At 46.9% G+C, this 57671-nt stretch carries 52 protein-coding genes and 2 tRNA genes (2 of these 54 cut by a window edge); 32 read left to right on the top strand and 22 right to left on the bottom strand.

What is annotated here, in order from left to right; translation table 11 throughout:
* Together AC1XTG_RS09680 and folE are read left to right on the top strand one after the other, a co-directional pair.
* Positions 1-319: the 3' portion of a 6-pyruvoyl trahydropterin synthase family protein gene (locus AC1XTG_RS09680; protein ID WP_484841813.1), read on the top strand. The gene continues 98 nt to the left of window position 1, outside the view; the window shows 319 of its 417 coding nt (coding positions 99-417); the start codon falls outside the window, past its left edge; it ends in the stop codon at positions 317-319.
* A complete protein-coding gene (gene folE, locus AC1XTG_RS09685) occupies positions 279-968 on the top strand; it encodes a GTP cyclohydrolase I FolE (RefSeq protein ID WP_484841814.1) in 690 nt (229 codons plus the stop codon). Before AC1XTG_RS09680 ends, folE begins: the two co-directional genes overlap by 41 nt.
* A 136-nt stretch (positions 969-1104) precedes the next feature.
* Here the strand turns inward: folE and AC1XTG_RS09690 are convergent, their stop codons facing one another.
* Positions 1105-2028 (bottom strand): TIM barrel protein, encoded by a 924-nt coding sequence (locus AC1XTG_RS09690; protein ID WP_484841815.1) that lies wholly within the window; start codon positions 2026-2028, stop codon positions 1105-1107.
* 24 nt (positions 2029-2052) lie between these two features.
* A complete protein-coding gene (locus tag AC1XTG_RS09695; protein WP_056289181.1) occupies positions 2053-3066 on the bottom strand; it encodes a cation diffusion facilitator family transporter in 1014 nt (337 codons plus the stop codon).
* Positions 3067-3113: 47 nt separating this feature from the next.
* Here AC1XTG_RS09695 and AC1XTG_RS09700 point away from each other — a divergent pair, with 47 nt between their 5' ends.
* Both AC1XTG_RS09700 and AC1XTG_RS09705 read left to right on the top strand, forming a co-directional pair.
* A complete protein-coding gene (locus AC1XTG_RS09700) occupies positions 3114-3659 on the top strand; it encodes an NUDIX domain-containing protein (RefSeq protein WP_484841816.1) in 546 nt (181 codons plus the stop codon).
* A 1-nt stretch (position 3660) separates the two neighbouring features.
* A complete protein-coding gene (locus AC1XTG_RS09705; RefSeq protein ID WP_484841817.1) occupies positions 3661-4275 on the top strand; it encodes a LysE family translocator in 615 nt (204 codons plus the stop codon).
* On the opposite strand, the gene AC1XTG_RS09710 is transcribed toward AC1XTG_RS09705, so the two are convergent.
* Positions 4276-5841: a GH3 family acyl-acid amido synthetase gene (locus tag AC1XTG_RS09710; protein ID WP_484841818.1), complete on the bottom strand. Its 1566-nt coding sequence runs from the start codon at positions 5839-5841 to the stop codon at positions 4276-4278. It lies immediately after the preceding gene.
* A gap of 14 nt (positions 5842-5855) precedes the next feature.
* Positions 5856-6623, bottom strand: a complete 768-nt coding sequence (surE, locus tag AC1XTG_RS09715; protein ID WP_484841819.1) for a 5'/3'-nucleotidase SurE — start codon at positions 6621-6623, stop codon at positions 5856-5858.
* A 116-nt stretch (positions 6624-6739) separates the two neighbouring features.
* Here surE and AC1XTG_RS09720 point away from each other — a divergent pair, with 116 nt between their 5' ends.
* Complete coding sequence (locus AC1XTG_RS09720) at positions 6740-7234, top strand: GNAT family N-acetyltransferase (protein ID WP_484841820.1); 495 nt, start codon at positions 6740-6742, stop codon at positions 7232-7234.
* 16 nt (positions 7235-7250) lie between these two features.
* On the opposite strand, the gene trhO is transcribed toward AC1XTG_RS09720, so the two are convergent.
* Entirely contained in the window at positions 7251-8222 is a 972-nt protein-coding gene (gene trhO, locus AC1XTG_RS09725; RefSeq protein WP_484841821.1) for an oxygen-dependent tRNA uridine(34) hydroxylase TrhO, read from the bottom strand.
* A 184-nt stretch (positions 8223-8406) separates the two neighbouring features.
* Between trhO and AC1XTG_RS09730 the strand changes: the two genes are divergently transcribed.
* Entirely contained in the window at positions 8407-9021 is a 615-nt protein-coding gene (locus tag AC1XTG_RS09730) for a deoxynucleoside kinase (RefSeq protein ID WP_484841822.1), read from the top strand.
* Positions 9022-9029: 8 nt separating this feature from the next.
* Here the strand turns inward: AC1XTG_RS09730 and AC1XTG_RS09735 are convergent, their stop codons facing one another.
* A complete protein-coding gene (locus tag AC1XTG_RS09735; protein WP_056289156.1) occupies positions 9030-9512 on the bottom strand; it encodes a hypothetical protein in 483 nt (160 codons plus the stop codon).
* Positions 9513-9838: 326 nt separating this feature from the next.
* Here AC1XTG_RS09735 and AC1XTG_RS09740 point away from each other — a divergent pair, with 326 nt between their 5' ends.
* Both AC1XTG_RS09740 and AC1XTG_RS09745 read left to right on the top strand, forming a co-directional pair.
* Positions 9839-10030 (top strand): type II toxin-antitoxin system HicA family toxin, encoded by a 192-nt coding sequence (locus AC1XTG_RS09740; protein WP_484841823.1) that lies wholly within the window; start codon positions 9839-9841, stop codon positions 10028-10030.
* Positions 10031-10116: 86 nt separating this feature from the next.
* Positions 10117-10524, top strand: a complete 408-nt coding sequence (locus AC1XTG_RS09745) for a hypothetical protein (protein WP_484841824.1) — start codon at positions 10117-10119, stop codon at positions 10522-10524.
* A gap of 129 nt (positions 10525-10653) precedes the next feature.
* On the opposite strand, the gene AC1XTG_RS09750 is transcribed toward AC1XTG_RS09745, so the two are convergent.
* Positions 10654-10737, bottom strand: a tRNA-Leu gene (locus tag AC1XTG_RS09750).
* 158 nt (positions 10738-10895) lie between these two features.
* Between AC1XTG_RS09750 and AC1XTG_RS09755 the strand changes: the two genes are divergently transcribed.
* Positions 10896-12296, top strand: coding sequence for a Gfo/Idh/MocA family protein (locus AC1XTG_RS09755; RefSeq protein ID WP_484841825.1), 1401 nt, complete (start codon positions 10896-10898; stop codon positions 12294-12296).
* 88 nt (positions 12297-12384) lie between these two features.
* Here the strand turns inward: AC1XTG_RS09755 and AC1XTG_RS09760 are convergent, their stop codons facing one another.
* Positions 12385-13683 carry an amidohydrolase/deacetylase family metallohydrolase gene (locus AC1XTG_RS09760; RefSeq protein WP_484841826.1) on the bottom strand — a complete coding sequence of 433 codons (1299 nt, stop codon included), beginning with the start codon at positions 13681-13683 and terminating at the stop codon, positions 12385-12387.
* A 218-nt stretch (positions 13684-13901) separates the two neighbouring features.
* On the opposite strand from AC1XTG_RS09760, the gene AC1XTG_RS09765 reads away from it, so the two are divergent.
* Both AC1XTG_RS09765 and AC1XTG_RS09770 read left to right on the top strand, forming a co-directional pair.
* Positions 13902-14282: a YciI family protein gene (locus tag AC1XTG_RS09765; protein WP_229238744.1), complete on the top strand. Its 381-nt coding sequence runs from the start codon at positions 13902-13904 to the stop codon at positions 14280-14282.
* Positions 14272-15492 (top strand): RNA polymerase sigma factor, encoded by a 1221-nt coding sequence (locus AC1XTG_RS09770; protein WP_484841827.1) that lies wholly within the window; start codon positions 14272-14274, stop codon positions 15490-15492. The genes AC1XTG_RS09765 and AC1XTG_RS09770 overlap by 11 nt, the downstream gene beginning before the upstream one ends.
* A gap of 44 nt (positions 15493-15536) precedes the next feature.
* Here AC1XTG_RS09770 and AC1XTG_RS09775 read toward each other — a convergent pair whose 3' ends face one another.
* Positions 15537-16877, bottom strand: coding sequence for a WG repeat-containing protein (locus tag AC1XTG_RS09775; protein ID WP_484841828.1), 1341 nt, complete (start codon positions 16875-16877; stop codon positions 15537-15539).
* A gap of 444 nt (positions 16878-17321) precedes the next feature.
* On the opposite strand from AC1XTG_RS09775, the gene AC1XTG_RS09780 reads away from it, so the two are divergent.
* Positions 17322-17394 (top strand) — tRNA-Lys (locus AC1XTG_RS09780).
* Between the two features lie 254 nt (positions 17395-17648).
* A complete protein-coding gene (locus AC1XTG_RS09785; protein WP_484841829.1) occupies positions 17649-18329 on the top strand; it encodes a site-specific integrase in 681 nt (226 codons plus the stop codon).
* A 66-nt stretch (positions 18330-18395) separates the two neighbouring features.
* Here AC1XTG_RS09785 and AC1XTG_RS09790 read toward each other — a convergent pair whose 3' ends face one another.
* Positions 18396-19130, bottom strand: coding sequence for a hypothetical protein (locus AC1XTG_RS09790; protein ID WP_484841830.1), 735 nt, complete (start codon positions 19128-19130; stop codon positions 18396-18398).
* A gap of 595 nt (positions 19131-19725) precedes the next feature.
* Here AC1XTG_RS09790 and AC1XTG_RS09795 point away from each other — a divergent pair.
* The 3 genes from AC1XTG_RS09795 to AC1XTG_RS09805 all read left to right on the top strand — a co-directional run bounded on the left by AC1XTG_RS09795 (position 19726) and on the right by AC1XTG_RS09805 (position 22337).
* Positions 19726-20616, top strand: coding sequence for an RDD family protein (locus tag AC1XTG_RS09795; RefSeq protein WP_484841831.1), 891 nt, complete (start codon positions 19726-19728; stop codon positions 20614-20616).
* 367 nt (positions 20617-20983) lie between these two features.
* Positions 20984-21574 (top strand): hypothetical protein, encoded by a 591-nt coding sequence (locus AC1XTG_RS09800; RefSeq protein WP_484841832.1) that lies wholly within the window; start codon positions 20984-20986, stop codon positions 21572-21574.
* A 163-nt stretch (positions 21575-21737) separates the two neighbouring features.
* Positions 21738-22337 carry a Crp/Fnr family transcriptional regulator gene (locus tag AC1XTG_RS09805; RefSeq protein ID WP_484841833.1) on the top strand — a complete coding sequence of 200 codons (600 nt, stop codon included), beginning with the start codon at positions 21738-21740 and terminating at the stop codon, positions 22335-22337.
* Positions 22338-22346: 9 nt separating this feature from the next.
* Here the strand turns inward: AC1XTG_RS09805 and AC1XTG_RS09810 are convergent, their stop codons facing one another.
* The 3 genes from AC1XTG_RS09810 to AC1XTG_RS09820 all read right to left on the bottom strand — a co-directional run bounded on the left by AC1XTG_RS09810 (position 22347) and on the right by AC1XTG_RS09820 (position 26241).
* Positions 22347-23024, bottom strand: a complete 678-nt coding sequence (locus tag AC1XTG_RS09810) for a CPBP family glutamic-type intramembrane protease (RefSeq protein WP_484841834.1) — start codon at positions 23022-23024, stop codon at positions 22347-22349.
* A 270-nt stretch (positions 23025-23294) separates the two neighbouring features.
* Positions 23295-23735, bottom strand: coding sequence for an OsmC family protein (locus AC1XTG_RS09815; protein WP_484841835.1), 441 nt, complete (start codon positions 23733-23735; stop codon positions 23295-23297).
* A 133-nt stretch (positions 23736-23868) separates the two neighbouring features.
* Positions 23869-26241 carry a TonB-dependent receptor gene (locus AC1XTG_RS09820; protein WP_484841836.1) on the bottom strand — a complete coding sequence of 791 codons (2373 nt, stop codon included), beginning with the start codon at positions 26239-26241 and terminating at the stop codon, positions 23869-23871.
* 109 nt (positions 26242-26350) lie between these two features.
* Between AC1XTG_RS09820 and AC1XTG_RS09825 the strand changes: the two genes are divergently transcribed.
* The 9 genes from AC1XTG_RS09825 (at position 26351) to AC1XTG_RS09865 (ending at position 37919) form a co-directional block, all read left to right on the top strand.
* Entirely contained in the window at positions 26351-27814 is a 1464-nt protein-coding gene (locus tag AC1XTG_RS09825) for a sensor histidine kinase (protein ID WP_484841837.1), read from the top strand.
* On the top strand, positions 27804-28493 hold the full coding sequence (locus AC1XTG_RS09830) for a response regulator transcription factor (protein WP_484841838.1): 690 nt from the start codon (positions 27804-27806) through the stop codon (positions 28491-28493). The genes AC1XTG_RS09825 and AC1XTG_RS09830 overlap by 11 nt, the downstream gene beginning before the upstream one ends.
* Positions 28494-28698: 205 nt before the next feature.
* Positions 28699-29457, top strand: a complete 759-nt coding sequence (locus AC1XTG_RS09835; RefSeq protein WP_056289032.1) for an alpha/beta fold hydrolase — start codon at positions 28699-28701, stop codon at positions 29455-29457.
* Positions 29458-29606: 149 nt separating this feature from the next.
* On the top strand, positions 29607-30287 hold the full coding sequence (locus AC1XTG_RS09840; RefSeq protein ID WP_484841839.1) for a response regulator transcription factor: 681 nt from the start codon (positions 29607-29609) through the stop codon (positions 30285-30287).
* On the top strand, positions 30284-31636 hold the full coding sequence (locus tag AC1XTG_RS09845; protein ID WP_484841840.1) for a sensor histidine kinase: 1353 nt from the start codon (positions 30284-30286) through the stop codon (positions 31634-31636). Before AC1XTG_RS09840 ends, AC1XTG_RS09845 begins: the two co-directional genes overlap by 4 nt.
* Before the next feature lie 109 nt (positions 31637-31745).
* The gene (locus tag AC1XTG_RS09850) at positions 31746-33041 is read left to right on the top strand and encodes a TolC family protein (RefSeq protein ID WP_484841841.1); all 1296 of its coding nucleotides are present in this window, start codon (positions 31746-31748) and stop codon (positions 33039-33041) included.
* Between the two features lie 21 nt (positions 33042-33062).
* The gene (locus AC1XTG_RS09855) at positions 33063-34160 is read left to right on the top strand and encodes an efflux RND transporter periplasmic adaptor subunit (protein WP_056289013.1); all 1098 of its coding nucleotides are present in this window, start codon (positions 33063-33065) and stop codon (positions 34158-34160) included.
* Between the two features lie 9 nt (positions 34161-34169).
* Entirely contained in the window at positions 34170-37268 is a 3099-nt protein-coding gene (locus tag AC1XTG_RS09860) for an efflux RND transporter permease subunit (protein ID WP_484841842.1), read from the top strand.
* Between the two features lie 312 nt (positions 37269-37580).
* Positions 37581-37919 (top strand): hypothetical protein, encoded by a 339-nt coding sequence (locus tag AC1XTG_RS09865; RefSeq protein WP_484841843.1) that lies wholly within the window; start codon positions 37581-37583, stop codon positions 37917-37919.
* A gap of 125 nt (positions 37920-38044) precedes the next feature.
* On the opposite strand, the gene AC1XTG_RS09870 is transcribed toward AC1XTG_RS09865, so the two are convergent.
* Together AC1XTG_RS09870 and AC1XTG_RS09875 are read right to left on the bottom strand one after the other, a co-directional pair.
* Positions 38045-38590: a hypothetical protein gene (locus tag AC1XTG_RS09870; RefSeq protein ID WP_484841844.1), complete on the bottom strand. Its 546-nt coding sequence runs from the start codon at positions 38588-38590 to the stop codon at positions 38045-38047.
* Between the two features lie 198 nt (positions 38591-38788).
* On the bottom strand, positions 38789-38947 hold the full coding sequence (locus AC1XTG_RS09875; protein WP_484841845.1) for a hypothetical protein: 159 nt from the start codon (positions 38945-38947) through the stop codon (positions 38789-38791).
* A gap of 524 nt (positions 38948-39471) precedes the next feature.
* Here AC1XTG_RS09875 and AC1XTG_RS09880 point away from each other — a divergent pair.
* The 5 genes from AC1XTG_RS09880 to AC1XTG_RS09900 all read left to right on the top strand — a co-directional run bounded on the left by AC1XTG_RS09880 (position 39472) and on the right by AC1XTG_RS09900 (position 43681).
* Positions 39472-40278, top strand: a complete 807-nt coding sequence (locus AC1XTG_RS09880; protein ID WP_484841846.1) for an SDR family oxidoreductase — start codon at positions 39472-39474, stop codon at positions 40276-40278.
* 55 nt (positions 40279-40333) lie between these two features.
* A complete protein-coding gene (locus AC1XTG_RS09885) occupies positions 40334-41251 on the top strand; it encodes a helix-turn-helix domain-containing protein (protein WP_484841847.1) in 918 nt (305 codons plus the stop codon).
* A gap of 165 nt (positions 41252-41416) precedes the next feature.
* The gene (locus AC1XTG_RS09890; protein WP_484841848.1) at positions 41417-41875 is read left to right on the top strand and encodes a DUF4440 domain-containing protein; all 459 of its coding nucleotides are present in this window, start codon (positions 41417-41419) and stop codon (positions 41873-41875) included.
* 72 nt (positions 41876-41947) lie between these two features.
* Entirely contained in the window at positions 41948-42784 is an 837-nt protein-coding gene (locus AC1XTG_RS09895) for an AraC family transcriptional regulator (RefSeq protein WP_484841849.1), read from the top strand.
* A 72-nt stretch (positions 42785-42856) separates the two neighbouring features.
* The gene (locus tag AC1XTG_RS09900) at positions 42857-43681 is read left to right on the top strand and encodes an NAD-dependent epimerase/dehydratase family protein (protein WP_484841850.1); all 825 of its coding nucleotides are present in this window, start codon (positions 42857-42859) and stop codon (positions 43679-43681) included.
* Positions 43682-43823: 142 nt separating this feature from the next.
* On the opposite strand, the gene AC1XTG_RS09905 is transcribed toward AC1XTG_RS09900, so the two are convergent.
* The 3 genes from AC1XTG_RS09905 to AC1XTG_RS09915 all read right to left on the bottom strand — a co-directional run bounded on the left by AC1XTG_RS09905 (position 43824) and on the right by AC1XTG_RS09915 (position 45649).
* Positions 43824-44243: an ester cyclase gene (locus AC1XTG_RS09905; RefSeq protein WP_484841851.1), complete on the bottom strand. Its 420-nt coding sequence runs from the start codon at positions 44241-44243 to the stop codon at positions 43824-43826.
* A gap of 71 nt (positions 44244-44314) precedes the next feature.
* Complete coding sequence (locus AC1XTG_RS09910) at positions 44315-45187, bottom strand: AraC family transcriptional regulator (RefSeq protein ID WP_056288975.1); 873 nt, start codon at positions 45185-45187, stop codon at positions 44315-44317.
* Between the two features lie 60 nt (positions 45188-45247).
* Complete coding sequence (locus tag AC1XTG_RS09915) at positions 45248-45649, bottom strand: VOC family protein (RefSeq protein WP_056288972.1); 402 nt, start codon at positions 45647-45649, stop codon at positions 45248-45250.
* A 290-nt stretch (positions 45650-45939) separates the two neighbouring features.
* Here AC1XTG_RS09915 and AC1XTG_RS09920 point away from each other — a divergent pair, with 290 nt between their 5' ends.
* Positions 45940-46374: a VOC family protein gene (locus tag AC1XTG_RS09920; protein WP_484841852.1), complete on the top strand. Its 435-nt coding sequence runs from the start codon at positions 45940-45942 to the stop codon at positions 46372-46374.
* 155 nt (positions 46375-46529) lie between these two features.
* On the opposite strand, the gene AC1XTG_RS09925 is transcribed toward AC1XTG_RS09920, so the two are convergent.
* Positions 46530-46913, bottom strand: a complete 384-nt coding sequence (locus AC1XTG_RS09925) for a RidA family protein (RefSeq protein WP_484841853.1) — start codon at positions 46911-46913, stop codon at positions 46530-46532.
* A 123-nt stretch (positions 46914-47036) separates the two neighbouring features.
* The gene (locus tag AC1XTG_RS09930) at positions 47037-52367 is read right to left on the bottom strand and encodes a S8 family serine peptidase (protein ID WP_484841854.1); all 5331 of its coding nucleotides are present in this window, start codon (positions 52365-52367) and stop codon (positions 47037-47039) included.
* A gap of 190 nt (positions 52368-52557) precedes the next feature.
* Here AC1XTG_RS09930 and AC1XTG_RS09935 point away from each other — a divergent pair, with 190 nt between their 5' ends.
* Positions 52558-54138, top strand: a complete 1581-nt coding sequence (locus AC1XTG_RS09935; protein ID WP_484841855.1) for a PAS domain-containing sensor histidine kinase — start codon at positions 52558-52560, stop codon at positions 54136-54138.
* A 42-nt stretch (positions 54139-54180) separates the two neighbouring features.
* Here AC1XTG_RS09935 and AC1XTG_RS09940 read toward each other — a convergent pair whose 3' ends face one another.
* A complete protein-coding gene (locus tag AC1XTG_RS09940; protein ID WP_484841856.1) occupies positions 54181-56580 on the bottom strand; it encodes an ABC transporter permease in 2400 nt (799 codons plus the stop codon).
* Positions 56581-56713: 133 nt separating this feature from the next.
* Positions 56714-57671, bottom strand: the 3' portion of a protein-coding gene (locus AC1XTG_RS09945; protein ID WP_484841857.1) for an alginate export family protein. The gene runs 380 nt beyond the window's last position; only the last 958 of its 1338 coding nucleotides appear in the window; the start codon falls outside the window, past its right edge; it ends in the stop codon at positions 56714-56716.

Consider the following 57671-nt stretch of genomic DNA (forward strand, 5'->3'; position numbering starts at 1 on the left):
CGATAAATGCAACAACCCTAATTTTCATGGGCATAACTATGAGCTGATCATACAGGTGACCGGTCCGGTTGATCCTGAGACAGGTTATGTGATGGATATGAAAGTACTCAGCGCCATTTTGAAGGAGTTTGTGATCGATCGTTTTGACCACAAAAACCTGAACCTTGACGTACCCGAATTCCAATCCCTCAATCCTTCCGCAGAGAACATAGCGATCGTTATTTATTCCATTTTAAGACCTAAAATTGATTCAGGGCTTGACCTGAAAATTAGATTATATGAAACCGAACGGAACTTTGTCGAATATCCCGCCATCTGAAATTTTGGACCTGGAAGAAATCGGTGACGATCATGTGTTTAACTCAATCGAAACGCCTCTTCGCAAGGATGCTTTTGCTATGGAGGACGAGGTGAAAATTGAGCTGATCGAAAAGCATTTCAGGCACATCATGGAAATAATGGGCCTGGACCTGGCTGACGACAGTCTTAAAGGAACTCCCAAGCGGGTCGCGAAAATGTTTGTAAAAGAAGTTTTCAGCGGCCTAGACCCGAAGAACAAGCCGGCGATAACGCTGTTTGACAATAAATACAAATACGACCAGATGCTGGTCGAGAAAGACATTTCGGTGTTCTCCAACTGCGAGCACCATTTTGTGCCCATTTACGGTAAAGCGCACGTAGCGTATATTTCGAGCGGCAAGGTAATCGGCTTATCCAAGCTCAACCGCATTGTAGAGTACTACGCCAAGCGCCCGCAGGTACAAGAGCGGCTTACCGTACAAATTGCCAACGAATTGAAGCAGGCGCTACAAACCGAAGACGTTGCCGTAGTTATTGATGCCCAGCACATGTGCGTACAATCCCGGGGCATCCGCGATTCAGGAAGTTCTACGGTTACAGCATACTACGGCGGTAGGTTCGAAAACGAAGCGACTAAGAAGGAGTTTTTGAGTTATTTGGGAATGTAATTCAATTCATTTTGTCACCCTGCCCTTCGACCGCCCGGCGGCCCGGTCCGCTCAGGGTGACAAAAGAGTTTAGCTAACAAAACGAAAAGAGGGATTTGCACCGCGCAAATCCCTCTTTTTATAATAGGCTTGATTATTAAACCATCGGTCCAACTCTCTCCAGCAACGCCTTCGTTGCCTTGATACCATCATATTCAGAAAGCTTGCTTCCTTCGTACTCGATACCTGCGATACCTTTGAAACCTGCTTCTTTAACGATTTTCAGGATTTTTGTATAGTCTGTTTCAATGCAGTTTCCTTTTTCGTCGAAATCGTAGGTTTTTGCACTTACACCTTTTGCGAAAGGCATCAGTTCTTTTGTTCCCTGGTATCTGTCGTAAGACTCTTCGCAGCCGGTTGACGAACGTTTAATACAGAAATTACCGAAATCAGGTAGTGTACCTACATTTTTCAGGTTAACCTGCTTCATTACACCCGATAGCCACTGTCCGTTTGAAGAAGAACCGCCGTGGTTTTCTACGATTACATTGATGCCTGTTTTGGCAGCAAATTCACCCAATTTACCCAAACCTTCTACCGCAGCCTTCGCGATTTCTTCATTGGATCCTTTTCCGAATGCATTCACACGAATGGTTTTGCAACCCAGGTATTTTGCAGCTTCCACCCATTTGTAATGGTTTTCAACAGCTTTGTTACGCACAGCAGCATCCAATTCGCCCAGGCCGCCTTCACCGTCGATCATGATCAGGTGCGCCTTAACACCGTTGTCTTTTTGTCTTTTAATCAGATCATTCAGGTACGTTTTATCCTCAGCTTTGTCCTTGAAGAACTGGTTTACGTACTCAACGATGGATATACCAAACTCTTTTTTAGCAAGTTCAGGGAATTCAAGGTTGGTCAGTTTTTTGGCAAATAATGCTTTGTGCAGCGACCATTCAGCCAGGGAAATGTCAAACCAAAGCTTTTTGGCAGGATCAGCTGCAAAAAGATCGGTAAAGGTACTGGCAGCAAGCGCAGTAGCTCCTGCCTGTTTTAGGAAATCGCGTCGGGAAACGTACATTTTGGTTGGAATTTAGATTAAAAGTTATTCTTGTATATTGATCTTGGCTTCTGTGTAAAGCTTCTCATTCTTCACCAGCTTAGCCGCATCCCATTCAATATCCTGAATGAAATCGTGCTGGCGTACCGGGCAATTGTCAATTCTGCAAAAGTAGCAGCATTGAAACAGGCAGGGGTCTGCGTGCACAAAAATCTCGGTTTCGCCGCTGTGGCTGTTTTTAAGTGTGTTTTCAAAGTTATGAATTGTTTCGTGCACTTTCTGAAGTTCCCAATAATAGGGTAGCGTCAGGTGGCAGTCAATGTGCAGGTCCGATCCGTACTGCTGCACGCGCAGGTTATGAACGTCAATCCAGTCCGGCTTCTTGTTGTCCCGTAAGGTTTGAACCACTTTTTCCAGCAGCGCCTCGTCGCTTGCATCCATTAATCCCGCCACCGATTTGCTCACAAGATGAAAACCGTTATAAGCCAGGAACACGCCGAACAGGAGGGAGGCTGCGCTGTCAATCCACACCTGACCGGTAAGTATAATGAGGCCGACGCTCACAATCAGCACAAGGCTGCTGATACTGTCCGACATCAAATGCCTTCCGTCGGCGATCAGCGCAAGTGAGTTGGCCTTTGTTCCCTCTCGAAGCAGCTTATAGCCGATGATGGTATTGACAAAAATGGTGAAAATAATGAAACCCGATCCTTGCAGCAGGTTCTGGATAGGTGCGGGGTCCATCAGACGCTTCACTGCTTCTATAATAATGAAGAGCGAAGCAATCATAATCAATGCACCTTCAAAACCGGCAGAAAAGAACTCGACTTTCCCGTGTCCATACGGGTGGTTGCGGTCTTTCGGCTGGGCTGAAAGGTAGATACTGTAAAAGGCAAAACCACTCGCAATCACATTGATGATCGACTCAAGAGCGTCGCTCAGGATTGCATTGGAAGAAGTAATATAGTAGGCAAAAAACTTCAACCCCGTCAGCAGGATACTGGCTATAAAAGACAGCAAAATGAGACGTTGTTTGAGCTTATTTTGGTTTATTTGCATCTGGGAGCTAAAATTCCGAGGTTAAAAATACTAAGAAAAAGCGGGTTATGTCCACAGAAAATAACTGGAAAACACTTTCGTCACAAACTGTATATGAAAATGCCTGGCTTGAACTCAGCCACCGCAACGTAATCAATCCGTCGGGCAACAAAGGCATTTACGGGCTCGTGAAATTTAAGAATCAGGCGATTGGCATTATTCCGCTTGACGAAAACGATAACATTTATCTGGTTGGTCAGTTCCGCTATGCGATCGATGAATATTCCTGGGAAATTCCCGAAGGCGGCGGCTTGCTAGGTACCGATGTACTTGCCGCGGCGCAAAGGGAGTTGAAGGAAGAAACCGGTCTGGTGGCCAATAAATGGACCAAGCTGGCGCGCATTCATACTTCCAATTCGGCCACGAACGAAGAGGCATTTTTATACATAGCCGAAGAACTTACCCAACAGGAAGCCGAGCCGGAAGATACGGAAGATCTGCAGGTCAGGATCGTGCCGCTTACGGAGGCAGTTGAAATGGTGATGCGTTCTGAGATCACCGATTCGATGTCTGTCTGCGCCATTCTCATGACAGCCCGGCTGAAAGGGATCTGATATGCTGGCGTCGCTGCTCTATGGTACGCTCACCGGCATTGCCCTTTGTCTCACTTTTGGTACCGTATTTTTTTCTTTGGTCCAAAATAGTGTCGACAATGGGTTTTGGAGTGGTGTCAAAATCGCGTTCGGCGTTTTTGTATGCGATATCATCTTTGTTTTCTTCGCGATCTTCGGTACTGCGTTGCTGCCGGATATTCCCAATTTCAAGCAATACATGGCAGGTGCGGGCGTGGTGTTCCTGCTTGTGCTCGGGCTGGGCAACCTGATCAAAGGCCAGCCGAAGATTGCTTATCCGCAGACCAGCCTGGGGAGTCTTGTCTACTATTTTACAACAGGATTTTTGTTAAACGGGCTGAACCCGGTGAATTTCATCAGCTGGGTTACCATTGCTTCCTATATCCGTACCAACCTGCATTATGATCTGAACCAGGTAATGCTGTTTTTCGGAGCGAGCGTGATTGCGGTTTTCCTGGTCGAATGCGGGATTGCATTCTCTGCCCAGCGCTTGAAGCGGCTTTTTACACCCAAAGTGGTAACGGTATTTAACAAAGTGACAGGCGCAGTTTTCATCCTGATCGCCTGTCAAATCGCTTATACCAACTTTATCAAGTAGCTATTTCATTTCGTATCCCTGGGTTTTCAGGAAAGCCTTCCATTCTTCGATCAGGAAGTTTTTGAATACGCGCGGAAATTTATGTTGTCCGCCCATTTTACCTTTTGATTTCATCCAATCGTAAAATACCTGATTGGGTAGCACGGTCACGAAAACCTCCTGCAATGCGTGCCGGCGCTCAACAGCGTAATCGTCGTTTAACTCAGACAGTTTTGCATCCAGTTTCTTTTTCAGAAGTTCGGTATCTACATCCTGTTCTTCCACACCGATGTACCATTGATGCGCGAACATCGAACCGTGCTCCACGCCGCTCACCGTAAATTCTTTCACGGTAATGCCCATTTCGTCGGATACAAGATCGATCGCCTTATTCATATTATCTACCGACAAGTGCTCGCCGCAAAGACTGAGGTAATGCTTCGTGCGGCCGGTAATTACAATCTCGCCTTTTGCTTTGTCAATAAATTTCAATGTATCCCCGATGAGATACCGCCACGCGCCGGCGCAGGTTGACAGCAGCAATGCGTATTCCGTCCCTTCTTCCACCTGATCGATCATCAGCGTTTTCGGGTTGGCGAGCAACGTTCCCTCCGAGTCGAAATTCTCTTGGGTAAACGGGACAAACTCAAAAAATAGTCCGTTATCACACACCAGCTCCATTCCCTGTGCGCCGGGACGGGTTTGATAGGCAATAAAGCCTTCGGAGGCCAGGTAAGTATTGATGTAGATCAGCGGCCTGGCGAGCAGCTTCTCAAATCCTTTACGATAAGGTTCAAAAGAAACCCCGCCGTGACCAAATACGCGCAGGTTCGGCCAGATATCGTGAATGGTTTTAACTTTATAATGGTCAATGATCTTTTCCATTAAAAGCTGGATCCAGGCCGGAACGCCCACCACGAAGCCGATATCCCATTCGTGCGCCTGTTTCGTAATCTCTTCAAGCTTTAAGCCCCAATCTTTCTGAGCAGCAATTTTCTCACCCGGCTTGTAATAAGGACGGAACCAATAGGGGATCTGTTTGGCCTGAATACCACTTAAATCGCCCTCAAAATGCTTGTCCTGACCATTAAGATTGGTACTTCCGCCGAGCATCAGGAAACCTTTCTCGTACAGGTCATCGGGGAGATCTTTGTAGTTGCCAAGTGATAAAATCTGGCGGATACTTGTTTTTTGCATTGCCCGGGACATTGCTTTGGTCACCGGAATGTGCTTTGTAGAAGCTTCCGATGTTCCTGAGCTTAATGCAAAATATTTGATCTGTCCCGGCCAGCAAACATCCTTTTCACCTGCAAGTGATTTGTGCCACCATTCATTGAAAATCTTATTGTAATCGTGCACAGGGACAGAGCGTTTGTATAGCTCGTAAAATGCCCCTTTTTCGTTGAAAAGAATCGATGAAAGCAGTTCGTCGAAGTTGTATTTCTCGCCGAACTCGGTGTACCTGGCTTTTGCGAGCAGCTTGGCCAGTGTCTTTTTTTGTTGCTGATGAAGACTTGCCTTGCGCCTGTTAGCGACGATGTTGCTAAAATGTATGCCTCGTTTTAATAAGCGACCTACTAATGCCATAGCTGAATTTTAGATTATAAATCCCAGGTTGAGAGCTGTTTTAAAGCTTCATACTCTGTCAGATCATATTGACAAGGGACAACTGAGATATAATTGTTTTCAAGTGCCCAGACATCCGTATCTTCTTTTTCGGTATCAAAATTGACGAACTCGCCCGCCATCCAGAAATAGCCTCTGCCATTCGGATCCACACGGTAATCAAATTTCTCCTGCCACTTCGCGAGCGCCTGCCGGCACACCTTCACCCCTTTAATCGGCAAATCGCTTTTCGCAGGAATATTGACATTTAATGCGATTCCAATAGGTATCCCGTTTTTCAGGGCTTCTTCGGTGATCGATTTAATGAAAGGTACACCGTGACTAAAATCAGCATCCTCGCGAAAATCGCATAATGAAAATCCGATGGCCGGAATGCCTTCAATCGCTGCCTCTATCGCAGCCGACATGGTGCCGGAGTAAAGCACATTGATCGAGTTATTGCTTCCATGATTGATCCCGCTCACTACCAGGTCAGGCTTTCTGTCCAGCAGAATGTGGTGCTTTGCTATTTTCACGCAATCCGCAGGTGTGCCCGAACATTCATACTCCGTCACATTATCAAAGATGTGGGTAGCATAAAGGCGGAGCGGCTCGCCGATTGTGATCGCGTGGCCCATTCCCGATTGGGGACTATTGGGCGCTACAACCACCACTTCACCCAGCTCCTGCATGATTTCTACCAGTGTCCGGATTCCTTTGGATGTGATGCCGTCGTCATTTGTAACTAAAATGAGGGGTTTCATATATTTCTACTTATCGGAAAGCCTCTGGAAATACGCTCCGGCGGCTGCGATGAAGCAATGCTGGTTTTTAGGTTTATAACTATTTATTTGCAGTTTTAAGCTCAAATTTAAACAATATGCCCGCATTCTCAATAAAGCACGCGACCGCGGCGGATATACCGGCGATCATTTCAATACAGGAGCAAACCTGGGAACCTACTTATGGTGAAATCCTTAGCAAGGATCAGATTGACTATATGTTTGATAAAATATATTCTTCTGACGCTTTGAAATCCCAAATGAAGGAAGGCCAGTTTTTTTTGATTTTGATGAAAGAAAATGAGCCCGCCGGCTTCGCATCTGTCTCCGGAGAAAAACCCGGAACGTTCAAATTACATAAATTATATGTACTTCCTTCGACGCAGGGTACGGGTGCGGGCAAATTCCTTCTAGGTGAAGCGGAGCGTTACGTCATGCAGGCTGGTGGCTGGGTAATGCTCCTTAATGTCAACAGGTATAATAAGGCAAAAGCCTTTTATGAAAAGCAGGGCTACCAGGTGATCAGAGAACAGGATATCCCGATCGGTCCGTACTGGATGAATGATTATATACTCGAAAAGCGACTTAACTGATTGATGCTGATTGTGTTTACTGCGCCATCTTCATTTTCTTCAGGTTCTTTTTCTGGCTCTTCAAACCCTGCAATGGATGATAATGGTTGCTCTGGCTTACGTAATAACCTGTCCCATCATAGATCCGCTTGCCTGGGTGCGCCTTGCACTCAGGTGAGCATGCGCCCTCCATTTCTTCGCCGCATTTGATACAAACAGGTACGTGCGTGTTGCATTCCGCGTTCGCACAGTTGATCATCCGGTCGCAAGGTTCATTACAGATGTAGCACTTGGAGATCACAGTCGGGTTAACGCTGTTTACGTCAACTGTAATCCTGTTATCAAAAACGTAGCATTTTCCATCAAAATTTTCGCCGCCTTCTTCAAGTCCGTACCGGATAATGCCGCCGTGGAGCTGATATACATCTTTAAATCCCTGGTCTAACAGGTAGGCGCTGGCTTTTTCGCATTTGATCCCGCCGGTACAATAAGTAACGATCTTTTTGTCTTTCAAATGCTCGATCTCGTGAATATGCTCCGGCAGTTCGCGGAGGGTATGCATATCAAATGTGATCGCTCCCTTAAACTTGCCGACTTCGTGCTCATAATCCGAGCGCATATCGACCAACACCACATCAGGATCATTGATCAGCTTCTTGAATTCAGCCGGTTCAAGGTGTTTTCCGGTTCGTTCCAGGGGGTTAACAGGCAGGTCAGAATTGACAATCTCATCTTTTACACGCACGTGCAGTTTTTGAAATGCAATCTTATCATGCTCCTCCACTTTGAACTGAACATGGCTGAAACGCGCATCCGAACGCACATAATTCATATAAGCTTCACAATCTTCCGGGGTGCCTGAAACGGTACCGTTCAATCCTTCCGGCGCGACGATAATTCGCCCAAGCAGGTTATGCTCAACGCAAAACACGTGGTGCTCGTCCCGGTAAGTTTCGGTATCAGCAATGGGAGAGTAGCAATAATATAAAATAACCCTGAACGGCTTCATTACAACTGATTTGGTTTTAACAAGAGAGGAAAAGTACCTCGCGAAATAGCTTTTTTCGCCAAAATCGATGGCAAATATACTAATAACACAACTTTAACGAAAATCGCACAGGTGCAGTTCTAACTCATTTTGAAATACATATTTTTGCAAAAAGCACCCGGACAGAAAATCTAAAATTGAACGTATGCACATCGCGATCATTGGTAATATAGGCGCAGGAAAAACGACGCTCACCCAGATGCTGGGCGAATATTATAAATGGGATGTAATGTACGAGGCAGTTGAAGGCAATCCTTATCTCGCCGATTTTTACCATGATATGCCCCGCTGGGCTTTTAATTTGCAGATTTTCTTTCTGAACAGCCGGTTCGCGCAGGTGCAGCAGATCAGGGCAACTACCTATTCTACCATTGTTCAGGACCGCACGATTTATGAAGATGCCTACATTTTCGCCAGGAATTTGTATGAATCCGGCGTAATGGCGGAGCGGGATTACCAGACTTACCAACTGCTTTTCAAGTCAATTATTAATACAGTTTCACAGCCGGATCTGCTCATTTATCTCAAAGCGGACATTCCCAAGCTTGTTTCCCAGATCAAGAAACGGGGGCGTGACTTTGAAGCCGATATATCGACGGAGTATCTTTCAAGCCTTAACCGCTACTACGAGGATTTTGCCAAAAATTATGACCACGGTAAAATCCTGGAAATAGATGTAAACCAGATGGATTTTGCGGCTAACCGGGCGGATTTCGAATCTATAATTACATTGCTGAACAAGGAGCTGTTTTACCTTTGAAGTAACGCTCAGTTCATGCAGGCGAGGGCTTTTTGAAGAAGCTTGTTGCTTGCTTCGCTGAAAACAAATACCCGCTTTTCTTCCGGAAGAATCACTTCGATCCGCGCGGTACCATTCATCTTTTGTAGTTCCTTTTCGGTTATGGGAGTGGAGAGCGTCATCACAGGCTGCCAGGGTGCGCGCTCGGACTTTGCCGTGTAAAGCGAAAAGTTGCCTCTTGACGAAAACACCCGGACTTCCGTAAACATGCCCACGTGGTACACCATATCGAGGCTCTTATTATTGTAGGAAAAGATCCGCTCTTTTCCGCAGCGCGTCAGCGTAAGGTACTCTCCCTTGTTACTCAGCTTGATATCGTGATAATGCACAATCTTACGATTGGCCTCACTTATCTTTTCCCTGCATTGACCAAAAACGGCTGTTCCGGAAAAAACAAGACCTGCAAGAATTTGAATGGAGAGAAACGAACAGGAGTAGCGCTTGAATTTCAATGATTTCAGGGTTGAATTAGGTTATCCGATCTTTGATTAAAGATAACTGCTTAATAGCAAGTAACTAGCAATAAGCTGTTTAAACCAGGAATTTACCCGCCAGAAAACAAAAAAAGTTATTTCAATCTGATAACAATTTTGGATTCAAAAAGAATAACTACTTAATGCAAAAGCAGCTACTCTCGCGCAAAATCCGATAGGAGTTTAAGGGGCCTGAAATTTAATTAGGATACGTTTAGAAAACTCTCAAAAAGCTTGCTGTAGAGTAACAAATATGTTACTTTTGTTCAAGATAGCAATAATGCTCATCTAAAACGTTTTTTGACATGACGGCAAGACAATTACTCGAAATCCTGAAAGAGGACGGATGGTATGTAAAGTTGCCCCTGAAAGGTACCAGTCACAAGCAGTATATCCATCCCCATAAAAAGGGAAAGATTACTGTCTCTTATGAGGGTAAAGATGAGATACCCCGGGGCACTTTAAATAGCATTTTGAAACAGGCGGGTTTGAAATAACTAAACTCGCCTGCTTTCAGGCATGGTTAATTGTGAACATATATACATTAATAAGGAACCGAACGATCTGCAAAACTACAACTACTATGGATAACAAGAGCGACAACAGTCATGCCTCACCGGTCGAGATGATCGTAGAGGGACAAGACGGCTCACTCTGGGGAAGGTTGGTTTATGATGATGATTTAATCGTTGATCAGGCTTCCAGTATAGAGGAGCTGGAAATGAAAATGAAAAAGCTATTGTCTGATTTCCATGACTTGGATGCGAAACAAATTGTTTTCAATATCGAATACGATTTAATTGCCTTTTTTGAGGAGTTCCGCTTTCTTAATATAACTGAGATTGCGAAGGCATCAGGTTTGAATGGAAGTTTAGTACGACAATATGCCACCGGGAAGAAATTCCCATCTGCTAAACAAGCAGAAAAGTTAGAGAGTGCTGTCCGACACCTTGGGCAACGACTTTCAAATGTTCACATTTATACCAAGTAAGCGGGTAGTTGTAGCTGTCATAAAGAACGGAAGCCCTGGACATCTGTCCGGGGCTTTTTATTAATGGCTCTCCCGAACCTTTAAAAACAAAAAAAGTGCGTTGATTGCTCAAACGCACTTTATCGACTGTGACCAGAAGGAGAGTCGAACTCCTATACCCAAACGGGCACTACCCCCTCAAAGTAGCGTGTCTACCAATTCCACCACCTGGCCGCTAATTGGATGCAAAAGTAATATTTAAATGATATGTCGCAAGAAGCTGCCGCAGGTTTTTTACCAATACAGATATATTAAAGCAGGCACCGCCGATTTTGAAGGTTTTGTTATTATTTTCATCCCTCAGAGAATCAAATACTAACACCTTGGATCCTATGTCCTATTTTAACCAAAAAAACAGAAGAGATTTTATTAAAAAATTATCAGGAGGCGCATTACTGGCGGCAAGCCCTGTTCACGAATTATTAGCCGGTAATAAGAAATCCACTTCTCACGAACTGCCCTGGCTCAATAGGAAGATAGCAGCCAACGACAAGATCCAGATCGCCTGCATTGGTACGGGGATCATGGGAATGGGTGATACGCGCACTGCATTGCAGGTGCCCGGCGTCAAGTTGATGGCCGTTGCAGATTTGTACGACGGACATCTGGTAAGAGCCAAAGAGCTGTTTGGCAGCGATATTCAAACCACGCGTGACTACACCGAGATCCTGAACCGGAAGGACATTGACGCGATCATCCTCGCTACCCCCGACCACCTGCATTCGCAGATCGGAATTGAGGCATTGAAGGCCGGAAAGGCGGTTTATTGCGAAAAGCCGATGGTGCATAAAATTGAGCAGGGTTATGATATGATCAAGGCTCAGAATGATTCCAAAAAAGTTTTTCAGGTAGGAAGTCAGCGGGTAAGCTCCATTATTTATGCCAAAGCAAAAGAACTTTATAAAGCCGGCGCGATCGGCGAACTGAACTTTGTGGAGGTTTACTACGACCGCCACTCAGCGCAGGGAGCGTGGCAATACTCCATTCCGCTCGATGCTTCGCCGAAAACAGTGGACTGGGACCGTTTTCTTTCCAATAAAGCGCCTAAAATGCCTTATGATCCATTGCGTTTTTTCAGATGGAGAAATTACCAGGATTATGGTACCGGCGTAGCGGGCGACCTTTTCGTCCATTTGTTTTCAGGAATGCATTATATCCTTGATAGCAAAGGTCCGACGCGCATTATGACCAGTGGCGGCTTGCGCTACTGGAAAGACGGACGCGATGTGCCGGACGTGATGGTCGGGATTTACGATTATCCGAAAACAGCTACTCACCCTGCATTTAACCTGACGCTGCGTGTGAATTTTGCTGACGGATCCGGCGGAGGATCGGGTTTCCGGTTTGTAGGTACCGACGGGCAGATCACCCTCTCGGGCAATACTGTTACTGTGAAGAAAAAGAAAATGGCCAAAGCGCCGGGGTATACCATTGACACCTTCCCGAAAGACATGCAGGAGAAGTTTCTGGCTGAGTACCGCACAAAGTATCCGGTGATCCCTGAAATGTCTGAACCGGATTTTGAGGAGTACAAAGCGCCGCAGGGTTACGACGACCGGCTCGACCATTTTGCATTGTTCTTCGATGCAATGCGCGGTAACAAAACGATTGTTGAAGATGCTGTTTTCGGTTTCCGTGCCGCGGGACCGGCGTTGTTATCCAATAAAAGCTACTTCGAAAACACGGTTGTGAACTGGAATCCCGAAGAAATGAAGATTGTAAAAGCAGTCTGATATTTGTAAAAAGCTAAAACTGAAAAAGCAACTCTTTCCGGGGTCGGGACGGAGTTGCTTTTTTGTTTTTACATAAAACTGAAAGCGCTTATTTTTTCGCAGCCGGACGTGGCAGATTAACCGGGTCAACCAATGCATTCAATGTGTAAACAACACTTCCGCCTTTGATCGTGAGTTCCGTCTCAATGCGTTTTTTACCTTCGATCCTGCCATCACGTGCGTAAAAACCGAATTTCCCGTCGCGCAGGTTAAGTACCGCAACATCCGCAATGGCGCCTACAGACAAGTGGCCCAGCTCCTCGCGCCTGATCTCTTTGGCCGGGTGCCAGGTACTGGCGGCGATCACGCTCTTAAAGTCCATTCCCAGGGCCATAAACAGCGACATGATATTGTTCATGTCTTTCATCGGCCCGTTCATGCTCGATATGTGCTGATCCGTGCTGATCGAATTGGGGTAGAAGCCTTGTTTGATAGCAGGTTGTCCCTGTGCGAGCAGAAAGCTTGCGCCGCCAAATCCCACGTCAAAAACAACACCTTTCTTTTGCGCCTCCATTACATATGGTTTTACTTTATTGGTCGAGATATCCACGATTGATTCCCTGCCTTTCCCGCTGTTATCGCTGTTTCCACCAAAACAATGCGTGTAAATGTCACCGGGACGGAGCTTTTTCAGGTAGAGCTCTTCTAACGGGAGTACCGGATCGGCACCTCCGAAATCTACCATTAGCGGAACATTGGCCAGCTTCCCGGCTTCCAGTGCACGATCGGTAGGTGTCCAGTCGTGGCCGCTGAAATGCGCCAGCTTGATTCCCACAATCTCATCGGGATACTTCTTCGCCATTTCCGCTGTTTTCGCAACGTCCATTTCGTCCAGACTATTTTCAAACTTGCCGCCCGCCATTCCTTCTCTTACAATATTCAGCATCGCAAGAACGCGCGTTTTTGACAGGTCTATGGTTTGTGCTTTAAAGGTCTCGAAGGTTTTCCAGCCGGAACTGCCTGCATCTACTACCGTGGTAACGCCCGTCCGGAATGTAAATCCGTCGGCCTGCAAACCATTTGGCCCGTTGCGGTAAGTGCCCTTCAGGTCGGTACCCCAGAAGTAATGCACGTGAATATCGATCAGGCCGGGCGTTACATAGAGGCCTTTTGCATCAACAACCTGTACGGCGAGTTTAGGGTCGATGTTTTTGGCAACCAGGGCAATCTTGCCGTCGGTACCGCCCGGAGTACCTTCAATCGCGATGTCCATAACCGCGTCCACATTGTTTTTGGGATCGATTACGTGGCCACCTTTGATGACGATACTGTATTTTTTGTCTTGCGCCGAAGCTGGTTCTAACCAAATAAAAAATGCAAAAAATAGAAACAGTCGATGTACTTGCATAGTAGGTATTGGATTTAGGTATAAAAAAGTCCGTTCTTTCGATGGAATGCGCAATTTACTTCAATCGTCTCTTTTTGTGGTCAATTATTTTAAACCGAACTGCAGAAGGAGCGGGGAAATGCGGGCTTTTTGAGATTTTATCCGGATCAATGTCCTGTTTTTCAGATCTCATTTGTAATGATGTAAAACCAGTATTTAACTTCAAAAAATTGATTTTTATGGAAACTCAAAATGATCGCCGCGAAATGGACGAGTACCTGATTCTGATGCGCCTTGACCTGCTTACCAAAGAAGCGCAACCCTCACCGGAACAAATGCAGGGGTTTATGGAAATGTATAATAATTGGGTAGGGGACATTGCAGCACGTAACAGGTTTGTCGGTGGAAAAGGCTTGTCTACCGAAGGAAAAGTATTGAAGCCGGGCGGCATAGTCACTGACGGACCTTTTGTTGAGATAAAAGAGTCACTTGCCGGGTTCATCATGGTGAAGGCCGAGAGCCTGGAAGATGCAACGGCCATGGCGGCTGCCTGTCCCATTTTGTATGGCGAGGGGAATAGCGTCGAAGTAAGAATGATTTCTTCAGTGCATGAAAAATGACAACCTCATTCCGCATCTTTTCAGGACGGAGTACCGCAAGATTGTGTCTGTACTGTGCCGCAAATTCGGTTTGGAACAGTTTGAGGTAGCCGAGGACATTGCCAGCGAAACTTTCCTGGTGGCAATGCATTCCTGGGGGATCGAGGGGGTACCGCCTAATCCGGCCGGCTGGCTTTACGAAGTTGCAAAGAACAAGGCGAAAAATCACCTTCACCGAAATGCGATCTTCAACGAGAAAGTGGCTCCGGTACTTGCGGATAACACAGCTGAATATGATAGCGAAATTGATTTGTCACCCGGGCATATCGCTGATAGTCAGCTGCGGATGATGTTTGCGATCTGTGATCCTGCGATAGCCGCAGAGTCGCAGATCGCATTGTCACTGCGCATTCTCTGCGGGTTCGGGATAGGGGAGATCGCCGATGCTTTTGGTACAACAAAAGAGGTTATTAACAAGCGCCTGACACGGGCGAAGGAGAAGTTGAGATCGCAAAAACTCAGCTTTGAAATGCCGGACAGCGTAATTCTTTCCGAGCGGCTCGATCCCGTACTCCTGACTATTTATCTGCTTTTCAATGAGGGATACTACTCTCAGAGTCAGCACAAAACGCTCCGCCGCGATATGTGTTTTGACGCGATGCGCCTTTGCCTGATGCTCATTGAAAATACACTGACCAATCAGCCGAAAGTAAATGCGCTGCTTGCATTAATGTGTTTTCACGCGTCCCGCTTTGATGCAAGACTGTCGGGTTCCGGCGAGTTGGTACTCTATGAAGAGCAGGATACGAGCAGCTGGAACGGTGACCTGATCAGCAAGGGAATGCACTTTTTAAATCAGGCCAAAAGCGGCAATCAGCTAAGCAGGTACCACCTCGAAGCTGGCATTGCATTCTGGCATACGCAGCGCGAGGGAACGCCGGCGAAGTGGGAGCAGATCCTGCATTTGTACAACCATTTACTTCAAATCAACTACTCGCCCGTTGCGGCACTCAACAGAACTTACGCGTTGTATAAAGCCAAAGGCGCGCAAAAAGCGATAGCAGAAGCTGAAAAGCTCGACATTGAACCCGACTATTTTTATTTTCTATTGCTGGGAGAATTGTATAGCACGATAGACGCAGCTAAATCAGCCCATTATCTTCAGGAAGCCTTCAAACTTACGCGCACCGATGCTGAGAAGCTGGCCGTGAAAAAGAAGTTGGTTGTATAAGCCGGTTTTGTGCTGTTCCGGGAGCAAGGTAACTGCCCGCTAAGTCAGGCTTTACTCCGCTTGAACCACTTTTTGCCTTGATATTTCTTGAACAAATAACTATTGATCCGCACGAACAGGAGCAGGGCCAGGAGGATGAAAACCGCATTCAGCTTGTACGAAAATCCTACAAAAGTCTCTTTACCGTCCAGAGACAACTCATATCTCAGCCAAGAGCGCTCGGCAGTCGTTGTCAATTTATCGAATGGAAGCGCCTCATCGTAGATTATCTCAGTGATGTACTTGCCGGTGGTGTCGATGTAGCCATATTTATCGTCGAGCCTGACCATCGACAAACCGTGGTTGTAATAAGAGGCAAAATCGTATTTGAGTGGCGTGCGGATTCTGCCTTTCTTGTCAATATGCCCGAATTTCCCATTGATAGCGACTGCGGAGCGATCTTCTGACGTAAAGCCGGTAGCTTCGTCATACAGGAAATTGATCCTCACTTTTCCTGTTTTGTCAATGCAGCCCCATTTGTTGTTCTTTTTCACCCAAAACAGCCCGGCAGTTGGCTTGCGCGTATCGGTGTATTCAAAGGGTACGATGAGGTCGCCGGTGAAAGGACTAATGTACCCGAACTTATCGCCGTACTGAACACGCTCCATTCCCTGTCCCGAGAATTTGTAGGTTGGGTCAATATCGTCGAGCGCCACGGGTACTTTGAGCATCATGTTTTTGTCAATGATCCCGTACTTGCCCCTAAAATTGAAGTGATAGATGTGCTTTGAGCGCTTAATTTCCTGCTCATTGAATTTGCTGAAATTCCAGTTGAGGATAAACATATCGCCCTTTCTCCACCAGATAATATCCTCTTTGGTGTCGTGGTTGCAAACGTGCTCCTGCTCCGCCTGCGCAATCAGGAAATCATTTTTATAGTGCTCTATCGGGATTTTGTAGAGGGTATTTCCTTGTTTGTCAATGTAAGAGAGCCCAAACTGTTTGCCTACCGGATAAATCACCCAACTTTTCCCATTCATAAAACGGTCGGTACCGGCGTAAATGGCTGGTACTATGATCTTACCGGAGCGGTCTATGAACCCGTGCAGTCCCTTACCATCGGGACCAAGTTCCATTGGCACAAACTCGGCCCGATCCTCGGAGAAATCGCCGATGTCCCGGAATGCGGGTGTCAGTTTTTTGCCGTTTTTATCAACCAGGAAAGTCTCGTAGGAAGTACAGGGAACAGCTACTTTCTTGACCACGTACACGTCGCCGTAAGCCTTGTGCTCTTTATATTCATCCAGCCAGGCTTTGTTTTGAGCTGCCAGATGCACGGGCAAGCCGATGCAGAAAGCAAGAAGAGAAAGAAAGATTGCCAAATATCTGGCAGCTACAGCAAACATTCTGAAAGGTTTTTTTTTGATCAGGGTAGAATAATTCTATGCCAGCTAATATAGGCAAGGCGCATTGTTTAGACCAATTTTACTGCAAGTGTTTTCCGGGAAGTCCAATTGTTTGCCAGATTTCAAATAGATGCATTTGCTGCATGGCTGTTGGTTGAAAAAAAATCTGAAAAAATATACATGATCCAAATACCTGAATGCGAGACGTATATCCTTTGTCAGAAAAAAAAGTCAAAAAAACAGGTCTATGAAATTTGTTTCGTACAATTTCCCGCATACTTTTGCACCACAATTAGCGAAAAGGCTTGGCATTGTACAAGAATTTTGAGGGTTGTAAATCGAGTAAAATTGATTCCGTAGCTCAGCTGGTAGAGCAATACACCGCGCGGCGACCGCTTTTAATGTATAGGTCCTGGGTTCGCAAGGTAATAGCAGCAAAAATAAGATTCCGTAGCTCAGCTGGTAGAGCAATACACTTTTAATGTATGGGTCCTGGGTTCGAATCCCAGCGGGATCACTTGAAGAAGTAATAAAAAACATTAAAAGCCTGCAAATCAACAGATTAGCAGGCTTTTTCTTTTCTGGATTATCCCAAAAGATTCAATTTTCTACAAATTTTTGGTGAGTAATTCGGTGAGTTCGAGAATCTGCAAATTTTACTCACCAGAATCGCTACAACTCATTGTATAACAAGATGTTTACGACGTAAACATCTTGTGCTGATCAGGCTTGCAAGACTACATTTGTTCAACTTTTAACCTGATGAGGGGTATGAAAACAAAACTGAGTCTGCTTTTCTGTTTGAAGAAGCCGAAGAATTATCAAAAAGGACCGGTGTCGATTTACCTGCGTATTACGGTTGAAAGTAAAAGAGCAGAATTCACGACTGGGCGAGAATGTGAGCCCAGTCGGCGGAATGCGGTGGCTGGAAGGGTTACTGGCATGACGGAAGCTGTGAAGTCGATAAATTCATATCTCGGCAACCTTGAACAGCAAGAGTTCGCCAGCAACCGGCTTACTCAAGTGCGAGATACTTTTCTTTTTTGTTGTTTCACTGGCCTGGCTTATTCCGATTTCCAGAAGCTCGAAAAGGGCCAGATAGCGCGGGGAATCGACGGCGAGCAATGGATTTTCAGTCAGCGGACAAAAACGAATGTCAAATCGCATATTCCGCTGCTGCCAGAAGGCCTTCAAATTATCGAAAGATACAAAGAACATCCACTTTGCGAGGCGCTTGGATTCGTATTTCCTGTGCCTAGTAATCAGAAGATGAATGATTATCTGAAAGAAATTGCCGTAATCTGCGGGATTAATAAAGTTCTCACTTCACACGCAGCCAGATACACATTCGCGACAACAATTACCTTGCAAAATGGTGTTACGATTGAGAGTGTTTCCAAAATGCTTGGGCATACGAACATTAGCGCTGAAAAGAACGTTTTTGCATCATAGTTCCATACCGCCCCGCCAGGAAATATCAGATTTAATCATTAGAGAGCACTAATTCAACTATCCTTCTTAGGCCTCGCCATTCACTAACAAACTATGATATTTATGCTTGTCTAAATTTACTTTGACACGAAAATAACAATCTCCTCCGTCATCCACGTCTACCAATCTGTATTTATAGCTATCTGTGTCATACTTCCCCCTGCACTCGCAATTGACCCAAACTTCTCTTTCTTTTTGCTGATTTATTACTGCTACATACTGCCTATCGTAAGATTCTAATTGCATCGAAAGCACCGCCTTGTTTTCAAAAATACATTGCCTTAGGAGGCTGTCAATTTCCCTATGCTCCTCATCATTTAAATCATATTGGACTGCATTGGGAAATATTGTCTCGTAGAATTTCGGCATATAAGTAAAAATCGAAACATTCCTTATATTTAAAGAATCGCCTTTTGTTCTGTCAACGATATTCTGTTTTAGTATTTGAAGCTTAAATGGCTCTGTCGAATCAAGAAATTCCAGAAATCCATTTTTTATTATTGCTGTACTTCCTGAAAATGGATAGAATGGTCGTGGAAATACCAAAGTGTCATTTTGCAGAAGAAAAGTTCCAGTGTAAGGTGTAATGCTGTCCTTTTTGAAAGCTTGGCTCATTGAAAAGTGAAAGACAGAATCCGAATACATTTTCAATTCATAAGTTACTCCAAAATTATATTGATTTTTTGCGTGCAGGATTTCTCGCTTTTTGCCACATTGACAATAAAGAAATACAAGTAGAATAATAAGGATATTTTTTGTCATAATTTCCAATTATTACCTTGATTGATGAAACACTTTTCAAGCAAACTTCTGATCAAAAAGTGCGTGCAGTGTTGTAGGTTATAACCAAATTTCTTCCAACTAGCTCTCAGCCTTTATCTATGTGCAGTGACAATTAACTGAAACTGTTTTTTGAACTTAGAGTTCGCCAAAATCCAGAAGAATCACAAGCATAACAAAAATGTATGACTTTTCCCCAGTTCCTTCACAGCCAGCAGTGGTATCTCCTCGACAGTGATTGCCTCTTAACCGCAATCGGCCAGATGTCAGTTTGTGTTACAAACTAATCTGGCCCGCCCAAATGCTCCGGAGTCGCTGGCGGGAGAGTTTTATAAATATTCCCAGTTGCTCTGGCAATGAGGTTTATTCTAAACCCTGAGGCAAAAAGCCTATTAACCATCGAAACGAGCTACATAGACGTGATGCCACTGCGCTCCCTCGATCGCTCAAACTAGTGGGAGAGCAATGTCGATGAACCTAGAACTCCCGTCAGTGAAAATCTCGATTCCTCTCATTTTCACCGATAGTTTACTACTATATTTGTCACGATCCCTTATCAGTTAAAATAATGACCAATATGTCCAAACAAATTTCCGTAGGCACTAGACTGGGGTCGATGTTACTAGATCATTTCTTTATGACTATGATCGCCATGGTGTTTTACCTACCAGGAATGATTTTCACCTTCGCACGAGCATTTGAAGTAACACACGAACAACAAAATATTGACTTTTTGGGCGGAACATTCCTATACGTCAATCTAATAGGCTTTGCGTTATATTTTTGTAAAGACTGTATTAATGGTCAGAGCATTGCAAAGCGAATTTTGAAGCTGCAAGTCGTTGATAATGAAACAGGGTTGGTCGCAAGCCCAATGAAATGTTTCATACGCAATTTGTCAATTGTTTTATGGCCTGTTGAAGTATTAGTAGCATTGACAAATTCCAATAGACGCCTTGGCGACAGAATTGCGGGAACCAAGTTAGTCGTATTTGACGGAGCAATTGAACAACCAAAGGTTGAAATTGGGCAGGCACTGATCCCAGTTGTGATAGCATACGGAATTATGCTGTTGTTAATACTACCCTTTAAAGCTCTTATGCCGCCGATTGAACAAAAGAAGATAGACTTTGTTGAGTCCTCGTATGACGACCAATCAAGCAAAGAGGCGGAAAAGCTTTTTGCAGACAGCCTCGGTCAGTATTTGACAGCGAACATTAGAGTTTATGACCAAATTGAAAACAGTCCATCAAAATATATTTCTGTGATTATTAAGCTTAATGAAAATTATCTTGAAAGCGACCAGGACTTTGAAAGGATAGAATCTCTTACCAAGCCTGTGCTATTTTCAAAGTTCCCTGAAAAAACTTTCGTTGGTCAAATTAAATACGTTTTTAAAACAAGCAGTAGCATGCAGACAAGGATTGTTCCGATATCCTGGACACCTGAGAATCAAGAATCAATTTAACAGGCTCATTAAAATCAGATTGTTCACGATGTCTCTGGCAGAACAATCTCTGGATTTATTATATTTGACCCAATTGCAAGCCACTTACGACAATTTGGTGAGCGCCCAGGTGAGCACAAGATTTGACAGGACACAACTTTTTGATAGTCAATTTATTACTTCAGAAATTATAATCCCAGCGGGATCAAAAAGCGCCTCCAAAGGGCGCTTTTTTCTTTGTCGCAGATGCATAATCGGTTTCCCAAGACCGTCAGCTAAATAAATGAATGACGAATCTTTAAGTATTTCTTCATGATTTTAACTTAGGTGAAAAACAGGCAGGTAATTAGCACTGACCTTTGACGTAACAAAAACAAAACATTACGTCATGAAATCACCGGACACATTCAGCACTGCCTTCTCCAATGAGACTGCTCAAACCGCCAAATCGCTGCGGACACTTTATTTCACACGCGCCGCATTTTCCATTGTGTGGATATTGTTGGTAACAACCTTAGCCAATACAAATGCTTCTATCGCAATGGTCCTGTTCATTATCTATCCGGTATGGGACGTGATCGCAACGTTTTTTGATATCAGGTCGAACCCACCTTCTGCCAACAAAACACCGCAATATGTAAACGTTGTCATTGGCATCATCACAACGGTTGCAGTATCCGTGGCCCTACAAAAGGGTATTGCCGAGGCATTAATCGTTTTTAGCGCATGGGCAATCCTGACTGGTTTGATACAACTGATCTTAGGCTTGCACAGACGTAAACAAATGGACGGTCAATGGCCAATGATTATTAGTGGGGGTCAGTCTATGCTGGCCGGTGTGTCAATATTTCTAAAAGCACATACGCCCGGAACCGTGGTGAATACCCTGGCTGGTTACGCCGCTTTTGGCGCGTTTTACTTCTTGCTGGCGGCCTTCCGTCTAAGCAAAACAATTAAAAATACGCCTGTCCATGGCTGAGTTTTTTATTAGGCTTTTTCATGCGCCGGTCTGATCTGACCGGCGCACTATTTCTGATGCACATAAGCTGGAAACCACGGCTCATTTGTAAATTTGCTTTGCCGTAAAATGATCCTTTTTGCTTTTCAGCTATCGCAGTTTTTGTATCAATAAATGATGTATTATGAGTGACAAGAATGAAATTATCGCCCGGCACTTGCGGGATTTTGCTTCTTTAACAGATAAGGACATTGAACAGGGGAAATCCTTCTGGAAGCCGCGGACGATTAAAAAAGGGGATTTTTTTAATATGCAAAGCATGGTCTGCAATGACTTGGGATTAGTCGTAAAAGGAATCTTTCGCATTTACTATCATGATCCGAAAACAGATACAGACAAAAACCTGTTTTTCTTTTCAGAGAATCAGTTTGTCGTTTCGTTCAGGAGCTTTATTTCTCAAAAAGCCTGCTGGTATTTCATAGAAGCGATGGAAGATTCTGAAATCGTTTTTATTTCCTACAAGGACCTTAATAGTTTATATGAAACGAATGCCAACTGGGCGAAATTCGGAAGGCTGTTGGCAGAACTTTTCTTCTCTTACGCCCAGACGCGCACAGAAGAATTTGTCTTCTTTTCGCATGAAGAGCGATATCTGCGGCTGCTGGAAGAACACCCCAATATCATAGAGCGTATTCCAGCCTATCACATTTCCTCTTTTTTAGGTATAACAAATCCATCCCTGAGCAGGATAAGGAAGCGGATAAAAAACAATGACACTGCTTAACAAGCACATTTATAGCACTTCTTTCCTGTGGGTCCAGAAGTAAATCGCTGCAAGGAGGGTTACGCCTGCAAGCGCAGCGCCAAATTCGTCTATGAAATAATGGGTCCGGCTGCTGGAAACAATGGTTATAGGTGTAAAAAAAGTCTGGATGAATAAGTTATGGCTTGCATGCAGCATTACACCTGTCCACAGGCTCGCTGATTTCAGCCTGAACCAGGTATAGATAAAGCTTGCGCTAACCACTGCTAATGTAAAACAGCTCAGCCCGTACCAGATTGGGGTGCCACCGTTATAATGTCCCCAAATAATAAGAGGGTAATGCCAAATGGCCCAGATCATACCACTAATCAATGAGGTATAGGTGTAACCGGTAATATTATGAAGATGGGGTACCAGAAATCCGCGCCAGCCGATCTCTTCACCTAATGCTGTACTCATGCTCCCGAAAAGGCCAATAACCCCATTAATCACAAAAAATAAAGGGATGAACACGCCGGGAGATAAACCAGCCCAGCCCATGGATTTTGCTGCTTCCGTAACAAACTCTTTATTGTAAAATCCTCCCAAGCCTGTTAGCCATATAAGCAGGTAAGCGATCAGAGAGTAAGCAAGAGGAGTGAGATACGCCCATACTTGGTATTTTGGCTTGCCCCATCGCCAGGCAAGATCGCTTATTTGGTAATTCATGATTCTGCACGTCAGCCAGTTGCCAGCGCCGGGCACCACATAATGCCATAGCCAAATATTCTGCCACTGATCCGGCCTTCGCCTGAGCGAATCGTTAATACCCAGACAACAACGCTAAAAGCAAAAGTCAAAAGCAAAAATATGGCTATGGCTTTTTTACTCTGTGATCTGGATCCTTCATTTTTGCTATGTTCATTTCCTATTGACATGATGTACACAATTAAAAAAACAGAGCCCGGCACATTGCCGGACTCTGTTTTTAGAGTTTAATTAAATAGCTGGTTGTAACTCGCCGTAAGTAACTTTCAAACTGATCGATACACCACTTAACGCCTTTGAGATAGGGCAGTTTAGCTTAGCATCATTTGCGATTTCCAGGAATGAATCGGCCGGTACGCCTTCGATTGCTGCGGCATTAAGCGTAAGTTCTATGCCGGTAATTCCACCTTTGGCCAGGTCGACACTTACAGATGCTTTGGTTTCCAGCTCATTTGCAGGCGTTCCTTTTTGTGACAATGCATAGGCTAATGCCATGGTAAAACAGCCTGCATGTGCTGCTGCCAACAACTCCTCGGGGTTTGTGCCGATGCCATCTTGAAAACGAGTGTTAAATGAATATTGTGTTTTATCCAGGACATTACTGTCTGTTGATAACTGGCCATGACCGGTACTTAAATCGCCGCTCCAATGTGCTTTTGCTGATCTTTTCATTTTGTTATTGTTTTTTAAGTTTTGTTGATCCAAAGTTCTCCTGAAAAGATCGCCTGTTTTTTCACCTAAGTTAAATCCGGCCGTTTCTAGCGTTTTTAAATCAAAAATTTATTAACCAGGTGAAAGAGATGCGTCACTGTGCACGTTTTCGCTCCTCTTCGCTGGCTGTACTTCGGCTTCGGGAAGCAGTTACATTATTTCCGATACGATATGAAAAGCTCAGAGACAGGTTACGGCTTTCGGCGTGGTGCAGGAAATTGCTTTTCTGGTCGAGATATTTGATCCGGATTTTATTATTGAAAGTGTTGAAAATGTCATTAACAGCCAGCCGCAATGTGCCTGCGCCGCGAAGGACGTTTGTTTTTACACCTGCGCCCACTTGCGAATTGTGCCCTGCCCAGTAAATCCCCTGAATGCCGGGCCCATTGTAAGTCGCGCTGATCTCCGCCTTTATTGCTGCCTTGCTATGGATGGTGAAGGACTGCATCAGGGTCGCATCATAAGAAAACAGGTGATAGTCGAATGCGCTGGACAGATAGGCTGATTTTTCCCGCAGTCTGTAAGCCCCACCCGTTACATTGATATCCCACCAGCTGCCCGGCTGAAATGCTGCTGATAAACGGACACCTGCATTCGCGCTCAAACCCAGGTTCGCCTGTGTTCCATAATAAAGCTTGGTCTGATTGTCCTGCACATTGATGTTGGTGAAAACATCCTGTGTTGTGGTGTAGTAAGCTGTAATGCTATATCCCTGCTTGTAAGTATAGGTTAGCTCGGCGTTGTGTACAAATGCAGGCTGCAGGGAGGGATTACCAACATAGAAATTAAATGGTGAAGCATACCGTTTGGCAGGGTTCAACCGGTTGTATTCGGGACGCTCAATCCGGTATGCATAATTGAACTGTAACTGGTGATCTTCACTGGCTTTATATTGGACAAATACAGTGGGGAATATTTTGAAATAGCTGCGCTCATTCAATGAATCCAATGTTATGGAGTAACCTTTTACCCGGGTAAGCTCAGCCCGTAATCCGCCTTGCAGCGTCCATTGCCCAAAGGTTCCCGACAGTGAAGTGTAGGCGGCAGCGGTCTTTTCGCGGTATATGAAATAGTTGAAGTTCGCCGGAATGGCCGTTAGTGTTGTTTCGCTCCGATTATAATAATCAAAATCATTACGGCTCTTTGTACTGCTATACTTTACGCCTGAGGCTGCTTCCCAATGGCCAAACAACTGGTAAGTATAGTCTGCCTTGCCGGAGTAAATATCAATGTGCTGGGCGCTGGGCGTAAATATATGGAACTGGCTCGCGGTTTGCTGGCCGTTGGGCAAAAATGAGATATTGTCGGCAAACGAATTCGTCCTGCTTTGGTAAGGTGAGTAATCGACATCGATATTCAGGCTCTGCTTGCCGGAATCCAGCTTCATGTTATAATTAAGGTTATAAGCATATTGATTACCCCTGGTAGTCGCAATGTTGTCCGTTTTTAATGTCGAATCCAGTGCCATTGGACTGCTGGTAATACGGGTTTTCGTATGTCCTTCAGAAGAGCCGGTGCGGTTACTTCCGGTCACCAGGAAGCCTATCACTTGGTTGGGGGTCAGTTGATAATCTGCTCCCAAACGATAGTTATGGTTGTCCGACTTGTAAATACTACGGTTCGGGCTACTCCAGAAAGAAGTGCCGTAGTCGATAGCCACATTATGATCCTGGAAATTATGCCTGTGCGCAAAACCGTAACTTCCATAGAGATTAAGCTTATTGTTCCTGTAATTAAAAGTAGCGCTGTTGTTATGTCCCAGGTAGATTCCCTGGGTTGCAGCTGCATTGGGGGTTACATTGAGTCCCTGCTGTCCGCCTTTTTTAGTGATCACATTGATAACGGATGCCCCTGCCGCATCGAATTGCGCCGGAGGGTTTGAGTAAACCTCTATCTGGGCAATGAGCTGAGACGGGATGCCTTTCAGGTAAGCAGAAAGGTCGTCACCGGAAAGGTTCAGCGGCTTTCCATCCATGTATATACGTACATTTTTACGGTTAGCAGTTATTGCCTCGCTACTATTAACCTGAACACCGGGCGCTTTCCCGAGTGATTCCCAGGCGCTGCTCCCCGAAGCCAGAATGCTGTTCTCAACATTAAATGTTACCCGGTCAACTTTGCGCTCGACCAGTGGCTTGCGGAAGAGAACGGTGACTTCATTGAGCTGCTTGTTGTCCTGCTGCATGATGAGAACAAGACTGTCTTTTGGAAGCTCCACCAGCATCTGGACCTGTTGGTAGCCAACAAGGCTTGCAGCAATACTGTATGTGCCGCCTGCCGGGAAGGTCAAGTTGAAGTTTCCTGCATCAGCAAACGCCAGCGCAATCTGTTTTTCACCTTGCATCAGTATAACGGTTGCTGCATCGAGCGGCTTGCCTGCCTGATCCACTACTTGGCCTCGCAGCTGCAGTTGTCCGTGGGCCAGGCAGGGCAGGATCATCATTAAAAATGTTGCTAATTTTTTCATGCTGCAAACCTACCTTTGGCCTGCCTAATGGCGGGTTAAGCAATGTTAAACATGGTTAAATCGTAGCCCTGCGTTGTCATGAATGCAGCAATATGCTGAACTTAGTGGCATGAAATGGCTTTCCAACCGATATGCGTATCCACTTGTTGCATTAGTGATGCTGGCCAGTGTCGGCCTGCAGGTTATTTGGCTTGACCAGCTGTTTCGCGCACAACAGGTGCAGGTAAAACGTGACCTTGACCAGGCCGTGGCGAACGCGGCAAGTCAAAGCGATTACCTGAGCGTTGCCGGAGGGCACGAGAACAGTGAAAACTTCAAGAATTTTTTTCTTTCCCCAGACTGGCTACAAATCAAACAGGCCTTTACACGACTGCGAGACCGTCAATTTGGCGGTAGTTTCAGCTCGCAGATCAGGCCTGATAGCACCATTGTCACCATTGGAATTCATATTGCCAATGATAAACCCAGAGCAAGCCACCGAAAAATAATTCGTATTTACGACGAAGGCGAGACTTTGCAAACGATAACGGCCGCTGATAAACGCGACCTGGCCCGAATGGACAGCCTTGTCAAGGTCGAATGCCTGCGGGCGGAACTTGATTTGGATACTTATCATGTAATATATGATTATGACAGCGGTAAGCCCGAGTCTCCTGCTGTCTGGAAAAAGGCGCAGCAAGCGGCCTATCGGAGCCAGCAATTTGGCTATAACCTGAATTTCTTTCTGCACACCTATCAACTGGCGGTTCAATCCATCAATGGCGTTGTGCTTTACCGGATGCGCTATTATCTCGGCTCATCGCTGCTCATGCTTATATTAACCGGCGCCGCCTTTTTCTTTCTGTTTAAAATAATGCACAGTCAGCGGCTTTATACCCAAGCGCAGCTGGCATTTACCAGCAATATGACCCATGAATTAAAAACGCCTGTTTCGGTCATTGAGGCTGCTCTTGATGCCATTACCCGCTACGATCTCGTCCAGGAACCGGTCAAATTGAACAATTATATTCAGATCAGCCAGTCGGAGTTACAGCGCCTGAACCTGATGATCGACAAAGTACTCAACCTTGATCAGCTCGACAACGGGCAGGTTTCACTGCGCCGTGAATTGTATGATGTACAGGAAGGATTAGCCAGTGTGGTCTCTTCGATGCAGCTGCGACAGGAGCAGACAGGTGCTGTTATCACTTACCACCCGGCCAGCGAACCCTGCTTTACCGATGGCGATCCGGTGCATTTAATCAATGTTTTTTACAATCTCATTGACAATGCATTGAAGTATGGCGGCAAAAATGTAAGGATCAACATCTCATGCAAATGCGGCTTAGAAGATATCCATGTCAGCTTTCAGGATAATGGTCCGGGAATTCCGGGATTATACCAGGAACAGATCTTCGAAAGGTTTTTCCGGGTGCCTGAAAACGCGGACATACATACGGTCAGGGGCTCGGGACTGGGCCTGCACTACGTGAAGCAAATCGTTGAGAAGCACCGCGGCTCGGTAAAGCTTCAAAGCGAGCCGGGAAAAGGCAGCACCTTTGATATTATTCTCCCATCTTACCATGAAGTATAAAATTCTCTATGCCGAAGACGAGCCTACCTTGGCACAAATTATCGGCGATGGTCTAAAAAATGGTGGTTACGATGTCGATACGGCCCTTGATGGACAGCAGGCATTACAGCTTTTCGAGTCGGGCCAGCCGGACATTTGCGTACTCGATATCATGATGCCCCTAAAAGACGGATATACACTTGCCGAAGATATCAGAAAGCAGAATAGCAATGTTCCTATCATCTTTCTAAGTGCCAGATCATTGACCGAAGATGTAATCAAGGGTTTCAAGAGCGGCGGAAACGATTATCTCAGAAAACCTTTTAGCATAGGAGAGCTGCTCGTTCGGATAGAGTCATTGCTGCATCGCTTCGGCAGCTCGGACCAGATAACAGAAAGCCTGTCTACCCGCATGCGTTTTGGCAGATGCGAGTTTGATACGCTCACGCAGCAGTTAATAACACCACTTGGAACGTATGCGCTGTCTTACAAGGAAACTGCGCTCTTGGAACTGTTGCTACAAAACAAAAACACCCTGATGCCCAGGCAAGTGCCGCTCCTCAAAATCTGGGGGGATGATAGTTTTTATAATGCGCGCAGCATGGACGTTTTTATGTCCCATTTACGTAAGATGTTGAAGGATGATGAAACCGTGCAGCTCATGAGCATTCGTGGTGCAGGTTATAAGCTTATATTCTAGTTTACTTGGTCTCAAAGCATTTTTACCTCCATGGCATCCCGCGCAGCCTTAAGCTCGTACTGGCAAACCGGTTCTGTACTTTTCATAGAGATTTCGAAAAGGCTACTTACCTGGCGGTAACTACTTACCCACAGGTAACAACTATCTTTTGGTAAGTGAATGTAGGTAGTTTTGTTGCATTGATCACCATCATTGAAGCAAAATCATGAAATACCTCATTCTTATTCTCGCATTCACTGTCAGCACCGCCGCATTGGCACAAGAGCACAAGCCTCGTACATTCCTGCTCGTGCACGGTGCCTGGTCGGGCGGTTGGGATTATGCCAAAGTCGATTCAATTTTTAAAACAAAGGGAGACATTGTGTACCGGCCTACGCTCACCGGCCTGGGTGAGCGGGTGCACCTGGCCAGCGCAGATGTCAACCTGAGCACTTACATCGCCGACATCGTCAATGTGATTCGGTACGAAAACCTTCACGATGTCATCCTGGTGGGTCACAGTTTCGGCGGACTGGTCATTTCCGGGGTTGCCGAGCAGGTCCCCGACCGCATCAGCCAGCTCATTTACCTGGACGCCATGGTCCCCGACAACGGCCAGAGCGCCCGGGACGTCTGTGGCCCGCTCTGGGAACAGGTGATGGTTCCCTTCATCAAAGATGGTTTCATGCAGTATCCATTTGGCAAAGCCAGCGGCCAGATCCCGGGAGATGTTCCGCAGCCGATCAAAACTTTCACCGAATCTTTAGAAATCACCAACCCGCAGGCCAAAAGGATTCCCTCCGCATTCATTGTCATGACAAAAAACGGCCAATCCAATCCGCTCAATGACCAAATGGGCCTAAACAAAGCGCGTGCGCGCGGCTGGAAAATATTCGCAATGGAAGGTGGGCATTATGCCATGCGCGAGCAGCCGGATGCGTTGGTTAGGAAGTTAGATAAGATTGCTGGACACAGTCAACAGTGATAGTCTGCATCGTCACCAGAAATCACGTAACAATATTCGGACGCCTCAGATTTATGCAAAGATTTTGGATGAAGGAACATTCCGGGTCTTCGCGTATCCTTCACGGTTGATAACTTGCTAAGTTTGCAAAGTAGCACGGATGCCATTTTATGAAAATACTGATAGTTGAAGACGATCGCCGGATCAGCGAATTTTTGCAGAAGGGTTTGCAGGAAGCTGGTCATTTTGTGCAGCCAGCGCATGATGGCGTGGAAGCCCGAAACTTTATACAAAACGATTCCTGGGACGTTTTTATCCTGGATATTATGGTGCCCGGCATCGACGGTATTCAGCTGGCCGAGCTGATCCGTTTTCGCAAAATTGACACGCCTGTGTTGATGCTCAGCGCATTAGGCGAGGCCGAGGACAAAATCAAGGCGCTGGATATCGGTGCCGACGATTACCTTGTGAAGCCCGTCCATTTTCCCGAACTGCTTTCCCGCATTAATGCGCTCCGGCGGCGATACGAGCTGCATTATTCGAATGAACATATTCTGGTTTGCGGCGATTTGCGGGTGGATATTGACAGCAATGTGGTGGAGCGCGCAGGAAAAGACATTGTATTGTCTGCCAAAGAGTTCAAGTTCCTTGTTTATTTGCTTGAAAATCAGGGTAAAATTGTTACCCGCACGCAGATTTTGCAGGTGGTGTGGGGCGCGGATACAGACACCTACACCAACGTAGTGGACGTTTACATTTCCTATCTCCGCAACAAAATCGACCATGATTTTGATGAAAAACTGATTCGCACCGTGAAGGGCAGGGGATATATGATCGCGGCGCAAAAATGAAGATCAGGAATAAATTAACACTGGCTTCTTCCCTCGTTTTCGGACTGGTGCTCACCGTTTCGTCGGGGTTGATTTATCTGAATTTTATCAAATCCGCAGAGAATATTTTCTTTGAAGAACTGGCGCGGAAGGCAGCATTGACTGCCATTTTCTATTTGGAAGAAGACGAAATGAGCTCGAAGGAATACAGCCGGATCGAGCAGAAATTCCTGACCGCCACCGCCGACCAGGAAATCAGGTTGTACGACCGCTCAGGCAACATTCATTTTGGCGAAGCCGACCCGGACACCAATATTACCGCCAACATTCTCAAAACCATCCGCGACCGCGACCATTACAGTTTTAAGGTCGACAACCTGTATTACTACGCCATTTATTATCGTGATAATCAGGGTTCATTCAGTGTGATTATCAAAGCCAATAACCCGACTTTGAATGCGCAGGAAAGTGAATTTATGAAAATCCTGCTGACTGCATTGCTGATCGGGATTGTGGTGATTGTTGTGCTGAGCTATACTTTATCGAAGGTGGCTTACCGACCGGTCCGCGACATTATCCGGCAGGTGCAGTCGCTGGATATGACTGGGAAAAAGCAGATGCTGACTTACCCGCAAACCAAAGATGAGCTTGAAGATCTTTTTAAAGAATTCAATGGTATGCTCGATAAGTCTTACCAAAGCATTCAGATCCAGAAAAATTTCATTAGCCATGCATCCCACGAACTGAAAAGTCCGCTCGCTTCCATTGTAGGGAATCTGGAAGTTTTGCTGAGTAAGGAAAGGTCTGTGCAGGAATATCAATCCGTGAGCGGTCAGGTATTGACCGATGCAGACCGTCTTGAAAAAATCTTAAAAAACCTGCTTACATTGGCCGGTTTGGAACAGCAGACTATCGAACCCAATGCACCCGAACGCATCGACGAAATTCTCTGGGAAGCGCTCGATCAGCTTAAAACCGAATACCCGGAAACCAAAGTCAATGTACTCTGGCAACTCCCGGAAGACCAGCCGGATTTACTCACTTTCACCTGCAACCGCACGCAGCTTTATATTGCATTGTATAATCTGATCGAAAATGCAGCCAAGTTTTCGGATTCAAAACCGGTTGATATTGAGCTGTTTGAAATAAATAAAAGCCTTGGAATCAAAATCCGGGACCGCGGCATAGGGATCAGCAGCGAAGACCTTTCACACATTTCAGAGCCATTTTACAGGGGCAGCAATACGGCGCGGCAAAAGGGAAACGGCCTGGGTATGGCGATCGTCACGCGGATTTTTGACAAATATAAAATTCAGCTCAAAATTGACTCTGCGCCGGGAGCAGGAACCGAAATACAGATCCGGTTTTAATCTAGTTTCTCATTTACTTTTAATGTAGCTCTCACACAGATATAATGTAGGGCAAAGAATGCTCTAATGTTGCCGCGATAGTTTTGTGCCTTAACATCAAGGCATCTCTGTGAAGGTATATATTATCGCATTTCTCGCACTCGCCTCCTCTTTTTTTGGGTCATCAAAACTTTTTGCCCAGGATACATTAAGGATCAATCAGAAGGAAGCAGAGGTATTATTTCTAAACAATAACCTCGATCTGATCGCGCAAAAGCTGAGCATTCAGCTGGCGGAGGCGGCTATTATCCAGGCTAAACTCTGGCCGAATCCAGAATTCAGTCTGGATGAAGTAAACCTCTGGGCAACGCGGAATCAATTATCCTCCGGTGAAACCATTCCACCACTTTTCGGGAATTTTGTTAAAAACAGGGAGTTCACGGCGGAGCTTTCGCAGCTGATCGAAACCGGCGGAAAGCGCCGGAAACGCATTGCGCTGGAATCCGTGTCGCGGGATATGGCGGCGGAATACTTCGGTGAGCTGATCCGCGAGCTGAAAATGCAGCTGCGGTCTGCATTGCATGAGCTGGCATTTCAGCAATCCTATCTGAATGTGCTGGACACGCAAAGTGAGGCGGTCGGGAAGCTGGTAGCTTCTTATGAACACCAGTTCAAGCAGGGAAATGTAAACAAACCCGAGCTGTTCCGCCTGCGTGCCTTGAAGCTGGAACTCGGTCAGCAGATGGTGGAAACGCAGAAGGAAATCAATGGTTTACAAAAAGACCTGACCATTCTGCTGCATACGCCAGCCAATGGTTACCTGCTGATCGAAACGCCTGAGACGGTCAATACCAATGCATTAGCCAGCCTGTCGCTCGGTGAGCTGACAGCCACCGCGGCGGCCAATAGGCCTGACGGGAAAATCAGCATTCTGCAGCAAACCTATTCCCAGAGAAAGTACGATTATGAATACGCCCGGCGCAAGCCCGATGTAAATGTGGGCATCAACTACGACCGCGGCGGTAACTTCCTGCTCAACTTTTTTGGGTTTGGGGTAAAGTTCGATGTGCCGGTTTTTAACCGTAATCAGGGCGCCATACTTGAAAGTAAAATAGGCATTGATCTCGCCAAAGTGCAGGCCGACCAAACTACCAAACGCATTGAAGCCGAAGTGGCGGTGGCATTTCGAAATCTGCAAAAAAGTCTGACTGCATACCAGAATCTCGATGCGGCTTACAGTGAAGAACTCGACAACGTACTTGCTGCTTACACGCGCTATTTTGTCCAGCGCAATGTCAACCTGGTCGAGTACCTAGACTTTTTCGACGCCTACATCGCCAATAAGAAAACGATTTTCACGACGATCAACCAGTTGCGGCAAAGCAGGGAAGAGTTGATCTATGCAACCGGCGCGGAAATCCAGTAATCCATCCTTTTAACCTATACCATGTTAAAGTCAAATCGCACTTTCATCGCAATCGCAGCCGTTTCGCTCATGCTCACCGCATGTTACGAGCGAAAGGAGGAAGCAGAAAAAACAGCCAAACCGGCGGCTGCTTTCCTGCCTTCCAAAATCACGACTTATCCTGCCGTCATCGAGCCGATCACGGAATCCATCCGGCTTACGGGACAGATTGAATACAATCCCAATCAGGTAGTCCGCTATGCCAGTCTGGTCACCGGTGTGATCACTAAATCCTACATTTCATTGGGCGACCGCGTCAGGAAAGGACAGGTACTCGCCGAAATGCGCAGCGCAGAACTTTCTGAGTTGAATGCGCAAGGCCGCGTGCTGGAAACGCAGTTGAAGGTGGCGGAACGTAAACTGGCGTCGACCAAATCGATGTTTGAAGACCGCATTGCGTCGGAAAAAGACCTGGTAGAGGCCCAGAGCGAGACAGAGATTTTGAAGTCGGAAATCGAGAAAATTAAATCCAATCTCTCCCTCTATAATGCAAGTTCTGAAAAAGGTGTATTCCAGATCAAAGCGCCGGTGAGCGGGTATGTGGTGGAGAACAATATGTCCGGCGGAACGCAGATCAGCAATACAGAACCGAATCTGTTTACAATTTCAGACTTGTCGGAGGTTTGGGTGACGACAAATGTATACGCAGTTGATCTTCCTTTTGTACAAACCGGTATGAAGGCTGTGATCAAGTCCAAAGCTTATCCCGAAGATTTTTTCGAAGGCACGATCTCCGACATTTCCCAGGTTTTCGACCCGCAGGAGCGTGTGCTCAAAGCAAGGATCAGAATGCAGAATAAAAGCCTGAAACTGAAACCAGGACTAATGATTGAAGCCGTAGTGAAGAAAAATTCAGGAGAAGTAGCAGTGGGCGTACCCGCCGTTGCGATGATTTTTTACAACAACGAAAACTACCTGCTCATTCAGAAACCTGACAATACGCTGGAACCGCGAAAAGTAACGGTCGACGTAAAAGATAATGACCGTCTCTTTTTTAAGAGTGGCATCGCAGCGGGTGAAAAGGTGGTGATCAACAACCAGTTGCTCCTTTTTTCGGAAGTCCTCAGTCAGGAAAACTAACAGATATTTATGCAGAAATTAACGCAAGGCATCGTATCCTTTTCGCTAAGGAATACGACGATTATATTTTTTATGACGGCCCTGCTGGCCGTAGTGGGCGTGGTAAGCTACCTCCACACGCCCATTGAAGCGTTCCCCGACGTAACCAATACCCGCGCGCGGATCATCACGCAGTGGCCCGGCCGTAGCGCCGAGGAGGTTGAAAAATTCATTACACTGCCGGTGATGAAAGAAATGAACACGATCCCGAAAAAATCGCAGGTCAGGTCCATTTCCTTGTTTGGTTTGTCGGTGGTGACGGTTTTGTTCGAGGACAATGTGGAAGATTTTTACGCGCAGCAATATGCGTCCACGCGCCTTCGCAACATTGAAATGCCCGCCGGTGCCGATGCTGAAATCGAGCCGCCTTATGGGGCTACCGGGGAGATTTTTAGGTACGTGATCAAAAGCGAGCGGCCGATCAAGGAGCTCACTGCCTTGCAGGAGTGGGTGATCGAGCGGGAGCTGGTGGGCGTACCGGGCGTCGCGACAGTGGCGAGTTTTGGAGGCGAGGAAAAAATCTATGAAATCCGCGTAAACCCTGCTTTGCTTGCCCAATACAACCTCACGCCGCTCGATGTGTACGATGCGGTTAGAAAAAGCAATATCAGTGTCGGCGGCGATGTGATCCAGAAAGGCGATCAGGCTTATGTGGTGCGCGGAATGGGTTTGCTGGAAAGTGTGAAGGACATTGAGAATATTCTGATCAACGTAAAAGGCAATACGCCGGTGCTCGTGAAACAGGTGGCCGATGTGGAAATCACTGCAAAACCGCGTTTGGGGCAAGTCGGGCTGGGAGAGGAGAAGGATCTTGTAGAAGGAATCGTCGTGATGCTGCGCGGTGAAAACCCGAGCGAAGTCATTGAAAAACTGGAAAATACGATCGTCGACCTGAACAACCGAATTTTGCCAGCGGACGTGAAAATCGTCCCGGTGATTGACAGGACCGAGCTGGTGGATGCGACGGTAAATACGGTGACGCACAATCTGGCGGAAGGTATCGTGCTCGTTTCGGTGATTGTTTTTGTGTTTTTGTTCAACTGGCGTACAACCCTCACCGTGGCGCTCGTGATCCCGCTTTCGTTTTTATTTGCAATCACCATGCTGCGCATTCAGGGACTGCCTGCCAACTTAATCTCGTTGGGGGCAATTGACTTCGGGTTATTGCTGGAAGGAACGATGGTGATCGTGGAGAAAATTTATGTGGACTTGGAACGAAGTTCGCTCAAAATGGGTGTCGCGCGGTTCAATAAAATGTCAAAACTTGGCTTGATCAAATGCAGTGTAAGACACGTGGCGCCGCATATTTTCTTCGCGCAAATTATATTGATCGTCGCATTGCTGCCCATTTTTTCTTTTCAAAAAGTAGAGGGAAAAATGTTCTCGCCGCTGGCATTTACATTGGGTTATGCATTAATCGGTTCGCTCATTCTCAGTCTCACATTTGTACCGGCGATGTGTAAGGTGTTGCTGCAAAAAAATGTGCGGGAAATCGATAATCCGGTGGTCAATTTTTTCCGGAACAATATCTTCAGACTTTATCAATGGAGCGACCGGAATAAAAAGCTGGTGATGGTTTCGTTCGTGGTTTTGTTTGCGGTTTGTGTGGGTAAGTTTCTGACCTACGGGACGGAATTTATTCCTAAACTCAATGAAGGCGCTATTTATGTCAGAGCGACTTTGCCGAATAGTATTAACCTGGAACAATCCGTCAAAACCAGTAATACCCTGCGCGATACTTTGCGCTCATTTAAAGAAGTATCTTTCGTAATGAGCCAGACCGGCCGCCCGAATGACGGTACTGATCCGACCGGTTTTTTTAACAATGAATTTCACATTCAATTAAAACCTGAAAGTGAATGGACGCGCAAGATTACCAAGGAAGAATTGCTGCGCGAAATGAAGGAAGTACTCGGTGCATTTCCGGGAATCACATTCGGATTCAGTCAGCCGATCCAGGATAATGTGGAGGAATATGTGGCCGGTGTAAAAAGCTCGCTCGTGGTGAAAGTGTTTGGCGAAGATTTGCAGGATATGGAGCGCCAGGCCGACGAAGTAGCCGCACATCTCAAAGGTGTTGAAGGAGTTGCGGATATTCTGGTGTACCGAAACATCGGTCTGCCCGAACTGAACATCAAGCTCGACGAAGGACGCATGGCGCGTCACGGCGTATCCATGGCTGATGCCCAGGCGGTCATTGAAATGACGATCGGCGGAAAGGCGGCTTCCATTTTTTACGAAAATGATCGCCTCTTCGACATTACTGTTCGTTACCAGGAAAAGTACCGGAATACGGAAGAAGAAATCGGAAATATCCTGATCCCGTCGCTCGACGATCATCAGGTACCGTTAAAAGAGATCGCGAGCATTAGCACCAAAACCGGCCCCGCATTTATTTACCGCGAAGGCAGCAGCCGCTACATCGGAATCGGGTTCAGTATCGACGGGCGGGATCTGGGAAGTACTATTGCCGAGGCGCAAAAAGTGGTGAAAGGCAATGTGAAATTTACCAAAAATGCGAAGGTAGAATGGGCGGGAGAATTTGAAAGTAAAGAACGCGCAACTGCCCAGCTGGCGGTAATCGTTCCGGCTGCATTGCTGCTGATTGTCTTCTTGTTATATATGAATTTCGGCAATGTAAAAGACACTGCTATTTCGCTGATCACCATTCCATTTGCATTCATCGGCGGCTTCCTTTCGCTCTGGGCGACGGGCACTATTTTCGGAATTTCAGCAGGAATTGGATTTATTATTCTGTTCGGAGTTTGTACGATTGACGGGATTATTTTAGTCCACGTGATGAAGGATAACCTGCTCAATAAAATGCCGCTCAAACAGGCGATTTCGGAAGGGATTTACGGAAGGATCCGGCCGGTAATCATGATTGCATTAATGGGCTCGCTCGGGCTTTTACCCGCCGCATTATCCAACGGAATGGGTTCCGAAATCCAGAAACCGCTGGCGATTATGATTGTTGGCGGGCTCTTGATCTGTATGTTATTGTCCTTCACCGTTTTGCCGCAGGTTTTTCACTGGGCTTACCGGAAAACAGACCAGCCAAACGCGTAGCCAAAGATCCGCGCACAGGCTTTACACTTCATTTATGAGAATACAACGCACCTTTTTCCGGAATATCTGTATGTGCCTGATGCTAGACCGCAGGTAGTCTATGCACAAAGCGAACCGGGAACAACGACTTACAAGGATTCGACCAGCAGCTAATTCACACTTTCTGCCATCGGAAGTACTGCTGGCCGGACTCCTTTCTGGATGCAGGCCGATGCCGATGATAACCTGCCCAAATGGAAGCGTGGGAAAGACGATTATTTGAACAACGGACAGGTGGGTGACGGCTGGTCGTACTTCGACTGAACGATCGGCATGCCATTCATTACACCCACTTCCTACACCAACTGGAACTGGCCGAATTATGCCAATTTTTTCACGAGCAATAATCGTGTTTCGGTCATGCACCTGGGCCTGGAAGGAACATTCGCGCGAAATATTACCAGGTTGGGCAAGTTTTCCTATTCCAGCAATGCAGGCGTTTACGGTTCCCCCTTCGAAGGAAATCCCCGTCAGTTTTCCGGATTGATCAGTGTGGCAAACGAATCGCGGCTATTAAGCGGATTCCAGGTCAAACTGTCACTAGCCTCCGACGTTGGCCGCTTGTACCCGGAGAATTATGGTGCAGCTGTGCAGATTGTCTGGTTTTTCTAGGGTGTGAAGCCCATTTGCAGATACTTACGGGCCGACTTTGTCCAGGATGATGGCGATGAGGGCTTTTAGTTTGTCTTGTTTGGTTTGGTGAGGGTTGTTTTCATTCGTGTGTGGGTTTGCAGACATTAGTCATTCCCCAGTAGCGCTTGTATGATTTGTTTTTCTTTTTTTCTATCCACTTTTCTCTTGTCGGATTTTTCTTTTCCAGCATATTGATTTTTGTCAGAATCGAAATGCATATAACGTTCGGAGATTATGGAGCCTTGTCTAATCATAAGACCGTTTAGAGGACAAAAATCCCAGCCGCAATTATGCTTTGAATATTCTCCAAAATTCCTATGCTTAATTCTTTTTGTTGAAAGTATCTTTTGCTGATTTGAAATGATTTCTTGCCAGACCTTATGCTCATCTGCTTTTGTTAGTTCCATGCCGATCATTACAACTTCAAAATATGTTTGTGGATCTTTTAATTGTAAAAATTCAAACGACTTCCTAAACATTTTATGAGCATATTCTCTAACCTCAATTTTTTCAATAGAATCTAGTTTGTCATTTTCAATGATCGATCGATAGAGCCCTAACGTATTAAAATCCGTATATTTTTTGTAATTATCTATGTAGAAGATATATTCCTTTATTGAAAGCTTGTTAAACTGTTGTCCTATTTTCATTGCAAATTTGCTTTAATTCGACTTAGTTAAATTCCAAAACACCAATCAATTTTATTCCAATCCAAGGATTTGTTTTATGAAGTACATTCATCTACATGAGAGATCAAACTTCTTGACAGCCAGAAAGAGCTAATCCAAGTTGCAATTACTGAATATGGTTTTGCCGATGGTGCAAACCGAATATTGTAAGGAGAGTTATCAATCCTGCATGCGCACTTTCTTGTTCTGTAAATGAGCTTTGATCTGCTCAAAATTCATATCTGCAATGTCGTTTGAAATTCTTTCCTTTATGGATCTGAAAGCCTTAACAGTATCAAACTCTTTCTCTTTGATTTGTTTTTTGGTTTCAGTCTTCATAGTTAATAATGTCTTTTGGTGAACGTATTTCTAATGTCTGGTAGCCTACACGAAAATAAAAGCGTTGTGTCATAAGGCAAATTTCAAGTTTCAGACGCTCGGTGTTACAAGTTAGTAACCTCCTTCCAAACAGTCACATAGGATTCCAAATTCCCACCCAAAACTTCTCGAACTATTCGAATCAAAGTCGAAAGCCTGATTTGGTTTTACGAAGTTAGCTAAACGGTAACAGGTGCACAGCCGATGCTAGACTATGTCTTGTCCGTATCCACTGAAGATTCAGCACACACTCGCCCGTCCGGAGAATATTTTCAGTCGTTTTAGATTGCGCTGCTGTGCCGATCATACAGCGATACCCAAGTCAGAAAACGGATAAAATTGAAAAGAGTACTAGTTTCTTGCGCAGATTTATTACCATCCCTATTTTTCACAAGACCATTTCGGCTACAACAATCTCCACATCCACTACAAGCGCCCGCGCCGAGCCACGGAAATTTGTCTTCTGAAAATAACAAGTGAGACAAATGACAAAAACGATTTTTATTACGGGTGCTTCAACAGGTATCGGAAGGGCTACGGCCAAATTGTTTGCGGCCAAAGGCTGGAAGGTAATTGCGACCATGCGCAAGCCTGAAAATGAAACAGAACTCAATGTGCTGGACAATGTAACCGTGCTGCCGCTCGACGTGACCAGCCCGGCGCGAATCCGTGAAATAACGCAGCAGGCGCTGTCTTTGGGGGATATTGATGTGGTATTCAACAATGCGGGCTATGGATTGTTCGGCGCGTTGGAAGCGATGACCGACGAGCAGTTGGTACAGCAAATGGACACCAACTTTTTCGGTGTCGTACGGGTGACGCAGGCTTTTATTCCTTATTTCCGTGAACGGAAAGCGGGACTTTTTATCACGACCGGCTCATCCGCGGGGTTAATGGCATTTCCGGTAAGCTCCATGTACGATGCCAGCAAATTCGCGCTGGAAGGTTGGGCGGAAAGCTTGTCCTACGAGCTGAATGAGTTTGGGATCGGCATTAAAACCATTGAACCAGGATTGGTGGCGACCGAAATTGGGGCGAAATCAGTGTTTGCCTCGCATCCGGCTTACGAAGCGATTATAGGCAAATTCACAGCAATGCTGGCAACTGGCAACGCCCCGACGACTTCCGAGCAAATCGCCGAAGTGGTGTACGGCGCTGCAACTGACGGTACTGATACATTGAGATATGTTTGCGGTGACGATGCCATTGAATGGTATGCGCTGCGCCTGGCTAAAGGCGACGAAGCTTTTCGGGACGGGATCAAACAACTATTAGCTGCTGTTGAAAATTAAAACGGTCTGCCGGCGCAGGCCTGAACGATTTGCGCCGGCAGACCATTATGTGATTATGAAAAGGGAACATCTCAAACCGCGCGTTTATCACTCGATTTCCGAAATGCAGCGCGCATTCGGTCTGCCGCAACCTTTGCACCCGCTGATCAGCTTGCTCGATTTCAATAAGGTGCGGATCACTGCCGAAATGCTGGCCGAGACTTTTGTCATGGATTTTTATAACATTACCTACAACGAATCGGCGGGCTGCCGGATGCGATACGGGCAAACCACTTACGATTTTCAGGTAGGCGGAATGTTTTTTTCCTCTCCCGGCCAGCCGCTGACGGGCATTCAGGTGGCAGAAGAAACGCTTGGATTTACCTTGCTGGTTCACCCTGATTTTCTGCGAAATTATCCGTTGGACGCTAAAATCAAGCATTATGGCTTCTTCTCATACTCGGTAACCGAGTCGCTGCATTTGTCGGACAGGGAAAAGTCGATCATAGAGAGCATTGGCAGCAACATCGGCGACGAGCTCGAAACGGCGATCGACGACCTGAGCCAGGATGTGCTGATTTCGCAGCTGGAACTGCTGTTGAATTACAGCCAGCGGTTTTATAAACGTCAATTTATCACCCGCAAAACAATCAATAATGCATTGCTCGAAAAGCTGGATCAATTGCTGAATAATTATTTCGATGACAAAACCGCCCTGCTGAAAGGGCTGCCGAGTGTCCAGTATCTCTCGGATGAATTACACGTCTCGCCCCGCTATCTCGGCGACATGCTCCGCGCACTGACCGGCCAGAATACGCAGCAGCACATTCACAATAAGCTGATCGAAAAAGCAAAGGAGGTGCTCACATTCAGTGATCTGACAGTAGGTGAGATCGCCTACCAGCTCGGTTTCGAGCATCCGCAGTCTTTTAGTAAGTTGTTTAAATCAAAGACAAACGTTTCTCCCCTGGAATTTAGGGCGAGTTTTAATTGAGAAAGGCTGGTTAGGTTGCGTATTAAAAGCCTGCTTACTTAGATCATTTGAATGAGGGCAACGGTCAAAACCAGATAATTACAAGCGCGCCTTTATTATCTTGTAAAACATTAGCATTACTCCTGATTGTAACACATTTAAATCTAACAAGCTGACCATATTACTATGAAACGATTTGTCTTTTTACTCCTGTCACTTTTCGGTGGCTTCAATGCCGTGGCGCAAATTGACACGACCAGCTATGCCACAGAAAGACAGGAAATCAGGGCACTAATGCGCAATAGGAAACCGGATGTACAAATTGATTGCAAAGACTTTATCGCGGTAGGACCCAAGGGTGACATTTCCTTTTCGCACGAGCAATGGCAGGGTGTGCAATCGAAGGAGAAAGTGGTTTTCAAATCGGTGCGGCCGGTGCCTGGCAACGAATTCATTCGCATTTATGACGGGAATATGGCCGTGGTCAATTTCCTGATTAATGTTCAGCTCGAAGTCGATGGACGGGAGGTGAATATGAAAGTCAGGAGACTGGAAGTTTTTCATAGAAATGCAGGCAGCTGGTGCCGCGTAGCCGGACAGGGTACGGAGGTGGATGAGAAGCTGTTTCCGGTAAAGACGAATTGATCAGCAAAGAGCCAGACCTGCGGCGTTTTCCAGCAAATGCGAATTATGAAAGGAGCAACAAAAAGCCATTCGATGCCGGCAAATTTGAGCCAGAACGAGCAGCTTCCGATCCGGATCGTGTCTCCCGGTTTCGGGCATTTGCCAAAGGAGACTGTCGACAGGCAGGAGCTTACACACAGGCTTCCATACTATTTCCTGCTCTTTGTAATAGAGGGTACGAGCCGCCACAAGGTAGATATGGACGAGTTTGAGATCGAGAAAAACGAACTGCTGTTTTCGTTGCCACATCAGATTCAGCAGCTCCCGGAAATGGGACATGGTGCCGACTATTTTAAGATAGGATTTGATAATGAATGTTTATCCAGACTGCCACGGCAATATCCTTTTCTGCTGAATCCACTCAATCAGCATAAAGTAACTTTTTCTCCTGCCGCCGCAGTGAGGCTGCATTCAATATTTGCGATATTGAAAGATTTGCTGAGTAGGCCCGATACAGACCCGGAACTGATTTTGGCGCACCTGAACAGTCTGCTGACCGAGATCAATACGGCTTATTTTGCAGGGGAGGGGAGACAGGCAGATGATCGTATCACCAAGTTTATCGGGTTCAAGGTATTTGTAGAAAATAACCTGACAGGTCATCCAACAATCCGGGACATTGCTGAGTCGCTGGCAGTGAGTCAGGACAGCCTGTATCAAATAGTGAAGCAGTATTCGGGACTTTCGCCCAAGGAATTTGTCACAAACCGGCTGATCCTTGAAGCCCGGCGCAGGATATATTATGGCGAGCGCACATCCGTGAAAGAGCTGGCTTTCGACCTGGGTTTCAATGATCCAGATTACTTTTCCCGCCTGTTCAAGAAAGTGACAGGCAAAACAGTCGCCAGCTTTTTTCAGGATTTGTCCTGAACCAGTCGTTTTTCGTCCGGCCCGATTCGAATCAATGTTCGGAGCTTTGTTCATCACTTTAAAATAAGGACTATGGACAAAGGATCTGAGAAGATATTGATCACCGGTAGCACCGGACTGGTAGGCGCCAGACTGCTTCCCCGACTTGCAGACGCAGGTTTTGCCTGTCATGCATTGATCCGAGAAGGAAAACAAGCCCCTGCCAATGTGCCCTTCACGGCGGGCGACCTGCTAAACCCGCAAACGCTCATAGAAGCTGTAAAACGCGCATCCGCGATTATCCATCTCGCGGCCGTATTCCGGACTGCCGACACGGATCTGATCTGGAAAAGCAACTTCGAAGCGACACAAAACCTTATAGAGGCGACGAAGAAATATGCACCCACTGCACGGTTTATTCTGGCAAGCACGGCGCATGTTTATAATGTCAATAACCCGCATCCCGGACGGGAGGACGATCTTTTGAACCCGGAGCTTGCCTATCCGGCGAGCAAGCTGGCAGAGCATGCATTGCGCACGAGCGGGCTTAACTGGTCTGTGCTGCGGTTCCCTTTTGTATACGGTGATAACGACGGGCACATCGCCATGTTGCCTGAGCACGTGCTGGGAAAGTGGCACCCGGCTGCCAGAATGAGCATTATTCACCATCGCGACATCGCCAATGCGATCAAAATGGCCCTTGCCGGCAAGATGGACGGGCAGGTTGTGAACATTTCCGACGAATGCCCGATGTCCGTCTACGAGCTGCTGCAGTTGGTGGGTGTAAGAATGGAATCTTCCTCCGAGCCTTTGACTAATCCCTGGCATTTGCAAGTGGATAGTTCGCTGGCGCGGAGCCTTGGCTTTCAGGCAGAGGTGCGGACCGTGTATCAAGCTGTCAGGGAAAATCTGTTGTGAGGCTTTTATTCCAAATTTATCTGAAAACCGATCCTGAGGATAATTCTTCCTGAGATGTGCTCAACCGAAAAGTTCCGCAAGCGATATCTTCCGACTCGTTGCGGGACTTTCGTTTAACGATCAGCGTCGATCAGATCGCTGTTCAGTTTTGCAACTGCGACAGTACATCCGACAGCGTTGTAATTCCCCAATGTTCAAAGTACCTGCCATCTTTTACCCGGACGATATCAATCACGTCAATGTTGACCGCCCGTCCAGTCGCCGGAATACCCAGTAACTCACCGGTCTGAGTTCCGCTGATTGTCTTCCGGGTAGTAACCAGATCACCTTCTGCAACCTGTTGGTGGATCGTCACGTGAATGTCGGGCATTGCAGGGCGAAGGATTTCATTGAAAAAGTAGATCATTCCATCTGCACCATTGCTCATTCCCTCGGGTGCTGAACGATTTACAAATTGCCCGTCCATGAGTTCATTGAAGCTTTGAAGATTGCCTTCTGCGATTACTTCCTGATTGAAGCGGCGTACTACTGCTTTGTTGTTTTCGGTTGTTGTTTCCATCATTAATATGTTTTTGTGATGGCCCGAAATTACAGGTGCAGTCAGCTGAGCAGTTAAGGATAGACGGTCAACCGCTACGGCGCAACGTTCAAATGCTTTTGCTGGTAATCACTCGGCGTGCTTCCGAAGTGATTACGGAATGCTTCTGAGAAACTGGAATGGTTCTGATAACCGACCCGCATATAAACTCCTGACGGACTCTCATCAAAAGTTCTGAGCAAGTCTGCCGCCAGTTCAAGCCTTTTGGCCAATAACCATTTTTGAGGTGAGGTTTGATAAATCTCGCTGAACTTCCTCTTGAATGTGGAAGTACTCATGTGGCAAAGAAATGCGAGATCCTCCACCGTAGTGGGCTGACCGATCTGGCTTTCAACCACTTTTTTAATCTGCAATTGCTGTTTGTCGCGGGTCAATATTTGAATTGCATGAAATCTTTCCGGATCAGTCTGGAACATATACAACAGCAGTTCCTCGATTTTAAGTAACCGGATTTCAGCTGATAAATCCCCGTCATTGTTCAGCAAAACTTGCAATGAGGCAATGAAATGCTTTATAAAAGTATCCTGCCTGAAAATTAAAAACGGCTGCTTGTTAGCTTTGGCGGTGGCTGCATTCAACAGGTGCTCGTACTTGATCAGAAAGCGGTTGAACACTTCATTGCTGAAATAAAAGAGGATACTTGTGAATTGGTTTGTACCGGCAAGCAGCTCGGAAGTAAGTACATTACCCGTTGAAAGAACAACAAGCTCGCCTGCGTTAACAACCGCTGTCGCATCAGGATAGATGATTGTCTTCGTCCCGCTCACAAGCAAGTTGATCATATTCTTGTTCAGGACGATCCTGTTCTTGACTGAGTCACGGTCGGAGTTGTAGTAACGGATTACGACATCGTCCGCTTGCGCCGCAGGATCATCCAAAAGATCATCAGGCAGGTAGTAGGTGTTCATTTTTGACTTAACAACTTTATGTTCTCCGCGTCGCTTATTGCGACTCCGATGCAAATTAAGCTATTTAAAACGCTCTGCTGCATCTGGCGTTATGGGGGTGAAAAAATTGATCAGGTTACCGTCTGGATCCCGGAACAAGAGCGACCGGTTGCCCCAGGGCATTGTTGTTGGTTTTTGTACAATGCACGCTTTAAGGAAATCAGATAGTCTTTCATAATGCGCATCTACATCATCAACCCGAAATTCCAAAATGACCGAACGGTTTGTAGAAGGCGTAGCCACACTTTCTCCACCAAAAAAGTTGAGCGTGCGCGTGCTGCCAATCGCTAATGTGGCCAGGGGAGTACGGAATTCGGCAAAGTCTTCGGTAAGCCGGTGCGCATCGGATCCGGTGATTTGCTGATAAAAATCGATCAGTGCATTGATGTTCCCCGTGATAATCCGAGTTGAATTGAATGTCATAATTAATGAGGATTAAATTTTCCTCAAAGCAACATGGACCGCATGACAACAGTGTGTCAGCAGGGCGGACTATCCGTAAACATTTAATGTAGATTTTTGTGAAAAAGCAGTTTGGCGGTATTTACCCTCTAAATTGTCGCATTTGCACAGGTTCAAATGCCAGACTAAATTTCACCTTTGCACGGTCAGCAACATTCTGATCGCGACGATAGTAGCCACAGCAGCTATATCAATGTGAAAACGGAAATGCTGAACAGCTTGGACAAAAAATCAAAACTTAAAATAAGATCATGAGAACAGTCAATCCCTGGATCAACTTCAATGGAAATGCAGAAGAAGCATTCACTTTTTACAAATCTGTTTTTGGTGGAGATTTTACAAAGATCATTCGATTCAAAGACCTGTCAAGCGACGAGTTCCCTATACCGGAAAGCGAGGCAAACAAAATAATGACCATTGTTTTACCAATAGGAAAACATAATGTGTTAATCGCCAATGATGTTCCGGAATTTATGGGGCGGGTAAATGAAAACGAAAACAGGTCTAAAATTTCAATCAGCACCGAAACGCGCGAAGAAGCAGACCAAATCTTCAATGCACTATCAGCCGGCGGGAGCATCGAAGGGCCAATTGACGAAAGCCCCTGGGGTACTTACGCGGGAATGTTCAGAGACAAGTATGGAATTGAATGGATCGTAGAGTTTGATCCGGCTTATGTTGGATGAAAATGGTTAAACTCAGGTAACTAAGCAGCCACAGAGTGGCTTCCTGTTTATAGGAAGGAACATAATCACAAGCTCCAGCCGGCTCCTGCGGAGCCTCCTGATATCGGCTGATTCAGGAAGCTCCGCAGAGAACCGTAAAGCGCTCCGGCACATTTTCAGTTCTGATTAGCTTCTAACTTCAGGCTCGCCATAGTAGTTAATTCCACGCGCGCCTGCTTCGGCAAACCTGCTACGGCAATGCAGGTGCGGGTTGGAAAACGGTCCGTGAAATAAGTCTGGTAAACTGCATTCAGCTCGTCGAAATACCGCATATCGGTCAGATATACCGTCACGCTCACAATGTGGCTGAAAGTCAGGTTGTGCTCAGTAAGTATCGTCTCGATATTTGTAAATACCTGTCTAACCTCATCCTGGAAAGAGGTAGTCACGAGCTGTCCGCCAGCCGAGCCGATCTGACCTGAAATAAACAAGAATCCGTTGGAAACCAAAGCTTTTGAAATAGGAACTGCCTGTGCAGCAGCATTTTCATTTGTACTCATGTGATCAATTATCATTTAAATGTTTGCATCTGAATGCCAATTTATGCCCTTTGGGCGAAAGAATCCGGCTCTGCCCGCATTAAAAGCAGATTTTCTGTAATGGGTTTGTCCACGCACGTCTCGCTACTCCTTCATGACTCTAAGCCGCACTTCTCCTTCGTTTGATTTAACATTGAGCAGGTAAAGGCCGCCAGGCAGGTCTGGTGTCCCGAGCTGAATATCCAGAGCAGATGTAACTTCCCGGAATTTCATTTGCTTGCGAACTTTACCCGAGAGATCAATCACTTCGATCTCAACAGGTCCTTTTACTACGCCCTGCGGTTCAAGCCTGAAAATGTCCCGTGATGGATTCGGGAAGATGCGCCATGCTGTTGAAGTATTAAAAATCACTGCCCGCATCGAGGAATATTCAAAGCTACCGTCGACATCAACCATTTTCAAACGGTAATAATGTGTGTTGTCAAACGTGGATTTGTCGTCAGCGAAAGCGTACTGCTGCACACCCGGCATTGCTTTGCCTTTTACGATGCCAAGATCAGTAAATAGTCCCTTTTTTGCGTTTTCCGAACTTACTGCCACCTGGACAACAAAGTGACTGAATGCCTTCTCCGCAGCAGTCGCCCATTTCAACTGGACGGCCGTATGCTCCCCTGAATGGATTTTTTCTGCAGTAAAACTGATCAGCTCGGCAGGCAAAGGCGTGCCCGTACCAATATAGCTTTTCGCCAGCCAGAATTCCGAAAAAGTCTTTGTTTCAAATTCGAGATAATACCCGTTCCGATAGGGGACTTTCTTGACTTTGTCAGTAGGAAAATAATCCCATCCTTCATTTGCATTGTTGCCCAGATTTCCATCCTGATTTGGGCCCGCGTATTTCGTCAGGCTCAGGTCGTAAACGGATGCGGGCTTAATAAGGTCGGGGTAGGCTGTGTCAGTTACCAATCGTTCGATGGTCGCCTCCGGAATGTACAACCGGACACCGACGGGATTATCCAGATCCACATCCGTATTAATGACCCAATTCCTGTCCAGTATCAATTGATCTTTACTGAATTGCAACGCGCCCTCGTTTAAATAACTGTTAAGACCAATGCGCTCAATGTTCTGCCCGCGGGGCTCGAGCGCCATAGCGATCTTATCGTTAATGAAATAAGGAACCCATCCGCCATTGGATAAATAGGAAGGACCCATATTGGATGTATTAGAACTACCATCATAGATATCGTAGGGCATGCTGTAAATATGAACGTCGTCAATGACGATATTCCGTTTGGCAACATTACTGTTTGTTTTAATAACAAAACGGAGCCGCAAATTGGATTGGTAAGGCAAAGTAGTCGTAAATACGCGCCATCCGGTTGCTACTTTTCCGCTCCAATGACCAAGTCCATCTTTTTGCTGATTATACCAATTTGTCCCATCTCCATTGGTACCCACCCGGTACCATCCGTATCCCGAATTGTACTCTAAGTACAGCATATCACAAGCATTCCCATCGCAATCTTCCATATCTATTTTCGCGCTGAAACTCAGGTGCAACGGATACGAGTTCATATTAAAGCAGGGGGAGTACAGATAGGATTCGCTGTTGCTGCCGGCACCTTCGGGGTCTGTCTTCCATGCATTATTTCCACTTCCGGCTACACTTTCCCCGGTTGCTTCGGGCGTGACAAACTGCCACAATGAATGGTCTCCCTCTGTGAACCACCCGCCGTTACCCAGCTCAAAGTTTTCCAGGTGCGTGTTGTCAATGGAGATTGTTGCTGCTGTAAAGAGCTCAACTTCCAGGGTATCATTTGCCCGGTTAATGTCGGATCCTTTGTCTGACCAAACTCTGACGAGGCGCTTTCCCGATGTATAAATCTCAGTTGGGTAATACAATCTCACCACAGTGCTATCATCCTTTCTGATGATATCAATGGTATGTTCGGAAACTTTACCGTCAACGGACATTTTGACCGGGACATTTACATTATTATCGCTGCCGTTATTCCTCAACACTGCGTCGAGCGACGCAGGAGCGGCAGATTCACAAGGGGATACCGGAGGCGCATGCAACCGGACGAGCTCGACATCGCTGGTCGTTTTGAACAACTTAATATTGTCAACGATAAAACCATCCTCCGGGTAGGTATTGAATGCCTCGGCTGCCCATCTGACCTGAAACCCGGCTGAGAAATCCTGTCCGTTACTTCGAAGCAATGGGGTAACATCGACAGACACCAGCTTGAACCAATTATCGAACTCGCCGTAAGTTCCGGCATCCTGGACGTAGGCCAGGATCCAGGGATCATTGCCGCTGCCGCGAATGTACACCCTGTTAAAGTCGTGGCTGTTGGAGCCTGCCTCTTGGTGTTTGAAAGTAAGCCTTACCTCGTCATTCTGTACATGATAATTCGAAAGGTTATATGTTCCTTCCAAATAGCTCCGGGCTGTTTCGGTATCATTACGCGTGTTGTCGAGGATAAATGCGACCTGTGTCGATGACCATATCTTTGAACTATCCGCTATTCTAAGCCGGCCTTCACCGTTTACCCTGATAAAATCATATTCCGCCGCACCTTGCAGGGCTATTGTTGTTTCACGGACATCCATTGCAGGAAGAGAGCCGGCATGATGTACATAAGGTAATACCAGCTTTGGATTAGGTAATTGCCGGAGACCAACGGCAAGAGAATCGTTTTGTTTCACGGGATCACCGGCAAGTCGGAGGCGCACGAGTAATGTAGCCTCGTTCAGGGATGCCAGATCCGCCTTTTTTTGGAAAGTGTAGTCAGCACTTGCCAGTGCTGCCAGCGGCGTATTCACAGTTTCCCAATGCATTGCTCCCCCCAGTGAGTAACCCACTTCATAAGGTCCCGCCTGCGGCTGATCGTCGAGGTTTTTGATCCGTATCTGAATGGAATGCTCGGGTAAGTAGGCGGCGTAGGTAAACTTTCTGGCATTTGGAAGCGGAGAGAGTACGGCTTCCAATTTAAGATTATTGTCAGAGATACTTCCTGCGCAGGTACCCGAATCCGGTTTTCTGATAACGGCAAACGAGCGTCGCCCGGGCACCTGATCTTTTCGCGCCCTGACGGATACATAATAAACAGAGTCTAGCGAAAGTCCTGATAAGGTGTATTTCAATGCATTTGTAATGGCAACCGACTTCATCTCGCCACCGAGTGAAAACATCACTTCATAATCAGAAGCCCCGTTCACAGCATTCCATTGTAATGCAATGTACCCTTCACATTGAGCAGATTGAAGTGTGACGGAAGGGACGCCGATGATAGCAAAAGCGCCGCTCACGCTGCTGCTGCCATTCCGCTCTATTTTGACCTTTGCCTTGCCCGTCGCTGCATCCGGCACTGTCCAGGGCAACTGACGCTGGTCGGCTGCAACATTCGCATTCAGCGTTGTCCAGGCTGCTCCGTCATTCAGCGAATACGACACTTTGAAAGTGCTGGTTGGATCTCCGTAAGACTCCCAGCATATATTAAGTGCATCGCCTTTCGTCAAATGGTCTCCTGCCAGCGGGTAGGTGAGAGTCAGTGACGGTTCTATCACATCGTAAACAATAAAATATTCCTGTACCCCCTGCGGAATCCTTGTTGCCGCAACTTCAAATGTATAGGTACCTGGCGCAGGCGTATCCACGACAATTTGCTCGATATTATTTAACGAGTCAATGCCCGACTTAGCTGCCGCTGTCGGGTCCGCTGCCGAAGGAAAGAGAGGCCGCATTTTGGTGTTGTCGGGTTCGATAACGGATAAATCCAGGTTGTTTACCAATGCGCTGCCGCCCGCGAGCATAGCTGGCGCAGGATCATTCCAGTAAATGAGCACCTTCAATTTGGCGGTATTTGCCGGAACAACGATCTGGTGGGTCTTCTTGGCAGCATGCGCGACCGTACCGGAGAAAAAATGGCCTTTGTCCAGCATAGTTACCGATCGCAGCAGGTTCATGAGCCCAAACCCGTAGGTATAGTCTGGCCCTGGCAAGCCCTGGTCGGTAGCACCATTGGTAATCAGCGCCTTCATTAATGCATTTTTAGGATTTTGGCCCTGATTCAGCTGCCGGTACCGCTGGTAAAGTAAAGCCGCTCCACCGGTAACAGCCGGTGTGGCCATGCTCGTACCGGAAGCACTTTGGTACGTGTTGCCCGGTATCGTTGAAAAAATGGCGCTTCCCGGCGCAGTAATTTCCGGTTTGATCCGTCCATCTGCGACCGGGCCTTTCGATGAAGTTGGGTTAATGAGCAAGTTTGCCTGTGTCATGCCCACGGTCAGCACGTTTTTAGCGGACTGAAAAGTACCAAGAACGGTACCGTAACCCGCCGGCGACACCTGACAGTTTGTTTCCATGCCACTATTCCCGGCAGCAAAAATATGTTGCAAATGCGGGAGTTCGAAAGCTTGTTGATCCAGTATGGGTGAGTCATAAGTGTATGTGCCAAACGTGCCGCAACCACTTCCGCCCGGGTAGGTATTGCTGGTAACTACCATGCCGTAATCCCGCACAAACTCAGGAGCGTTAAACACGATGTCGGACCTGCGACGGAATACAATTTTGGATTGCGGAGCATACCCTTTGTACTTCTCGTTGAGCAGTCCTGACCCGGCGGCGATCCCACCCACATGTATCCCGTGCCAGGTATTGTTAAGCATATCATAATTGATCACTCGGCGCCCGATGTCCGGATGGAGCAAAGGATTGGAATCATCACCCAGACCAAGCACAACACCCTCGCCTGTCAGCTGGTACCCCAGGAGTGCTGTTGAACCCAGTACATTCGCTTTGGTGCTTGCTGTACTTTTATCATTCAGCATTTCGGAAGGCGGCTGGACTGGCGCAAGATATTGTACCCAGGGAAATGCAGCAAGGTGCTGTAAACTATCTTCGGAGACTCTTACTTCAAGGAGCTGGTAAGATTTCAATTTGTCAGAAAGCACCTCAAAGCCGCTTTTCTGGATATCTCTGATCACCTCATCAAATGTAAAAGACCTTGCAAAGCTCAATGTCACATCCGCCTTCCCGGCCACTTTCTTGGCATGCTCAGGAATGAACCCCGGCTGCAGCAAAGGGTGAAGTATATCCTCGATCCCCGGCCTGAAGATGGCCCTTACTCCCGCTTTTTCAAGTACCTCCCTGTTGATCCGTGCTGTTACTGTAGTTGTATACGCGTAGTCGGGAATGTAGTCCAGCACTTCAATCCCGTTACTTTTTAGATAGGATAAAACGGTTTCACCAGGAATGCTATCAAACTGGATAATCATCAGGAATTTGCCATTTTCCTGTTCCTGTAACCTGCGATTGTTGAATCCCATTTCGTCTGGAATACCTGCAGACAGAGACAGTACCCTGTTTTTAAGAAATAATTGCCGCTGCGCCAGATGCTGCGCAAAGATGCTGGTTGAACTGACTAATAGCAGGATCACCAGACAAGCTGTCCGTGTTTTTGACGTCATTCAAATGTAACTGATAGGGAAGAAGGGCGAAAATAGTCAAAAGAATATGGTCAGCGTGCAATTTGCCAGGTAAATAATTGGGAGTTACAATGGAGCCATTGAAGAATCGTATTCTTTTTTGGTACAAAATTTATAAGAGCCTGCGTGCCGACAAGTTGAAGACGAATACGACCTTAATCGCAGGCAGAATATGGAAATACAATCAATGTATGAACCAGAACCCGGACCACTTTCGGCCGAAGATTCTGTGGCCGTTGTGTCAGCTCTTGCGCAGGCAATCTGGGAGACTGATGGGAGGGGGAATGTTAATGCAGATTCGCCATCCTGGCGCGTATATACCGGGCAGACGCCCGATCAATGGCGGCAGTCGGGTTGGCTGGCGGCAGTTCACCCGGCCGAGCAGCGTGACGCAGCAGCGGTATGGGAAGAGGCACTTGCGACAGGTCAGCCACTCAATGCGGGCCTTCGGGTGCAGCAGGCTGGCGGCGGCTGGAAATTGACCAGTGTGAGAATGATACCTGTAAGTGGGGAAAAGGATACAATAGAGAAATGGATTGGTTGCCTCATAGCTATTCCCGATCATAAAATATCCGGGGCAGCTGCAAAGCAGGAAAGTGAAGACCGCTTTGACATGTTGGTTCAGAACCTGCCCACCCAGGAGAGGCGCTCGGTAGAGGCATTGCAAGAGTCAGAGGAAAGGTTGCGGATATTGGTAGAAAGTATTGTAGACCACGCGATCATTACGCACGATCCCGATGGGATTATCACCAGCTGGAACTCGGGCGCGCAGCATATTTTTGGATACACCGAAACAGAGGCAGTCGGCCAGCCAGACGCACTTATATTCACGGAACAGGACCGCATTAACGGTGAGCATGAAGAGGAGCGGGCTACTGCCTGGCGCGAAGGCCGGGCACTCGACGAACGTTACCACAAGCGGAAAGACGGATCACTCGTGTATCTGTCGGGTGTGATGGCGCCGCTCTATAATCCTGATAACAAACTCATCGGGTTCGTCAAGGTAGCCCGGGATCTCACTCAGAGAAAGCAGATGGAACTTGCGCTCCGGGAGGCCGACCGGCGTAAAGACGAATTTATGGCGATGCTGGGACACGAACTCCGCAACCCGCTTGCGCCGATCCGCAATGTAATTCACATCCTCAAAATGACCCACGGCCATGATCAATCCCTGACTTCGTCACTTGAAATGTTGTCGAGGCAGGTGGACCACATGGTTCGGCTGGTCAATGACCTGCTCGATATGACGCGGATTGTCAAAGGTAAAATTGCTTTGCGCCCTGAGCCAATCGACCTGGTAGCAGTCACCACCCGGGCCATTGAAATGTCCCGGCCGATGTTTGATTCCGCTAACCGCGTACTGACCGTTGACCTGCCGGATCACGCGATTTTTATCAATGGGGATATCACGCGAATTATGCAGATCATCAATAACCTGCTCAACAACGGCGCTAAATTCACCCTGCCCGCCGGGCATGTTCACGTGCGCGTGGCGCAATGGGGCGATCAGGTGATGATGCAGATTCAGGATGATGGATTAGGGATCTCCGGAGAACATCTCGAAGATATTTTCGAAACATTTTATCAGATTGACGTGGCCATTGACCGCTCTCAGGGTGGACTGGGGCTCGGATTGTCAATGGTAAAACAACTGGTAGAGCTACACGGCGGCGACGTGCAGGTAAGCAGCCCGGGTCTTGGACTGGGAACTACATTTACTATCACATTCCCGGCGATCGTGCCGGACAGGTAGCTTCGCAGCACGATCGCGGAATGTGTATCGGGTGATCAAATGCTATTCTGCACGCAGGTATTTCACCGGGTTCGCCGATGCGGCTTTCAACGCGTGTCCTATCACGGTCGCAATGGTTATAAATGCCATGAGTCCCAATGTCGCGAACAACAACCACGCACTAAGCTGAATGCGGTGCGCATATTGCTGCAGCCAGCCGGAGGTAAGCCACCAGCCAAGGGGAGCAGCCAGCAGGAAGCCGACTACAAGCAATCGCGCAAACTCCTTCCCGAAAACCCAGAGTAACTGCTCTGTACGCGCACCCAGCACCCGACGTACGCCGATTTCCTTCGCCCGCTTTTCAGCCATAAATGTGATCAAACCGTAAAGTCCGAGACAGCTTGTGGCCACGGCGATTAATGCGAAAATCTGCACAAAACCCGCAAGCAGGCGCTCCATTCTGGTAAATGAATTCAGCAGGTCATTCAGCAGGTCGGATTTATAGATCTGGTCGGGTAGCGTCTCGTCCCAGGCTGCCTGGATGCTTTGTTCGGTACCTGCCGGATATTTGGGAGAGAGCGTAAGTACGGCCATTGCGGTATGCTGCAAATCGTGGATCAGGGTTACAGGCAGTATCGGCTGGTGCAGGTCGCCGGAGCGGAAATCCTTCACAACACCTACAATCGTGCGGTCACCATCTTTCACGCGCATTCTTTTACCAATCACCGCGCTCACCGGCGATACGCCAAGCTGCCGCACCAGCGTTTCGTTCACCATCACTTCCTGAGCGGCTGTGTCACTTACATTGAAGTTACGCCCTGCAACGAGCGACAACCCAAAAGTGGACAGGTAATTTTCATCTGCTGCGCGCACTCTTGTTTCAAATGCTTCCGGCTCGGTAGCAATGTGATAGCTAAACGGGATGGGTCTGTTGTAAGGGGATACCGGCGGATCGCTTGCGAATGTAACAGCTTCTATCCCTGGTACATTCAGCCAGGTTTCGCGCAATTGGTCGCGCGGTACACTGCCTTGCTGCGGCAGCCACACCACGCGGATGTTATCGTGCCGAAAACCCCAATCCACTTTCTGCATGTGCCGGAGCTGGGCTGTGATCACCAGCACGATGATCAGGAAAAGCTGTGTCAGCAGAAACTGTCCGGTGATCAGTGTACGCCTGACGGTGAAGCCGCCTCTTGCACGCGTAAGCTGACCAGCCAGCGCCTTGGCCGGGTCAAAACCGGACAAGATCCAGGAGGGATAGAGACCCGCGAGCAGCATCACACCAAGAACCAGCGCACCAAACCAGAGCAATGCGCCAGGCTCCAGCAAGTGAAGAATGGAAATATCAGGATGAAGCGTTTGATCCTGATCGGCGAGGGTCTGGTTGACAAGCGGCATCGCCATTTGCGTAAGCAGCAATGCAAACAACACAGCCGCGACCGTGAGCAATGCAGTTTCGAGCATAAATTGTCTGAGCAGCTGAAATCTGTTGCTACCCACCACTTTGCGCACACCCACCTCACGCGCCCGCTGTAATGCCTGTGCGGTAGCGAGGTTGATATAGTTAATGCAGGAAGCAGCCACCAGTAACAAACCCACCGCCATCAATGCATACAGGACCGGCCGCGGCGCCATTCCGCTGCGTTCATGATTGAGGTCTTCCAATGGAAAAACGTGGTAAGCGAAATTTGCAGCTTCTTTGGCCGGCAAATGCTTCTTGCGCACTGCATCCAATGCGCCTGTAAGCTGCTGTTTTCCGGTACCGTCGCGCAGCAGCACAAAACACATACTTTGAAGTCCCTGCCAGTCCAGCAGCGCCTTGGGCGATTCCAGACCTGAAATACTCGCGTAGGATACCAGTGCATCGTAGCGCAGCTGGGTATTGGAAGGCGGGTTTTTGATAATGCCCGTTACGGTAAGGTCTACACGGTTGTCCAGCCGCAATGTGCGTCCCAGCGCCCGCTTTGTGTTGAAGTACTTTTCGGCATATCGCTCGCTGAGTACGATCGTGTTGGGCGACGCCAATGCGGTTTTGCGATCGCCGCTCACCCATTCCACACCAAACAGATCAAAATACTGGGGCTCGGTGAAACACATGTTGCGCGCTTCGCTAAACTTCTTTGCAGCTCGTCCCTTTTCGTTGGGAACGCTGATCGTCCGCCCGAAGAAAGTTTCCAGTCGCACTGCGCTTTCTACAAAGGGATAGTCCCTGCGCAGTACATCTGCCAGCGGGCGGGGCGCTGCATCCGTTTGCATGACAGACTCCCGTTTTACGTCAGTCACCACCCAGTAAGACCGGTCCATGTGAGGATGGTACCTGTCGAAGCTCAGCATGTAATTCACTACTAAAAAGATAACCAGTCCGCTCGCGAAGCCAAGGCTCAGACTGCCGATCCGGATCAGGTTAACCCGGCGTTCCCGCCACATCCGGCGCCAGGAGAGAGTCAGGTAATGAGAAAGCATAAGTGCAGTGTTCAGGTTGATGTTTGATTTTATACCAAAATAAAATTTATATATAAATATACTTTATATATCAGATATTTTATCCTGAATAACTGGCGTGCTGCGAGAGGGAACTATATATGCTGATAAGAAACTACTTCCGTACGTGAAGCAGCCGTGGTGTGTAGGAAACCATCAGGTAGCTCCAGACAGGGATTTTGCTGGCGTCAGGTACTTTTTTCAGCAACTCCATGCGTTGTTCCGCGAATGTAAATGAGAAGCCATAGATGATTTCCAGGTTCTTAACAGGTTTGTAATTGAGAGAAAGATCACTCTCGAAGCCGAGGTATTTGCCTGCGAGCTGGTCGCCGCGTTTTGGAAGGGAATGTTGTGCGTAGAAAAGATGTGCATCGGCGCGCAGTGACAACTTTTTGCCCGCCTGGTGAATAATAAAGAGATAAGGATTGATCAAACCTTTTTCATTCACATCGGCAGGAAAACGGGTAAACAGGTTCATATTTCCCATGAATTTCCACGCCACTCCGTAAAGCGGCACAAAGGAGTGGGACACCGAGAGGGGAGTGCCCGCCTTGTCACCGCTCAGTACCTCGGCGCCGAGCCGGAATGCGGTTCTGGCTGCATTGATGCTGATTTCGGGCTGGATATAGTAAGCCCGGATCTGTTTGTTGCTGGCTGTGCGCCCATATTGATAATACGCATTGACAGTCCCGTAGAGCCAACCGCGCGCATATTCCACCCGCCCGCCATTGGTTACACGTTGATAGTACTGCTTCGCCTCAGCCGGTTTTTCAAATACATCAACTGCATTGATCGTGGTCAGCGTCAGCTTGTTTTTAAACTGGTATTTAAGATGGTGAACTACCAGCAGCTTGTACTGATGGGACGAAACAGGTGAGTAAGCGGCTTCGAACCGTTTACTGTATGGTCTTGTGAATGCAACTGTGAGGTCGGTTTTCCATTTGCCAGCGTATAAAAACCGGATACCCTCATGCGACCGGCTCTGCTGACTCCACGGGGCTGCCGAAAATAACCTGCCGTTATCAAGCGATAAAGCCTGGCGGCCAATCCTGACCGAAAAGTTTTTGGCCAGT

It is taken from the genome of Dyadobacter sp. HNCC25DJ183, from assembly GCF_056895175.1.

Bases quoted from the DNA above. Each gene is read 5' to 3' on its own strand.
- folE (WP_484841814.1), top strand. From the start codon at position 279: ATGAAACCGAACGGAACTTTGTCGAATATCCCGCCATCTGAAATTTTG.
- AC1XTG_RS09690 (WP_484841815.1), bottom strand. From the start codon at position 2,028: ATGTACGTTTCCCGACGCGATTTCCTAAAACAGGCAGGAGCTACTGCG.
- AC1XTG_RS09695 (WP_056289181.1), bottom strand. From the start codon at position 3,066: ATGCAAATAAACCAAAATAAGCTCAAACAACGTCTCATTTTGCTGTCT.
- AC1XTG_RS09700 (WP_484841816.1), top strand. From the start codon at position 3,114: ATGTCCACAGAAAATAACTGGAAAACACTTTCGTCACAAACTGTATAT.
- AC1XTG_RS09705 (WP_484841817.1), top strand. From the start codon at position 3,661: ATGCTGGCGTCGCTGCTCTATGGTACGCTCACCGGCATTGCCCTTTGT.
- AC1XTG_RS09710 (WP_484841818.1), bottom strand. From the start codon at position 5,841: ATGGCATTAGTAGGTCGCTTATTAAAACGAGGCATACATTTTAGCAAC.
- surE (WP_484841819.1), bottom strand. From the start codon at position 6,623: ATGAAACCCCTCATTTTAGTTACAAATGACGACGGCATCACATCCAAA.
- AC1XTG_RS09720 (WP_484841820.1), top strand. From the start codon at position 6,740: ATGCCCGCATTCTCAATAAAGCACGCGACCGCGGCGGATATACCGGCG.
- trhO (WP_484841821.1), bottom strand. From the start codon at position 8,222: ATGAAGCCGTTCAGGGTTATTTTATATTATTGCTACTCTCCCATTGCT.
- AC1XTG_RS09730 (WP_484841822.1), top strand. From the start codon at position 8,407: ATGCACATCGCGATCATTGGTAATATAGGCGCAGGAAAAACGACGCTC.
- AC1XTG_RS09740 (WP_484841823.1), top strand. From the start codon at position 9,839: ATGACGGCAAGACAATTACTCGAAATCCTGAAAGAGGACGGATGGTAT.
- AC1XTG_RS09745 (WP_484841824.1), top strand. From the start codon at position 10,117: ATGGATAACAAGAGCGACAACAGTCATGCCTCACCGGTCGAGATGATC.
- AC1XTG_RS09755 (WP_484841825.1), top strand. From the start codon at position 10,896: ATGTCCTATTTTAACCAAAAAAACAGAAGAGATTTTATTAAAAAATTA.
- AC1XTG_RS09760 (WP_484841826.1), bottom strand. From the start codon at position 13,683: ATGCAAGTACATCGACTGTTTCTATTTTTTGCATTTTTTATTTGGTTA.
- AC1XTG_RS09765 (WP_229238744.1), top strand. From the start codon at position 13,902: ATGGAAACTCAAAATGATCGCCGCGAAATGGACGAGTACCTGATTCTG.
- AC1XTG_RS09770 (WP_484841827.1), top strand. From the start codon at position 14,272: ATGAAAAATGACAACCTCATTCCGCATCTTTTCAGGACGGAGTACCGC.
- AC1XTG_RS09775 (WP_484841828.1), bottom strand. From the start codon at position 16,877: ATGTTTGCTGTAGCTGCCAGATATTTGGCAATCTTTCTTTCTCTTCTT.
- AC1XTG_RS09785 (WP_484841829.1), top strand. From the start codon at position 17,649: ATGAAAACAAAACTGAGTCTGCTTTTCTGTTTGAAGAAGCCGAAGAAT.
- AC1XTG_RS09790 (WP_484841830.1), bottom strand. From the start codon at position 19,130: ATGACAAAAAATATCCTTATTATTCTACTTGTATTTCTTTATTGTCAA.
- AC1XTG_RS09795 (WP_484841831.1), top strand. From the start codon at position 19,726: ATGTCCAAACAAATTTCCGTAGGCACTAGACTGGGGTCGATGTTACTA.
- AC1XTG_RS09800 (WP_484841832.1), top strand. From the start codon at position 20,984: ATGAAATCACCGGACACATTCAGCACTGCCTTCTCCAATGAGACTGCT.
- AC1XTG_RS09805 (WP_484841833.1), top strand. From the start codon at position 21,738: ATGAGTGACAAGAATGAAATTATCGCCCGGCACTTGCGGGATTTTGCT.
- AC1XTG_RS09810 (WP_484841834.1), bottom strand. From the start codon at position 23,024: ATGAATTACCAAATAAGCGATCTTGCCTGGCGATGGGGCAAGCCAAAA.
- AC1XTG_RS09815 (WP_484841835.1), bottom strand. From the start codon at position 23,735: ATGAAAAGATCAGCAAAAGCACATTGGAGCGGCGATTTAAGTACCGGT.
- AC1XTG_RS09820 (WP_484841836.1), bottom strand. From the start codon at position 26,241: ATGAAAAAATTAGCAACATTTTTAATGATGATCCTGCCCTGCCTGGCC.
- AC1XTG_RS09825 (WP_484841837.1), top strand. From the start codon at position 26,351: ATGAAATGGCTTTCCAACCGATATGCGTATCCACTTGTTGCATTAGTG.
- AC1XTG_RS09830 (WP_484841838.1), top strand. From the start codon at position 27,804: ATGAAGTATAAAATTCTCTATGCCGAAGACGAGCCTACCTTGGCACAA.
- AC1XTG_RS09835 (WP_056289032.1), top strand. From the start codon at position 28,699: ATGAAATACCTCATTCTTATTCTCGCATTCACTGTCAGCACCGCCGCA.
- AC1XTG_RS09840 (WP_484841839.1), top strand. From the start codon at position 29,607: ATGAAAATACTGATAGTTGAAGACGATCGCCGGATCAGCGAATTTTTG.
- AC1XTG_RS09845 (WP_484841840.1), top strand. From the start codon at position 30,284: ATGAAGATCAGGAATAAATTAACACTGGCTTCTTCCCTCGTTTTCGGA.
- AC1XTG_RS09855 (WP_056289013.1), top strand. From the start codon at position 33,063: ATGTTAAAGTCAAATCGCACTTTCATCGCAATCGCAGCCGTTTCGCTC.
- AC1XTG_RS09860 (WP_484841842.1), top strand. From the start codon at position 34,170: ATGCAGAAATTAACGCAAGGCATCGTATCCTTTTCGCTAAGGAATACG.
- AC1XTG_RS09865 (WP_484841843.1), top strand. From the start codon at position 37,581: ATGCCATTCATTACACCCACTTCCTACACCAACTGGAACTGGCCGAAT.
- AC1XTG_RS09870 (WP_484841844.1), bottom strand. From the start codon at position 38,590: ATGAAAATAGGACAACAGTTTAACAAGCTTTCAATAAAGGAATATATC.
- AC1XTG_RS09875 (WP_484841845.1), bottom strand. From the start codon at position 38,947: ATGAAGACTGAAACCAAAAAACAAATCAAAGAGAAAGAGTTTGATACT.
- AC1XTG_RS09880 (WP_484841846.1), top strand. From the start codon at position 39,472: ATGACAAAAACGATTTTTATTACGGGTGCTTCAACAGGTATCGGAAGG.
- AC1XTG_RS09885 (WP_484841847.1), top strand. From the start codon at position 40,334: ATGAAAAGGGAACATCTCAAACCGCGCGTTTATCACTCGATTTCCGAA.
- AC1XTG_RS09890 (WP_484841848.1), top strand. From the start codon at position 41,417: ATGAAACGATTTGTCTTTTTACTCCTGTCACTTTTCGGTGGCTTCAAT.
- AC1XTG_RS09895 (WP_484841849.1), top strand. From the start codon at position 41,948: ATGCCGGCAAATTTGAGCCAGAACGAGCAGCTTCCGATCCGGATCGTG.
- AC1XTG_RS09900 (WP_484841850.1), top strand. From the start codon at position 42,857: ATGGACAAAGGATCTGAGAAGATATTGATCACCGGTAGCACCGGACTG.
- AC1XTG_RS09905 (WP_484841851.1), bottom strand. From the start codon at position 44,243: ATGATGGAAACAACAACCGAAAACAACAAAGCAGTAGTACGCCGCTTC.
- AC1XTG_RS09910 (WP_056288975.1), bottom strand. From the start codon at position 45,187: ATGAACACCTACTACCTGCCTGATGATCTTTTGGATGATCCTGCGGCG.
- AC1XTG_RS09915 (WP_056288972.1), bottom strand. From the start codon at position 45,649: ATGACATTCAATTCAACTCGGATTATCACGGGGAACATCAATGCACTG.
- AC1XTG_RS09920 (WP_484841852.1), top strand. From the start codon at position 45,940: ATGAGAACAGTCAATCCCTGGATCAACTTCAATGGAAATGCAGAAGAA.
- AC1XTG_RS09925 (WP_484841853.1), bottom strand. From the start codon at position 46,913: ATGAGTACAAATGAAAATGCTGCTGCACAGGCAGTTCCTATTTCAAAA.
- AC1XTG_RS09930 (WP_484841854.1), bottom strand. From the start codon at position 52,367: ATGACGTCAAAAACACGGACAGCTTGTCTGGTGATCCTGCTATTAGTC.
- AC1XTG_RS09935 (WP_484841855.1), top strand. From the start codon at position 52,558: ATGGAAATACAATCAATGTATGAACCAGAACCCGGACCACTTTCGGCC.
- AC1XTG_RS09940 (WP_484841856.1), bottom strand. From the start codon at position 56,580: ATGCTTTCTCATTACCTGACTCTCTCCTGGCGCCGGATGTGGCGGGAA.